At 65.0% G+C, this 55,387-nt stretch carries 52 protein-coding genes (2 of these 52 only partly in view); 30 read left to right on the forward strand and 22 right to left on the reverse strand.

Annotated features, from left to right (window positions below):
* Positions 1-579: the 3' portion of an ATP-dependent DNA helicase gene (locus AC0L2O_RS17220; protein ID WP_369721500.1), read on the forward strand. The gene continues 537 nt to the left of window position 1, outside the view; 579 of the gene's 1,116 nt are visible here — the last part of the coding sequence; its start codon lies beyond the left edge, outside the window; it ends in the stop codon at positions 577-579.
* A gap of 123 nt (positions 580-702) precedes the next feature.
* Here the strand turns inward: AC0L2O_RS17220 and AC0L2O_RS17225 are convergent, their stop codons facing one another.
* Complete coding sequence (locus AC0L2O_RS17225; RefSeq protein WP_473370540.1) at positions 703-2,391, reverse strand: caspase family protein; 1,689 nt, start codon at positions 2,389-2,391, stop codon at positions 703-705.
* A gap of 248 nt (positions 2,392-2,639) precedes the next feature.
* Between AC0L2O_RS17225 and msrA the strand changes: the two genes are divergently transcribed.
* The 4 genes from msrA to AC0L2O_RS17245 all read left to right on the forward strand — a co-directional run bounded on the left by msrA (position 2,640) and on the right by AC0L2O_RS17245 (position 4,574).
* Positions 2,640-3,344 carry a peptide-methionine (S)-S-oxide reductase MsrA gene (msrA, locus tag AC0L2O_RS17230; protein WP_369721498.1) on the forward strand — a complete coding sequence of 235 codons (705 nt, stop codon included), beginning with the start codon at positions 2,640-2,642 and terminating at the stop codon, positions 3,342-3,344.
* 32 nt (positions 3,345-3,376) lie between these two features.
* On the forward strand, positions 3,377-3,796 hold the full coding sequence (gene msrB, locus AC0L2O_RS17235; protein WP_369721497.1) for a peptide-methionine (R)-S-oxide reductase MsrB: 420 nt from the start codon (positions 3,377-3,379) through the stop codon (positions 3,794-3,796).
* Positions 3,797-3,903: 107 nt separating this feature from the next.
* Positions 3,904-4,068, forward strand: a complete 165-nt coding sequence (locus AC0L2O_RS17240) for a DUF3309 family protein (RefSeq protein WP_354140547.1) — start codon at positions 3,904-3,906, stop codon at positions 4,066-4,068.
* 212 nt (positions 4,069-4,280) lie between these two features.
* Positions 4,281-4,574 carry a hypothetical protein gene (locus AC0L2O_RS17245; protein WP_148754538.1) on the forward strand — a complete coding sequence of 98 codons (294 nt, stop codon included), beginning with the start codon at positions 4,281-4,283 and terminating at the stop codon, positions 4,572-4,574.
* A gap of 362 nt (positions 4,575-4,936) precedes the next feature.
* Here AC0L2O_RS17245 and AC0L2O_RS17250 read toward each other — a convergent pair whose 3' ends face one another.
* Positions 4,937-5,485 (reverse strand): DUF4112 domain-containing protein, encoded by a 549-nt coding sequence (locus AC0L2O_RS17250; RefSeq protein ID WP_369726654.1) that lies wholly within the window; start codon positions 5,483-5,485, stop codon positions 4,937-4,939.
* 58 nt (positions 5,486-5,543) lie between these two features.
* Entirely contained in the window at positions 5,544-5,969 is a 426-nt protein-coding gene (locus tag AC0L2O_RS17255) for a DUF5413 family protein (protein ID WP_473370541.1), read from the reverse strand.
* A 142-nt stretch (positions 5,970-6,111) separates the two neighbouring features.
* Between AC0L2O_RS17255 and AC0L2O_RS17260 the strand changes: the two genes are divergently transcribed.
* The 3 genes from AC0L2O_RS17260 (at position 6,112) to AC0L2O_RS17270 (ending at position 7,145) form a co-directional block, all read left to right on the forward strand.
* Positions 6,112-6,357: a hypothetical protein gene (locus AC0L2O_RS17260; RefSeq protein WP_369721495.1), complete on the forward strand. Its 246-nt coding sequence runs from the start codon at positions 6,112-6,114 to the stop codon at positions 6,355-6,357.
* Positions 6,358-6,390: 33 nt separating this feature from the next.
* Positions 6,391-6,609, forward strand: coding sequence for a hypothetical protein (locus tag AC0L2O_RS17265; protein WP_409192128.1), 219 nt, complete (start codon positions 6,391-6,393; stop codon positions 6,607-6,609).
* A gap of 269 nt (positions 6,610-6,878) precedes the next feature.
* Entirely contained in the window at positions 6,879-7,145 is a 267-nt protein-coding gene (locus AC0L2O_RS17270; RefSeq protein WP_369721493.1) for a hypothetical protein, read from the forward strand.
* 158 nt (positions 7,146-7,303) lie between these two features.
* On the opposite strand, the gene AC0L2O_RS17275 is transcribed toward AC0L2O_RS17270, so the two are convergent.
* Both AC0L2O_RS17275 and AC0L2O_RS17280 read right to left on the reverse strand, forming a co-directional pair.
* Positions 7,304-8,902 (reverse strand): hypothetical protein, encoded by a 1,599-nt coding sequence (locus AC0L2O_RS17275; protein ID WP_409192126.1) that lies wholly within the window; start codon positions 8,900-8,902, stop codon positions 7,304-7,306.
* 36 nt (positions 8,903-8,938) lie between these two features.
* Positions 8,939-10,231, reverse strand: a complete 1,293-nt coding sequence (locus tag AC0L2O_RS17280; RefSeq protein WP_369721492.1) for an adenylosuccinate synthase — start codon at positions 10,229-10,231, stop codon at positions 8,939-8,941.
* A 367-nt stretch (positions 10,232-10,598) separates the two neighbouring features.
* Here AC0L2O_RS17280 and mgtA point away from each other — a divergent pair, with 367 nt between their 5' ends.
* The 4 genes from mgtA (at position 10,599) to AC0L2O_RS17300 (ending at position 15,674) form a co-directional block, all read left to right on the forward strand.
* Positions 10,599-13,118: a magnesium-translocating P-type ATPase gene (gene mgtA / locus AC0L2O_RS17285; protein WP_473370542.1), complete on the forward strand. Its 2,520-nt coding sequence runs from the start codon at positions 10,599-10,601 to the stop codon at positions 13,116-13,118.
* 163 nt (positions 13,119-13,281) lie between these two features.
* Entirely contained in the window at positions 13,282-14,214 is a 933-nt protein-coding gene (locus tag AC0L2O_RS17290) for a DMT family transporter (RefSeq protein ID WP_473370543.1), read from the forward strand.
* Positions 14,215-14,457: 243 nt separating this feature from the next.
* On the forward strand, positions 14,458-14,988 hold the full coding sequence (locus AC0L2O_RS17295) for a hypothetical protein (RefSeq protein ID WP_473370544.1): 531 nt from the start codon (positions 14,458-14,460) through the stop codon (positions 14,986-14,988).
* An 11-nt stretch (positions 14,989-14,999) separates the two neighbouring features.
* Complete coding sequence (locus AC0L2O_RS17300; RefSeq protein ID WP_473370545.1) at positions 15,000-15,674, forward strand: class I SAM-dependent methyltransferase; 675 nt, start codon at positions 15,000-15,002, stop codon at positions 15,672-15,674.
* Positions 15,675-15,677: 3 nt separating this feature from the next.
* Here the strand turns inward: AC0L2O_RS17300 and AC0L2O_RS17305 are convergent, their stop codons facing one another.
* A complete protein-coding gene (locus tag AC0L2O_RS17305) occupies positions 15,678-18,866 on the reverse strand; it encodes an AAA family ATPase (RefSeq protein WP_473370546.1) in 3,189 nt (1,062 codons plus the stop codon).
* Between the two features lie 221 nt (positions 18,867-19,087).
* A complete protein-coding gene (locus AC0L2O_RS17310) occupies positions 19,088-19,477 on the reverse strand; it encodes a DUF1330 domain-containing protein (RefSeq protein WP_473370547.1) in 390 nt (129 codons plus the stop codon).
* A gap of 105 nt (positions 19,478-19,582) precedes the next feature.
* On the opposite strand from AC0L2O_RS17310, the gene AC0L2O_RS17315 reads away from it, so the two are divergent.
* Both AC0L2O_RS17315 and AC0L2O_RS17320 read left to right on the forward strand, forming a co-directional pair.
* Positions 19,583-20,518: a DMT family transporter gene (locus tag AC0L2O_RS17315; RefSeq protein ID WP_473370548.1), complete on the forward strand. Its 936-nt coding sequence runs from the start codon at positions 19,583-19,585 to the stop codon at positions 20,516-20,518.
* A gap of 98 nt (positions 20,519-20,616) precedes the next feature.
* A complete protein-coding gene (locus tag AC0L2O_RS17320) occupies positions 20,617-21,594 on the forward strand; it encodes a Bug family tripartite tricarboxylate transporter substrate binding protein (RefSeq protein ID WP_473370549.1) in 978 nt (325 codons plus the stop codon).
* Positions 21,595-21,724: 130 nt separating this feature from the next.
* On the opposite strand, the gene AC0L2O_RS17325 is transcribed toward AC0L2O_RS17320, so the two are convergent.
* Positions 21,725-23,410: a methyl-accepting chemotaxis protein gene (locus AC0L2O_RS17325; protein WP_473370550.1), complete on the reverse strand. Its 1,686-nt coding sequence runs from the start codon at positions 23,408-23,410 to the stop codon at positions 21,725-21,727.
* A 261-nt stretch (positions 23,411-23,671) separates the two neighbouring features.
* On the opposite strand from AC0L2O_RS17325, the gene AC0L2O_RS17330 reads away from it, so the two are divergent.
* The 4 genes from AC0L2O_RS17330 to AC0L2O_RS17345 all read left to right on the forward strand — a co-directional run bounded on the left by AC0L2O_RS17330 (position 23,672) and on the right by AC0L2O_RS17345 (position 28,123).
* Entirely contained in the window at positions 23,672-24,715 is a 1,044-nt protein-coding gene (locus AC0L2O_RS17330) for a C-terminal binding protein (protein ID WP_473370551.1), read from the forward strand.
* An 87-nt stretch (positions 24,716-24,802) separates the two neighbouring features.
* Positions 24,803-26,146 carry an ABC transporter substrate-binding protein gene (locus tag AC0L2O_RS17335; protein WP_473370552.1) on the forward strand — a complete coding sequence of 448 codons (1,344 nt, stop codon included), beginning with the start codon at positions 24,803-24,805 and terminating at the stop codon, positions 26,144-26,146.
* Positions 26,147-26,277: 131 nt separating this feature from the next.
* Positions 26,278-27,234, forward strand: a complete 957-nt coding sequence (locus tag AC0L2O_RS17340; RefSeq protein ID WP_369721484.1) for a carbohydrate ABC transporter permease — start codon at positions 26,278-26,280, stop codon at positions 27,232-27,234.
* Positions 27,227-28,123: a carbohydrate ABC transporter permease gene (locus tag AC0L2O_RS17345; RefSeq protein ID WP_369721483.1), complete on the forward strand. Its 897-nt coding sequence runs from the start codon at positions 27,227-27,229 to the stop codon at positions 28,121-28,123. Before AC0L2O_RS17340 ends, AC0L2O_RS17345 begins: the two co-directional genes overlap by 8 nt.
* A gap of 401 nt (positions 28,124-28,524) precedes the next feature.
* On the opposite strand, the gene AC0L2O_RS17350 is transcribed toward AC0L2O_RS17345, so the two are convergent.
* Together AC0L2O_RS17350 and AC0L2O_RS17355 are read right to left on the reverse strand one after the other, a co-directional pair.
* A complete protein-coding gene (locus AC0L2O_RS17350) occupies positions 28,525-30,207 on the reverse strand; it encodes a mucoidy inhibitor MuiA family protein (RefSeq protein WP_473370553.1) in 1,683 nt (560 codons plus the stop codon).
* Positions 30,208-30,406: 199 nt separating this feature from the next.
* On the reverse strand, positions 30,407-31,027 hold the full coding sequence (locus AC0L2O_RS17355; RefSeq protein ID WP_473370554.1) for a response regulator transcription factor: 621 nt from the start codon (positions 31,025-31,027) through the stop codon (positions 30,407-30,409).
* Between the two features lie 204 nt (positions 31,028-31,231).
* Here AC0L2O_RS17355 and AC0L2O_RS17360 point away from each other — a divergent pair, with 204 nt between their 5' ends.
* Positions 31,232-32,269 carry an AraC family transcriptional regulator gene (locus AC0L2O_RS17360; protein WP_409192117.1) on the forward strand — a complete coding sequence of 346 codons (1,038 nt, stop codon included), beginning with the start codon at positions 31,232-31,234 and terminating at the stop codon, positions 32,267-32,269.
* Positions 32,270-32,271: 2 nt separating this feature from the next.
* On the opposite strand, the gene AC0L2O_RS17365 is transcribed toward AC0L2O_RS17360, so the two are convergent.
* Positions 32,272-33,483 (reverse strand): NnrS family protein, encoded by a 1,212-nt coding sequence (locus AC0L2O_RS17365; protein WP_473370555.1) that lies wholly within the window; start codon positions 33,481-33,483, stop codon positions 32,272-32,274.
* Between the two features lie 126 nt (positions 33,484-33,609).
* Here AC0L2O_RS17365 and AC0L2O_RS17370 point away from each other — a divergent pair, with 126 nt between their 5' ends.
* On the forward strand, positions 33,610-34,317 hold the full coding sequence (locus AC0L2O_RS17370) for a Crp/Fnr family transcriptional regulator (RefSeq protein ID WP_473370556.1): 708 nt from the start codon (positions 33,610-33,612) through the stop codon (positions 34,315-34,317).
* An 84-nt stretch (positions 34,318-34,401) separates the two neighbouring features.
* Here the strand turns inward: AC0L2O_RS17370 and AC0L2O_RS17375 are convergent, their stop codons facing one another.
* Both AC0L2O_RS17375 and hemN read right to left on the reverse strand, forming a co-directional pair.
* Complete coding sequence (locus AC0L2O_RS17375) at positions 34,402-34,599, reverse strand: DUF1858 domain-containing protein (protein WP_409192114.1); 198 nt, start codon at positions 34,597-34,599, stop codon at positions 34,402-34,404.
* 182 nt (positions 34,600-34,781) lie between these two features.
* Entirely contained in the window at positions 34,782-36,134 is a 1,353-nt protein-coding gene (gene hemN, locus AC0L2O_RS17380) for an oxygen-independent coproporphyrinogen III oxidase (RefSeq protein WP_473370557.1), read from the reverse strand.
* Positions 36,135-36,295: 161 nt separating this feature from the next.
* Here hemN and AC0L2O_RS17385 point away from each other — a divergent pair, with 161 nt between their 5' ends.
* From AC0L2O_RS17385 to AC0L2O_RS17395, 3 genes are all read left to right on the forward strand, one after another.
* Positions 36,296-36,502: a hypothetical protein gene (locus AC0L2O_RS17385; RefSeq protein ID WP_473370558.1), complete on the forward strand. Its 207-nt coding sequence runs from the start codon at positions 36,296-36,298 to the stop codon at positions 36,500-36,502.
* 146 nt (positions 36,503-36,648) lie between these two features.
* Entirely contained in the window at positions 36,649-37,746 is a 1,098-nt protein-coding gene (nirK, locus tag AC0L2O_RS17390; protein WP_473370559.1) for a copper-containing nitrite reductase, read from the forward strand.
* Positions 37,747-37,796: 50 nt separating this feature from the next.
* Positions 37,797-38,672: an SUMF1/EgtB/PvdO family nonheme iron enzyme gene (locus AC0L2O_RS17395; protein WP_473370560.1), complete on the forward strand. Its 876-nt coding sequence runs from the start codon at positions 37,797-37,799 to the stop codon at positions 38,670-38,672.
* A 216-nt stretch (positions 38,673-38,888) separates the two neighbouring features.
* Here AC0L2O_RS17395 and AC0L2O_RS17400 read toward each other — a convergent pair whose 3' ends face one another.
* From AC0L2O_RS17400 to AC0L2O_RS17410, 3 genes are read right to left on the reverse strand one after another with little or no spacing between them, the layout of a single operon-like run.
* On the reverse strand, positions 38,889-39,524 hold the full coding sequence (locus tag AC0L2O_RS17400; RefSeq protein ID WP_473370561.1) for a GNAT family N-acetyltransferase: 636 nt from the start codon (positions 39,522-39,524) through the stop codon (positions 38,889-38,891).
* A 24-nt stretch (positions 39,525-39,548) separates the two neighbouring features.
* Positions 39,549-40,199: a CoA transferase subunit B gene (locus tag AC0L2O_RS17405; RefSeq protein ID WP_473370562.1), complete on the reverse strand. Its 651-nt coding sequence runs from the start codon at positions 40,197-40,199 to the stop codon at positions 39,549-39,551.
* Positions 40,200-40,214: 15 nt separating this feature from the next.
* On the reverse strand, positions 40,215-40,922 hold the full coding sequence (locus AC0L2O_RS17410) for a CoA transferase subunit A (protein ID WP_473357769.1): 708 nt from the start codon (positions 40,920-40,922) through the stop codon (positions 40,215-40,217).
* A gap of 283 nt (positions 40,923-41,205) precedes the next feature.
* On the opposite strand from AC0L2O_RS17410, the gene AC0L2O_RS17415 reads away from it, so the two are divergent.
* The 4 genes from AC0L2O_RS17415 to AC0L2O_RS17430 all read left to right on the forward strand — a co-directional run bounded on the left by AC0L2O_RS17415 (position 41,206) and on the right by AC0L2O_RS17430 (position 46,526).
* Positions 41,206-43,134: an AsmA family protein gene (locus AC0L2O_RS17415; RefSeq protein WP_473370563.1), complete on the forward strand. Its 1,929-nt coding sequence runs from the start codon at positions 41,206-41,208 to the stop codon at positions 43,132-43,134.
* A gap of 193 nt (positions 43,135-43,327) precedes the next feature.
* On the forward strand, positions 43,328-44,713 hold the full coding sequence (locus tag AC0L2O_RS17420; protein WP_369721471.1) for an ABC transporter substrate-binding protein: 1,386 nt from the start codon (positions 43,328-43,330) through the stop codon (positions 44,711-44,713).
* Between the two features lie 92 nt (positions 44,714-44,805).
* Positions 44,806-45,678, forward strand: a complete 873-nt coding sequence (locus AC0L2O_RS17425) for a carbohydrate ABC transporter permease (protein WP_473370564.1) — start codon at positions 44,806-44,808, stop codon at positions 45,676-45,678.
* Positions 45,675-46,526: a carbohydrate ABC transporter permease gene (locus AC0L2O_RS17430; RefSeq protein ID WP_369721469.1), complete on the forward strand. Its 852-nt coding sequence runs from the start codon at positions 45,675-45,677 to the stop codon at positions 46,524-46,526. Before AC0L2O_RS17425 ends, AC0L2O_RS17430 begins: the two co-directional genes overlap by 4 nt.
* Positions 46,527-46,579: 53 nt before the next feature.
* Here the strand turns inward: AC0L2O_RS17430 and AC0L2O_RS17435 are convergent, their stop codons facing one another.
* Genes AC0L2O_RS17435 through AC0L2O_RS17450 form a run of 4 tightly spaced genes read right to left on the reverse strand, consistent with a single transcriptional unit; the run spans position 46,580 to position 49,988 of the window.
* The gene (locus tag AC0L2O_RS17435; RefSeq protein ID WP_473370565.1) at positions 46,580-47,080 is read right to left on the reverse strand and encodes a DUF6622 family protein; all 501 of its coding nucleotides are present in this window, start codon (positions 47,078-47,080) and stop codon (positions 46,580-46,582) included.
* A 13-nt stretch (positions 47,081-47,093) separates the two neighbouring features.
* Entirely contained in the window at positions 47,094-47,906 is an 813-nt protein-coding gene (locus AC0L2O_RS17440; RefSeq protein WP_473370566.1) for an ABC transporter permease, read from the reverse strand.
* A 1-nt stretch (position 47,907) separates the two neighbouring features.
* Positions 47,908-48,819: an ABC transporter permease gene (locus tag AC0L2O_RS17445; protein ID WP_473370567.1), complete on the reverse strand. Its 912-nt coding sequence runs from the start codon at positions 48,817-48,819 to the stop codon at positions 47,908-47,910.
* A complete protein-coding gene (locus AC0L2O_RS17450; RefSeq protein WP_473370568.1) occupies positions 48,816-49,988 on the reverse strand; it encodes an ABC transporter ATP-binding protein in 1,173 nt (390 codons plus the stop codon). The genes AC0L2O_RS17445 and AC0L2O_RS17450 overlap by 4 nt, the downstream gene beginning before the upstream one ends.
* Before the next feature lie 122 nt (positions 49,989-50,110).
* Between AC0L2O_RS17450 and AC0L2O_RS17455 the strand changes: the two genes are divergently transcribed.
* Both AC0L2O_RS17455 and AC0L2O_RS17460 read left to right on the forward strand, forming a co-directional pair.
* Positions 50,111-50,341 carry a hypothetical protein gene (locus tag AC0L2O_RS17455; protein WP_473370569.1) on the forward strand — a complete coding sequence of 77 codons (231 nt, stop codon included), beginning with the start codon at positions 50,111-50,113 and terminating at the stop codon, positions 50,339-50,341.
* Entirely contained in the window at positions 50,338-50,640 is a 303-nt protein-coding gene (locus AC0L2O_RS17460; protein ID WP_473370570.1) for a type II toxin-antitoxin system RelE/ParE family toxin, read from the forward strand. Before AC0L2O_RS17455 ends, AC0L2O_RS17460 begins: the two co-directional genes overlap by 4 nt.
* Here AC0L2O_RS17460 and AC0L2O_RS17465 read toward each other — a convergent pair.
* Both AC0L2O_RS17465 and AC0L2O_RS17470 read right to left on the reverse strand, forming a co-directional pair.
* On the reverse strand, positions 50,637-52,097 hold the full coding sequence (locus tag AC0L2O_RS17465) for a glycerol-3-phosphate dehydrogenase (RefSeq protein WP_473370571.1): 1,461 nt from the start codon (positions 52,095-52,097) through the stop codon (positions 50,637-50,639). The genes AC0L2O_RS17460 and AC0L2O_RS17465 overlap by 4 nt on opposite strands.
* Positions 52,098-52,135: 38 nt before the next feature.
* Positions 52,136-54,823: a sensor domain-containing protein gene (locus AC0L2O_RS17470; RefSeq protein ID WP_473370572.1), complete on the reverse strand. Its 2,688-nt coding sequence runs from the start codon at positions 54,821-54,823 to the stop codon at positions 52,136-52,138.
* Between the two features lie 200 nt (positions 54,824-55,023).
* Between AC0L2O_RS17470 and AC0L2O_RS17475 the strand changes: the two genes are divergently transcribed.
* A protein-coding gene (locus AC0L2O_RS17475; RefSeq protein WP_473370573.1) for an NAD(P)/FAD-dependent oxidoreductase crosses the window boundary here: on the forward strand, positions 55,024-55,387 show its 5' end (the start). 740 nt of this gene lie beyond the right edge of the window; the window shows 364 of its 1,104 coding nt (coding positions 1-364); the start codon lies at positions 55,024-55,026; its stop codon lies beyond the right edge, outside the window.

Raw genomic sequence — 55,387 nt, forward strand, 5'->3', positions numbered from 1 at the left:
GACATCCGCGAGGGGCGCGAGCTCGACATCGGGCGCTACGGCGAGAGCGAAGTGGTGTCGCGCAAAGAGCTCGACCCCGACCGCGTCATGAGCGCCGACCAGATCCTGGTCGGCCGCAACAACACCCGTCGCGCCTACAACACCCGCTTCCGCCAGCGCCAGAACATCGAAGACACCTTCCCGGTCGCCGGCGACAAGCTGGTCTGCCTGCGCAACAACCGCAAGAAGGGCCTGTTCAACGGCGGCCTGTGGCGGGTGAAATCACGCAACACCTCGCGCTCGAAATCGCGCATCCTCAGCATGCGGCTGTCGCCCGACGAGGATCTCGGGCACAAGGTGACCAAGGTCTCGGTGCGCGCCGACTGTTTCGAGGGCGGCGTCGAGGCGATCGCCTGGGAGCAGCGCAAGCCTTACGACGAGTTCGACTTCGGCTACGTCCTGACCGTGCACAAATCGCAGGGCTCGCAATGGGACGACGTCGTGCTGTTCGACGAGAGCTTTGCGTTCGGAGAGAGCCGAGCGCGGTGGCTCTACACGGGAATTACGCGGGCGGCGAAACGGTTGAGCATCGTGGTGTAAAGCCGCGCTGCCGTAGGGTGGGCAAAGCGAAGCGTGCCCACCGTTATTGCGTCTGTGGAGAGATGGTGGGCACGGCGCGCAAGAGCGCGCCTTTGCCCACCCTACGGCACCAACATCGAAACATCACTTCCCCCCGATAAAATAGAAATCGTCGCGCCCCGGCGGCGAGCCGTAGGTGAAGGGCTGCTGCGCGTGCTTGGTCGCGGACCAGACGTCGTCGCGGACGATGTCGAACAGTTTTCTGACCTCGACGCGCGGCTCCTTGATGTCGCGGGCGAGCGCGGTGGCGAACGGACTGTCGGCGCCGCCGTCGCTGTCGATTGCGGTCTCGCCGTGCTTGGCGGCGTAGACCACCATGAAGCCGGCGCCGGGCTCGATGTTGGAGAAGCCCTTGTCGACCAGCTGCAGCGACAGCGTGCGTTGCATGATCGGCGCAAACGGATTGTCGCGGCAGGCGTCGAGGATGACCAGTCGCAGCTTGTGCGCACCGCCCACCGCGGCGATCACCTGTTCGAGCGCCACGGCCTCGGTCTCGGCGTCCTTGTCGGCGGCGAGCCTGGTGTCGATCGGCACGAGATAATTGACCCCGCCAATCTCGAAGCCATGGCCGGCATAGTAGACCACCGCCCAATCGGCCTTCTCCGCTTCCGCCGCAAAGGCGCGCAAGGTCTCGAAGAACTTGTCGCGCGTCAGGTCGTTGGCGACCGTCACGCTCTGGAACCCGACGTCGCGCAGCACGGTTGCGATCAGCCTGGAATCGCGCGGCGGATTGTCGAGCACATGGACGTTCTTGTAGGCACCGTTGCCGATCACCAGCGCAATGCGGCGCGAATTGCCAACGGTCCCGGCCGTCTGCGGCGTCAGCGCGGCAAGCCGCTCTTGCGCCTTGGCACGGGCGCGGGCGACGTCGAGCTCGTCGAATGGCGTCAACGCATAGGCCGCCGAACGATAGTCGGCACGCGCCTGAGCGAGGTCGTGCTTCTGCTCGAACACCTGGCCACGACCGGAGTGGGCGCGCACATTGTTCGGATTGGCTGCCAGGACCGTGTTGTAGTCCTTGAGCGCGGCATCGATATCGCCCTTCATCAGGTAGACGTCGCCGCGATTGTTGGTCGCATACAGGTTCTTCGGCTGCTTCTGGATCAGGCCGTTGCAGTCGGCGAAGGCCTGGTCGTATTTGCCCATCAGGCCATAAGTGACGCAACGGTTGCTGGCGATCTGCGGCGCGGCCGGATCGATTTTCTCGGCTTCCGCGAAGTCGGACAGCGCGCCGTCATAATCCTTCATCAGCGTGCGCACGCGCGCGCGGTTGGTCCAGCCGAACAGAAACTTCGGCGCGTATTTGACCGCCAGGTTCAAATCGTCGAGCGCACTTTGCAGCGCGCCCTTGCGCAGCTGAATGGTGCCGCGGTTGCTGTAGGGGACGCCGTAAGTCGCGCGCTTGCGGATGGCGAGGTTGTAGTCGGCCAGCGCGAGATCGTCCTGGCCCTTGCGCTCATAGGCCACGCCGCGCAGGTTGACGATCACGACATTGTCCGGATCGGCCTCGATGGCGGATGACAGCACCTCGATCGCATGATCGTAGTCGTGCTTGCCGATCAGCGTATTGCCGCGCACGCCGAGCGCGACCGCCTTGTCCTTGCCGGTGACCCGATCGGCATTGAGCAGATTGTCGCAGGCGGTCGCACGGGCCTGGGCTTCCGCCTGGCGGTCGCGGCAGGTGGCGAGATCGTCGCCAGCTGGCGGCTCGGCCGCGGCGATTGCGGCGCCGGAGACAAGTATGACAAAGGTCAGGGCAACGACGCGCAGCATGTTGTCAGGTCAGCTCCAGCCACCACATTTTTAAGTCGGTCATCGATCGCGGCGGTTCATCTAGCCCGGAGTTCCCGGTCTCGCCAAGCAGGGCCGTCTCAGGCGGCGTTTCTCACGGACTCGTGTCCGTCCCGGCGTAACATCGGCAAGCGGGGCCCGTATCTCAGGTCACCAAATGCCGCCGGGCAGGCTGTTCGCCCAGCCTCGGCCGCCCTAGACTGTCAGACCTTCGGAAAAGAGGATCCGCCATGCGCCGCCCCGCCCTCCTGTCCCTGCTTGCCGCGACCACCGCCATGACGCTGGCCTTTGCTGCACCGACCCGCGCCGCGGAGGACGCAGTCGTCATCCCCGCCCCCGCGATGGACGCAGCGCCCGCCAGCGGCATCCAGACCGCGGTGATTGCCGGCGGTTGCTTCTGGGGCGTGCAGGGCGTGTTTCAGCACACCGCGGGCGTCGTCAACGCGGTCTCCGGCTATGCCGGCGGCAGCAAGGCGACCGCCGACTACCACACCGTGTCGTCCGGGACGACCGGCCACGCAGAGTCGGTCGAGATCAAGTACGACCCCAAGAAGATCTCCTACGGCAAGATCCTCCAGATCTACTTCTCGGTGGCGCACGACCCGACCCAGCTCAACCGCCAGGGCCCGGACAGCGGCACGCAATATCGCTCGGCGATCTTCACCACCTCGGACGAGCAGAAGAAGGTCGCGGAGGCCTATATCGCCCAGCTCAACGGCGCCAAGGTTTTCAGCAAACCGATCGTGACCAAGGTCGGCGCGCTGGAGGCGTTCTATCCGGCGGAGGCCTATCACCAGGACTATCTGACGCTGCACCCGAACCAGCCCTACATCGCCTATAACGACATCCCGAAGGTCGAGAACCTGAAAAAGCTGTTCGCGGATAACTACATTGAGAAGCCGACGCTGGTGAGTGCCAGCAAGGCCACCAACTGATCGCAAGATCATCGAGAAAAAACGGGAGACCCATGCCCGACACCAAGACGAAAACCACAGGCGACAAGGTCATCAAGAGCGAGGAGCAGTGGCGGCAGGAATTGTCGCCGATGCAATACGCCGTGCTGCGGGAGAAGGCGACCGAGCGTCCCTTCTCCGGCGAATATGAGCACGACCACCGCGCCGGCACCTATGTGTGCGCCGGCTGCGGCAACGTGCTGTTCGAGTCCGATGCCAAGTTCGATTCCGGCTGCGGCTGGCCGAGCTTCACCCAGCCCGCCGTCGACAGCCATGTCGACGAAGAGCGGGACGTCAGCCACGGCATGGTCCGCACCGAGGTGCTCTGCTCCAAATGCAGCGGCCATCTCGGCCATGTTTTCCCGGACGGCCCCGGACCGACGGGCCTGCGCTACTGCATCAATTCGGCTTCGCTGAAGCTCGAGCCGAAATAACATCCCGCGCCGCCGGGTTCCGACGTGGAACCTGGGCGCGCGATGTGCTTTTCTTCTCTGGCGGCGCGGCCGGTCATTGCACTTCGGCGGCCGCCAGGGAGGAAGCCATGTCACTCGGGACCATCCTGATCATCTTGGTGATCATTTATCTGCTGGGCGGCTGGTCGGGCCGCATCGGCGGTTATGGCTACGGTATGGGCCATTCCGGCATGGGGATCGGTGGCGTCGTGCTCGTGGTGCTGATCGTGCTGCTGCTTCTTGGCAAGCTGTAAACCATCTAAGACGTTGATATGGTTTGATTTATCGCGGTTGCGGGCCTGCCATGCGTGGATTCATCATCTCCCATCTCAGGGGTCGCAATTTTGTCAAATCGGCCTATATTAGATGATGAAAATGATGCGCAGGGCGGGCCCCTCAATCGGGTCTTCGCCCTCCTCAACCCCACGCGCTTAAAGCCCCAGAGAAGATCACGAGGTCTTTGACCATGCGTCCACTGCGTCCGTTCAACTTCAACACTTCCGCCGAACTCTTCCCCGCCGCGATCCGCAAGAAGAAGCGGGCGGGCTTTACCTATCGGCGGTTCGGCACCGCCGCCGAAGCCGTGCAGTTCGCAATGGAGCAGTTGCCGACGGACTCGCTGAACGGCGCCTACCTTCAGGTGGAGGAAGCGCGCTTCGACCAGAACGGCATCCGCTCGCTCTACGAGAGCGAAGCCTTCCCCCTGCCCCGCCACCGCAAGCCCGAGCCGGTCGCGGAAGCCGACGCCGACGCGGCGTAAGCTTTTTCGCAAGCCTTTCTTTTTCGCAAGCCTTCCGATGTGCGCTGAAAGCGCGACGACCCAACGGTCGTCGCGCTTTTCGCGTTCTGCGGAGCTATTTCTTCTCCGTCTCCGCGCTTGCGGCAGGGCTATCGGATATGGCTGCTGGCCGGCCTGAGCGCGCGCCTCGTCCTTCGAGACGACCGCTTCGCGGTCTCCTCAGGATGAGGCTAAGCGGCAATCGGAGCCCGTTAAAATTGCTGCCGCACACTCGGTCCTCATCCTGAGGGCCCGCCAAAGGCGGGCGTCTCGAAGGATGGCCGCAGAGAAATCGGCCTCATATGCGATGGCCCTCCCGCTTGCGGGAGAGGCGAACAACCTCGCTAGACGCGCGGCTGCTTGTCGAGCCAGCGCCGCAACAGGCGCACGTTGCGCATGTTGGCGCGGAACATCACATCGAACGCGTCGCCCGCGAACGGCACCATGCCGACCACGCCATCGACTGCGACATTGCCGAGCATCCGCGCGGTGAGATACCAGGGCGCCCCCAGGGCGCGCGCCTCGCGCACCAGCCACAGCGAGATCGCGGTGGTGATGAGATCGCCGATGATCGGGATCAGCCCGATCAGCCCGTCGATGCCGTAACGGATATTGGTGCCCGGCAGAACGAAGGCGACATCGAGCAGCTTTGCGATGGCCTCGAGCCGCGCGATGCGCTGCTCCCGCGTCAGATTGCCGAAAGGGTTCGCACCGAACGGGTTGTCCTTGCCGAACTCGAAACGAAACTCGCGAAATCCCTGCTCCAGCGTCTCGGGCCGGATCTCATGGCCCTCCTGGTCGATGATCGGCCCACGCGGCTCGGCGCCCGCGCGGGAACGGCCCCCGGAACGAGGTTTACGCGGCGCAAGAATATCGTCGTCGGACATCGTCATGGCTTTCAAGAACGCGCCAGCGTGGCGGAGGTTGCGCCGGAGCGTCCGAACGTCGCGCTCAAGTCGCCGCCGCGGCCTGCTGCGGCTCCTCGACATAGCGATGCACCAGCCAGGATGAAAGCATCGCCGGCACGAGACCGACCAGTCCGTACAGGATGAACTGCACCGCGCCCGAATCCGATCCGCGCGAGCCGTAGGTCAGCGCGGCCAGGATGAAGGCGAACAGCCCCACCAGCAGCATCCGCAGCAGCGGGCCGATACGCCTGACGTGGAGCAGGATGTCATCCACCGCCCCGATCATCAGCGACGGCAGGAAGCCGAACAAATAGCTGTATTGCAGGGTCTTGAAGAACACCACGAACAGCTTGCCGACCTCGCCGAGATTGGTCTGGGTCCAGTAGCCGGACTGGTAGGTCGTCGTCAGCAGCAGCAGGAACCCGCCAACGAACGGACCGACCAGCGCAAACACCAGATAGCGTTTCATTAAGGACTCCTCACATCCAGCGGGTTTTATAGCAGTGCGACCGGAACCTTGAACAGCGGGGTCGCGAGCCGTTCGGGGAACAAGTGACAAAGCGACGAGTTCAGACAGGAGTTGAAATTACCTGCCGGATTTGGAGCTGACGATGCCTCGTAACCTGTTCTTGCTGGCGACAATCACACTGACGGCGCTCGGTGGCTTGGCGAACGCGCCCGTGCGCGCGCAGGGCCATATGGGCTCGCCTCAGGAGCAGCGCGCCTGCTCGCGCGACGCCTCGCGGCTCTGCCGCAAGGACCTCGGCAATGACGGTGCGGTGCAAGGTTGCCTGCAAGCCAACCGCGCCAAGCTGTCCAGATCGTGCAGCAAGGTGTTCGAGAGCCACGGCATGTGAGGCTCAAGCCCTCGGAGGTTGAAAATGTCGGACATGCTGCGCGACGACCAGCTCTCGATCCTGCGGGACATCAGCCAATCGGTGGCGTTTGCCGACGACCTGCACGGCAAGATCGGCGAGCTGATCGCCGAGGGCTATGTGATGAAGGACGGCGATCTGTTCGAGCTGACCGCGAAGGGCGTCACCGCCGTCGAAGACCACGCCGCGGCGCTCGGCGATGCCGAAACGGAAGAGGCGAGCGCATCACCTTAGCGCCACTTTTCACGGAACACGCCGACCGACGTGTCGAAGGCGCAACAATCGCGAATTCCTTTGCGCCTCCCATTGCAGCCTCGTGACAATGGCGCATACTTCGCTCGGGCGGCGCAGCACTTTTCGATTCGAACATCATCCGAGATCGAGCACCACATGCGGGACTAGGCTCCTGGCGTGATGGCTGTGACATGCGGCAAAGCAAGCCGCGTGCGGCGCCCCAAAAATCAAGCGGCTCAGATCCGCGGCAAACTTGGGGACCTATCTACATGACACGCCAACAGATCATCGCCACGCTGTTCACCTTCGTCAGCGCTACTCTCGTCTTGCAGACCACGCCGAGCCTCGCCTTCTCGTCCGAAGCGCAGCAGATGTGCTCGGGCGATGCGATGCGGCTGTGCTCCCGTGAAATCCCGGATATCCCGCGGGTCACCGCATGCATGGTGCGGAACAAATCGCAGGTCAGCCCCGGCTGCCGCGCCGTGATGGAGCGCGAGCACTCGGCATCGCGCAAGCGCGAAGCGGCCGTGCAATAGACTGTCCTGAGCGTCATGGCCGGGCTTGTCCCGGCCATCGACGCCTCGCCCAAGACACAAGGTGGATGCCCGGGCCTTCGCCTCGCCGAAGCGGCTTCGGCCGCGCAGGCGGGACAGGCCCGCGCATGACGACCTTCTTCGGTGAGAAGAGAAGAGCTCTAGTCGCCCCACTGCGCGAAGGCGTCGTTGAAGGCGCGCTCGCCGGGGGCGCCCTTCTCGATGGCGATGATGGCGCGGCGCTGGTTGGCGTAGACCAGCGGCACGTCGAACCAGGAACGCTCCTTCAGGAGCTGGATATTGCGGCTGCGGTCGGCATCGACGTTGGAGAGGCCGACCAGGAAGAAGCCGTCGGTGACCTTGACCGCGAGGCCCGCGAGCGGCGTTCCGCGCGCCTGCTCGTTCGACTTCATCAGGATGCCCGGCACGTTGGAGACGCTGCCGCCCGGAAAATCCGGCGGCAGGACGAAGGTCAATTCCGCGGTATGGCTCGCCGGCAGCGAGGAGTCGGTGTTGCGGCGGAACGACATCGTCATCTTGAACTTGCGTTCGGGAATGTCGATGTCGGCGCGCACCGCGACGTCGGCCTTCTGGTTGCCGGACGCCTTGATCGGCTCGAGCCGCCACACCACCGAGCCGACATATTGCTTGCCCTTGGGATCGGACGGATCCTCGTCATAGAGCACGACCTTCTGCGCCACCGGCGCGACCGGCTGGTCGCTCGCCGAAGGCTGGCCGACGCGATCCGGGATCTTGGGCTTGCTCTGCGGCTGCGAAGTGTCCTTGGGCGCCTCCACCACCTGGGTCGGCGAGGACTTGAACAGACCGCTCGCGGTCTGGACCAATGACTTGCCCCAGAGAATGCCGGCGCCGACCAGGATCAGCACGATGCCGATGGCGATTGCGCTCTTGAACGGGAAGATCGAGCCGCGCTTGGCCTTCTTGGCATCGCGGCCGAGGACGGGGATGTGCGGGCGACCCGAGGACTGCCGCGGCGTATAGCGCTCCGCCTCCTCGACCGACTCGTCATAGGAATAAGGCGCGTCCGGCTCGGCCGCGCGATTTTCCAGGCTCGGCTCGAGCCGGTCGAATTCCGGCGAGGGCGAGGGCACGTTGGCGTAAGTGCGGCGCGCGGCGCGGCTGGCCTGCGCGGCGGCGCCGCCGAGATCATTGACGTCGGCGGTGATGTCGCGAAAGCCGCGCACGCCAGGGGCCGGCGGCGGCGGCGGTCCGGCATCCTGCGGGCGGCGCGGGGCAGAGCGATCACGCCCGGCCGGCGGTGGCTGCTCCGGCGGAGGCGGCTGGCGCGGCGCGTCGAAACGAGGAGCACGCGGCGGACGCTGGGCATCGCCCTGGTCGTCACCGCCGAGTGGCGGGCGGTCGTTGCGCGGCGGCGGCGGTGCGGGCTGACGCGCGCGCGGCGGAGCAGGCGGCTGAGAAGATGCAGGCGAGTTAGCCTCAGTGGCGCGGGCGCTGGCCCGGCGGAACGCATCGCCGCTGCCGCCGGGGCGGGCACCGCCGCCGGGACGCGAGGCCTCGCGGGCGCGCTGGGCGGCCTCCGACTCGACCTTGCGGACAGCCTCTTCCAGCGACAGCCGTTCGCGGGTGATCTCGGATTCGGAGAGCGGCGGCTGCACGCTGCGGAGCTGCGCGATCAGAGCCGTGCGCGCCCGCTCATAGAGCGCGCGACGGCTTTCGCCGGGAGCGTTGGGGTCCAGGGCGGAAATAGCGCGGGCGATCAGCGGATAGTAATCAGCCATTTGAACTCAACTAGCGCACGTCCCGGTAAGATATCGTTAAGCCTCAAACGGATTTTGCACCAGAATAGTATCCTCGCGTTCGGGGCTGGTGGAAAGCAGTGCGACCGGGCACCCCACCAATTCCTCGATCCGGCGGACATATTTGATGGCCTGGGCCGGCAGGTCGGCCCACGACCGGGCGTTCGCGGTCGGCTCCTTCCAGCCTTCGATGGTCTCGTAGATCGGCTCGACCCGGGCTTGCGCGCCCTCGCCGGCGGGAAAATGGTCGATCTCCTTGCCGTCGAGCTTGTAGCCGGTGCAGACCTCGATCGAATCGAAGCCGTCGAGAATGTCGAGCTTGGTCAGCGCCAGGCCATTGATGCCGCAGGTGCGGACCGCCTGGCGGACCAGCACGGCGTCGAACCAGCCGCAGCGGCGCGGCCGCCCGGTATTGGTGCCGAACTCGCGACCGCGCTCGCCGATCCTGCGGCCGGTCGCGTTGTCCTGCTCGGTCGGGAACGGGCCCTGGCCGACGCGGGTCGTATAGGCCTTGCACAGGCCGAGCACATAGCCGACCGCGCCGGGGCCGAGGCCCGAGCCGGTCGCCGCCTGCGCCGCCACCGTGTTGGACGAGGTGACGTAGGGATAGGTGCCGTGGTCGACGTCGAGCAGCGCGCCTTGCGCGCCCTCGAACAGCATGCGCTTGCCTTCGCGGCGCTTGATGTCGAGCAGCCGCCACACCGTCTCGGCATAGGGCAGCAGCTGCGGCGCGAGCGCGGTCAATTCCTTCAGAATGTCCTTGCCCTCGAACTCCGGCAGGTTGAGCCCGCGGCGCAATGCGTTGTGGTGCGCAAGCAGCCGGTCGATCTTGTGCGGCAGCGTGTCGAGATCGGCGAGGTCCATCAGGCGAATGGCGCGGCGGCCGACCTTGTCTTCGTAGGCGGGGCCGATGCCGCGGCGGGTGGTGCCGATCGCGGTCGCCGCGTTGGAAGACTCGCGCAGGGCATCGAGTTCACGGTGCAGCGGCAGGATCAGGGTGACGTTCTCGGCAATCCGCAGATTGTCCGGCGAGACCGCGACGCCCTGCGACCGCAGCTTGCCCACCTCGTCGAGGAAGGCCGCGGGATCGAACACCACGCCGTTGCCGATCACCGACAGCTTGTGCTCGCGCAGCACGCCCGAGGGCAGCAGCGCCAGCTTGTAGGTCTTGCCGTTGATGACCAGCGTATGGCCGGCGTTATGACCGCCCTGGAAGCGGACCACGATATCCGCCTGCTCCGACAACCAGTCGACGATCTTGCCCTTTCCCTCGTCGCCCCACTGGGCGCCGACGACGACAACATTGGCCATTCGCGGGTAATCCCTCTGCAGAATTTTAGATGCGCCCAGCCCAAGTCACGGCCTAGGCCGCTCGCACGCGAGGCAGCTCAACCGGATAAAGGAAGCGGCCTCTCTAGGCAAGCAAGAACGGGGCTTTTTCGGGGCCCAACGCGCGATCCAAGCCCTTGATTTAGCCTAAAAATCCGTCTTGCCCGGCCGGCTCTACAACCTTAGGCCCGGATGCGGCCGTCAACCACTTCGATGATGCGGTCGCAGCGCCGCGCCAGGTCCATATCGCTCCCGGACCGCCGGCATTCCAAATTGCTTTAGGTCAATAGGTGACGATGAATTCAGGGCCATCTGCCGCGACACGACGCCTTGGAACCGGGAGCTTCGCTTGCTGGAGAAACCAACCCGCACCGACGCCGGTTTCTGGCGTCTGTCCGCCCTTGACCTTTGCAGCCGGCTGGGCTGCGAGCTCACGGGGTTGTCTGCAGCGCAAGCGGCCGAACGCCTCGACCGCTTCGGGCCGAACAGCGACGCAGCGCCGCGGATCGAGGGGGCGGCGCACGCGATCCTGCGCCGGCTGCTGGAGCCGCTGTCGCTGATCCTGCTGGTTGCGGGCGTCGTCTCGATGCTCACCGGCGACGGGATCGGCGGGCTCATCATCGTCTTGATCCTGACGCTCTCGATCGGGCTCGACACCATTCAGGAAGGCCACGCCGTGCGGGCCGCGGACATCCTCCGCCGCTCGGTGGCGCTGAAGGCCGAGGTCAAGCGGGACGGTGCGTTCGGCCAGATCGATGTCGAGCAGGTCGCGCCCGGCGATATTCTGCGCGTTCGCGCCGGCGACATCATCCCGGCCGATGCGCTCATCCTGGAGAGCACAGCGTTCACCGCCGGCGAGGCGGCGCTCACCGGCGAGCCTTACCCGGTGCAGAAGCGCGCGGGGCCATGCGCCGATCCCGACGACACGTCGAATGCGCTGTTTCGCGGCGCGGTGGCGCAGACCGGCGAGGCGATCGCGCTCGTGGTCTACACCGGGCGCAACACGGTATTCGGGGCGGCAGCATCCGCATTGGCCGAAGCCCAGACGCGCTCGCCCTTCGAGCGCGACCTGCGCGAATTCGGCCTCGTGATCGCACGCGCCACGCTGGCACTGGTGCTGGTCGTGCTCACCGTGCGCGTGGTGTTCGGCCGCCCGGTGATGGACTCGCTGCTGTTTGCCGTCGCTCTCGCGGTCGGGCTGACCCCGGAGTTGTTGCCGATGATCACCACGGTGACGCTGTCGCGCGGCGCATTGCGGATGGCCGGCCGCAAGGTGATCGTCAAGCGCCTCGCCGCAATCCACGACCTCGGCGCCATGACCGTCCTGTGCACCGACAAGACGGGCACGCTGACCTCGGCCGAGATCACGCTGGCCAGGAGCCTCGATGCCGATGGCAAGGACGATGCCCGCGCCGCGCGTCTCGGTGCCATCGCCGCAGCTCTCGGCGGCGATCGCGGGTCGCTCGATGCTGCGCTGGCTGCAAGCCAGCCGGATGCCGCGCAAGGCTGGATCCTTGCCGGCCGGCAGGCGTTCGATTTTTCGCGCCGGCTCGGATCGGTGCTCGCGACCGGTCCCGAACAAGACGCGTTGCTGATCGTCAAGGGCGCACCGGAGACGGTGCTGGAATTGTGCACGACGCAGCGCGGCGGCGCGATCGACGAGGACGCGCGAACTGCCGCGATGGCGCGCGTGCATCAGCTCGCGATGGAGGGCCTGCGCTGCGTCGCCGTCGCCTCGCGTCCCTGGAACGGCGCAACACGCGAGGTCGAGACCGAGGACGAGACCGGTCTCGTGTTCGAGGGCCTGTGCGCTTTCGCCGACCCGCCGAAGCCGACCGCGGCGGCCGCCATCGCCCGGCTTGCGGCGGCCGGCATCCGCCTGAAGATCCTCTCCGGCGACGATCCCCTGGTGGTGAAGCGGCTCGCCGGCCTCGTCGGGCTCAACGCCGGGCGCGTGCTGTCGGGCGCCGACATCGCCGAGCTCAGCGACGAGGCGCTGGCGGTGCAGGTGCGCTCCGCCGACGCGTTCGGCCGGCTCGCGCCGGACCAGAAATCGCGCATCGTCAAGGCGCTGCAGGCCGGCGGCGAGGTGGTCGGCTTCCTCGGCGACGGCATCAACGACGCACCCGCGCTGAAAGCCTCCGATATCGGCCTGTCGGTGGAAGGCGCGACCGGCGTGGCCCAGGCCGCGGCAGACATGATTCTGCTGGCCTCCGACCTCGAAGTCGTCGCCGACGGCGTCGAAGAGGGCCGGCGCACCTTCGCGAACATCATGAAATATGTCCGCATGGGCGCGAGCTCGAATTTCGGCAACATGCTGTCGATGGCGATCGCCTCGATGGCGCTACCGTTCCTCCCGATGTTGCCGACACAGATTCTGCTCAACAATCTGCTCTACGATCTGTCCGAGCTCGGCATTCCCTTCGACCAGGTCTCGCGTGCCGCAACCGCGCAGCCGCAGGTGTGGAGCATGAGGCGGCTGGTGCGTTTCGCCGGGATCATGGGCCCGCTGTCCTCGGTGTTCGATTTCCTGACCTTCGGTGCGCTGATCATGTTGTTTCACGCATCGCCGGAGGAATTCCGCAGCGCCTGGTTCATCGAATCGATGGCGACGCAGATCCTGGTGATCTTCATCATCCGCACCAATGGACGGCCCTGGCAGAATTGGCCCGATCCGGTGCTGTCGATCTCCTCGCTGATCGCCCTCGTGGTGGCGATGGTCCTGCCGTTCACGCCGTTGGGCTCATGGTTCGGCTTCGTCGCACCGCCTCCGCTCATGATGACCGGCATCGCGGCGCTGGTCGTGATCTATCTCGTCTGCGCCGAGTTGTTGAAGCCGTTTGCGATCAGCGCAGGACGGAAAGCCTGAGCGAGGTTCCCGCCGCATCGCTCCCGGCGCATGGAGCCGATGCGCCTCGCGCCATTGATATCCGGCGCGTTTCCGTGTTTTTGAACGTGCCGGGTCTCGACCGGCCCGGACATCGCCGGGCCGAAGGCCTCGGCGCACGCCACGCAGGGGCCATAACAATAAAATGTCCGCCACTGGCCAGACCACGAGCGCCGACCAGCCCGGCCACAACTGGATCGCCAATCAGCCCTATCTGCTGCTCTCGATCACAGCGCTGTGCTGGGCCGGCAATGCCGTTGTCGGGCGGCTCGCCGCCGGTCACATCCCGCCGGTGACGCTGTCGTTCCTGCGCTGGGCCTTCGCGTTTCTGCTGGTGCTGCCGTTCGCCTGGAAGCACCTCGCAAAGGACTGGCCCGCGATCCGCGAGAAGCTCGGCCTGATGATGGTGCTGTCGATCACCGGCATCGGCGCCTTCAACACCCTGCAATATTGGGCGCTGGAGCATACCCAGGCGCTCAACACGCTGCTGTTGCAATCGGCTGCGCCGCTGGTGGTGGCGCTGTGGTCGCTGGTCATCCTCGGCGTCCGGCTCACCGCAGCGCAGGCGTTCGGCGTGCTGCTCTCGATGTGCGGCGTGCTGATCATCCTGCTGCACGGCGATTTCACCACGCTCTCCAACATCGACTTCAACAAGGGCGACCTGATCTTCCTGGTCGCGCTCATCATCTTCGCGCTGTATTCGGTGCTGACCTTGAAGCGGCCGCCGATGCACGGCCTGTCGTTCCTCGCCTTCACCTTCGGCGCGGGCGCGGCCTGCCTGATTCCGCTGGAGATCTGGGAATTGTCCGCGCGCCCCGTGATGAAGCTCGACGGGCCGAACCTCCTGACGTTGTTTTACGTCGCCCTCTTCCCTTCGACGCTCGCCTATCTCTGCTTCAACCGCGGCGTCCGCCTGATCGGCGCCAACCGCGCCGCGCCGTTCTTCCACGTCGTGCCGGTGTTCGGCGCCATCATGGCGATGAGCTTCCTCGGCGAACGCCCGCAAGCCTTCCACTTCATCGGCTTCGCGCTGGTGCTGTCGGGAGTGTTCGTCGCGTCCAGGAAGCAGACGAGCTAGATCCTTCCTTCTCCCCTGTGGGAGAAGGTGGCGCGAAGCGCCGGATGAGGGGTTGTCTCCGCGCATTCAAACAAGCCCCTCAGGCCAACGGAATGGCGCATCGGCGCGCATTGCAACCCTGTGGGGCAGCCCGCCAGGATTGATTGCTCCGCTTCCTTGCAATTTGGCCGAGACCAAGGTTCAATGTCTCCATTGCTGGCTTCCCGATCCAATAACCCAACTGTGATTGTCAGGGAGAGTGGTATGGGCGCGTTTATGGCCGAGGACGATATCTATATCGGTCCGCTTTTCGAGCTGTTCAATCTGAGGTTCGGTCCCGAGCAGAAAGACGTTGAGCTCGATGCCGGGGGCGTGTCCGAGATCAAGGCCCTGCAGGACCAATTCGAGATCCTGCAAGAAGGGCGGCCGTTCGTCGAAAGCGCAAAGCTCCTTGGACTGGGCGGCCTGCACAACAACCGCGCGAAGAACCGATGGTTCAGGGTGCTGACTTGGCTGGCCAAGGTCCCGTCGGACCAGGACGGCGAAACCGGCGATCAGCGAATTGTAAATGCGCTGATCAAGAACTTTGCGCGCAAGCCGTCGCCGCTGCCTTGCTTCATGAAGGCGCATGACGTCCGCGATCCCGGTGGCTATGGCCTGAAGGTTGTCGTTCGCGAGGATAAGCCGGTCTTCTACATCGACCGAACATACCTCACGATCTCGCTGCCGATGGCGCCCAACGTCCCGTCCAAAGGCACGGGTAAGGGGAAGCGCAAGAAGAAGTCGAAGAAATAGGGCGGGGCCCGATGCGCACCGCCTTGGTCGCAAAGGAGATTGCCTCTCCGGGCACCGGAGACCTGACCGGGATCTACGCCGGCATCGTCGCCTATTATTCGGCGAAGATCGCACGTTTTGGCACGACACCGCCCGGCGTCGACTGGACCTGCCAGGCCACGCAGGAAATGCGCTTCGTCCAGCTCCTGAAATTGTGCGACTTCGCATCGCCGTTCTCGCTGAACGATCTCGGTTGCGGCTACGGCGCGCTGGTCGCTTATCTCGATCGCCGACACCACGACTGCGCGGTGGACTACCTCGGCATTGACGTGTCGGAGGCGATGGTTCGGCGAGCGCGGCGAATGTGGCGGGAGCACAGCGGCGCCGCCTTCGCCGTCGGCCATGCCAGTCCCCGCACGGCCGACTATGCGGTTGCAAGCGGCATTTTCAACGTCGCGCAGGATCAGCCGCGGCACGACTGGGAGCGCTTTATCGCGGCAAGCCTGGATGACCTCCATCGCAGCACCAGGCGAGGCTTCGCCGTCAATTTCATGAAGCGATCGGCAGGCACGCCCGCCCGCCACGGCCTCTACACCACCGACACCGCGTTCTGGGCGCGCTACTGCGCCACCCGGTTCAATGCCGCAGCCGAGGTACTTGAGGGCTATGGATTGATGGAGTTCACGCTCATCGTGCGGCGAGTCTAGCCGTCACGCGCCAACCGACAGGTGCCGTCGCCTCTCCTCCAGCAACCGCCGGTAGATGCCCGCCCCAGTCAGTTCGATCAGGGCCTCGGCGCGGCCGACGAGGCGAGCCACCTCGCCGAGGTCGTCCGGGCTGTTGTTCGCCGCAAGCGCGGCGGCGAGCGTGATGGTGGCGCGGCATTCCGGCAGCCGGGCGTGCCGTTCCTGCGCCACCGCAATCGCTTCCCGCGCCTTGTCGAGGGCCGCAGCACGGGCGCCGGAATGAAGCTGATAATCGGCAATGCTCGCAAGCATCTCCGGTTCGATTTCCATGGCGACGCGCGCCGCGCGCACGAACTCGACGCCTTCCGTCAACGACAGGATCGCCGCCTGATAGTTCTGGGCGATGCCCTGCGCCGTTCCGATACAGGCCAGCGAATAGGCGCGCAAATACGGACTGGCCTGACGCGTCGCCAGTTCGACTACGCGCCAGGCATGGGTCGAGGCCATCGCGGAATCGCCGAGGCACCAGGCGAGATCGACATGGCCGAGATGGGCGATGAACTGCACTGTCGGATCGATCAGAGTCGGATCGATAGCGAGTATGCGATCGAAGCACCGACGCGCCTCGTCGAAACGCGCAAGACGAACGAGAATTCGGCCGCGCAAGCCAAGGATCCAGTGCTCGACATTGTAGCCGAGGAACTGGTGCTCGAACTCGGTGATGCCGGGAACGCCGGCGAGCGCCGCGTCACTCGCCGCCAGAGCTTCGCGCAAAAGGCCGGCCCAGCCATAGGCCTGGCTGAGCGAAGCGTTGAGCGTCGCAGCGCGGCTGGTGAGTTGGCGCGATTCTGTCAGCGCCAGCGCCTCCCTAACGGTGTTGACGTAGGCATCGGCCTGCCCTCCGCTCGCACCCGCAATCCGTCCTTCGACGAACAGCAGGAGCGGGATCATGGAATCGTCGATCTCCTGCGCCCATTCCAACGCTTCCTGGATGAAGGGCTTTGCATCCTCCGACGTCATTCCCTCGCGCCAGCCTAGCCAAGCGATCTGGCTACTGGCCGCGATCCTGAGCACATCGCCGGCCGGGCTGCGCTTCTGTGCCGCCTTCAGCGAGCGCACCTTGTGCCAATGCCGAATCGCTTCTGCCGGACTGGTCGAGCCGATCCAGCGCGCCGCGCGCGCGGCGTACTCGGCGGCCGCATCGACCTCGCCCGCCTGCTCGAAATGGTGCGACAAGAGCGCCGCAAACTCCTCGAGCCGCTCAGGATAAAACTGCTCGATTGCCCGCGCGACCCGCGCGTGCAGGAGGCTGCGCCGCGCGCGGAGTTGAGTCGAATAGGCGATCTCCTGGATCAGGGGATGACGGAAGCTATAGCCGCCATCCTTGCCGCTGCGCGCCTGGAGCATCTCGCCGGAAACGAGCCGGACCAGAGCCGCCTCGAGTTCAGCGGCAGACAGGCTGGCGACGCTCTGTAGGACAGCGAGCTGAAACTCCTTGCCGATGATCGCCGCCGTGTGCAGGAGGTCGCGATCACCGGGCGCCAGCCGATCGATGCGCGCGCCGATCACGGCCTGCACGGTCGGCGGCAGCACGTCCGAGACGCCGGAGATGCCGCGCCGGTAACCGCCCTGCTCGCCGACGATGGCCAGATGCTCTACCAGGGAACGGATCAGCTCCTCGGCAAAGAACGGATTACCGCCGCTGCGCTCGGCGACGCGCCGCCGCACGTCGAGAAGCTCGTCCTCCGGCCCGAGCAGCTCGTTGACGAGATCGTCCGTATCGGTCGGCGAGAGCTCGGCGAGCTCGATCTGCTGGTACAGCGGCCCGCGCATCCAAGGCGCGAAATAGGCTGGCCGGAAATTCACGATCAGGACCGTCTTGGTGGAGATCACCGCGTCGACGAGCGTTGCGACGAACTCCTCGCTGGCCTGGTCGAGCCAATGCAGATCCTCGATGATGATCACCGACGCCGTCGCGCCGCGCTGTCGAATCATGTGCCGGACTATGTCCAGCAAACGAACGTTGCGGGCGCGCGGACCGAGCCAGGAAGGTGGGCCCTGGCCGTGTCTGATGCCGAGGAAATCGCAGACCAGCCAGAGGTCCGCCTCGAAGGTCGAGCCGAGCTCGGCTAGACGCGTGGCGATCTGCTTCACCGCGACGTCAGGGTCATCGTCCGGCGAGACGTTGAAATAGGTCGAGCGCAAGAACTCCAGCACCGGCTGCAGCGGCGTTGCCGTGCCGTAGGGCTGTGCGCGGGCCTCGAACACCGGAATGTGACGCGCGCGGCACCATTCTGCGAACTCGTAGCAGAGCCGGCTCTTGCCGGTCCCGGGCGGGCCGACGATGCCAGTGACACGCGAGCCGCCGGTCTCCACCGCCGCCAGCGTCCGCTGCAGCAGAGCCATCTCCCGCTCGCGGCCGCGGAACGTCGCCAAGGCGACGCCGCGGAATTGCTGGCTGGCGACCGCCGGCTTGAGGTTCTTGAGAAGATACAGTTCGATTGGCTCCGGCACGCCGCGCAAGCGATGACGGCCGAGTGGGCCGACGTCGCAGAACGAGCGCACCAGGCGGTAGGTCTCCTCTGTCAGGCAAATCTCGTCTGGCTCCGCCTTGGCCGGCAGGCGGCTTGCAAGGTGAATGGTGAGCCCATAAGCGCCGTGCTCGGTGACAGTGTCGACGAGCGGAGCATCGGCGACGATCTCGCCAGAATGCAGGCCGATGCGTACCAACATGCCGTCGTCGCGCGTACGAAACGTGTCACGGATCGCCAGCGCCGCCTCGCACGCCAGCAGGGCGTGGCCTTCCTGCGCGCGCGGCGCGCCGAAGAAGGCGAGGATGCCGTCGCCGAGAGTTCGCACCACTGTGCCCTCGAAGCGCTCCACGCCCTCGCACATCCCATCGAGGGCGGGCTTGAGACGTTGCATGGCATCTTCGGCGGTAAGGCCGGCAACGATCTCGGTCGAGCTGACGAGGTCGGCAAACAGCACCGTGACCTGCTTCAGCTCGCCCCGAATGGGCCTCGGGGCGGAGCCCACCGCCGCGGGGATTGGCCTTGTCGCAGCGCTCAGGGCCGCGCCGCAGGCCCCGCAAAAACCCGAGCCGGGCGGGCTGAGATGATTGCAGGCGGAACAGGCCACCGGCAGAGCCGCGCCGCAGCCGTGACAGAAGCAATTCGTCGCCGGATTATCCCCGCCGCAACGCTCACACAGCATCTGATCCCCAACGAAGCAATAATCGACCAGGAGGAAGCAGCACCGCAACGCCTCACGGCGGGCATGCAATGCCCGACATCCGCGCTCAGGGCCAAAGGCACCATCTTTGGCACCCCCACGCAATCGAATAGTTCACATTTAGCGGGCAGCTGCGTTGAAGCTACGCCGAAAAGTTGCAAATTGTGACTAAACACGCGCTTCTGGTCGGAAGCCCGGCTGCATCAGCGCGCGCTGAATTTACTGTACGCTTCGCTCGTCGCGATGATCACATGCTCGGCGCAGGCGTTAACGCGATGCGGATCGGCCTCTCGCTCGTAGGCTTCCGAGGTCATCATGTCGAGGAACGCCGCGACCGTCGGATAGGAAACCAGCGCGACAAAATCCCATTCGTTGCCATCGTGCGGACCGAGCGCGACCGCTTTCGTCTCGCCGGTCCAGAGCAGCGTCCCGCCGCGCGCCTTGATCATCGGCACAGTGATCGCGCTGTAGCGCAGATAGGCGTCCCAGCCGGAACCGTCACCGTCGCGCGAGCGTGCGTGGAAGCGCATCAGGTTCAGCATCACCACCGGCGCGCTCGAATCGAGCCGCTCGAGGCCTTCAACGTTCAACATATTAACCGCCAATGACGCCTCCTCGGGTCAAGCTTGCATTGTAGCCTTGCGGCGGCGTGACTTGTGTCACAACGGCGATCCGGCGCAAGGTCGCACCCAACGCCAATGACGATCGCTTCGCCCGCGCCACCCGCCACGAATCCGGCCGGCTGGCTCAATAACCAGCCTTATCTGCTGTTGAGCCTGAGCTCGCTGTTCTGGGCCGGCAATATCGTGCTCGCGCGTCATGTCGGCGCGCATGTGCCGCCGCTGACGGTGACCACGATCCGCTGGTTCGGCGTGTTCCTGATCCTGCTGCCGTTCTCATGGCCGCATCTGAAGCGCGACTGGCCGGCGTTGCGCAACAGCCTGCCGCTGATGCTGTTCCTGTCGCTGGTCGGCTTCGCCTTCAACAACGCGATCTCGTACTGGGCCCTCCAATATACCGAGGCACTGAATGCCCTGCTGATCCAGTCGGCCGGGCCCCTGTTCGTGGCGTTGTGGTCGCTGGCGCTGTTCGGCGTGCGGCTGACCCGCGCGCAATTTGCCGGCATCGCGATCTCGCTTCTCGGCGTGCTGATCATCATCCTGCGCGGCGATCTTGCGGCGCTCGCGAGCATCAGCTTGAACCGGGGCGACATCATGTTCGCCTCCTCGCTGGTGGCGTTCGGGATCTACTCCGCCTTCATCCCGCGCCGGCCGAAGGTTCACCAGCTCTCCTTTCTCTCCTTCACCACCTGCTGTGGCGCGATGATGCTGTTGCCGACGGCGATCTGGGAGGCCTGGAGCGGCAGCGTGCTGCAATTCGATACGGTGACGCTGGCTACGCTCGGCTACATCCTGATCTTCCCCTCGACGCTCGCCTACCTCTTCTTCAACCGCGGCGTGGCGCTGATCGGGCCGAACCGTGCCGCGCCCTTTTTCCATCTGGTGCCGGTGTTCGGCTCCGCGATGGCGATCCTGCTGCTCGGCGAAAGGCTGCAGCCGTTTCACCTGATCGGCTACGCGCTGGTGCTCGCCGGCGTCGTGATCGCGTCGCGACAGGGCTCCGCGGCGAAGTAATTCCGCGGAATCGTGGCGGAGCGACAAAGTCGCGCCTTCCGGTTTCAACGACGAGACGCTAGGTTCCCCGCCAACGAAAAAAGAGGGAACGCCCAAACATGCCGTCGTCACTAATCAGAGCCTTGCGCGCCGCGGGCGCGGCCATGCTGTGTCTCGCCATAGTATCCACCGCGCGAGCCGACAATTGGCCCAGCCGCAATATCACGCTGGTGCTGCCATTCGCGGCCGGCAGCGGCACCGACACCACGACACGGTTGATCTCGCAGCATTTGTCGCAGGCGCTCGGCGTCGGCATCGTCATCGAGAACAAGGCGGGCGCCAACGGCATGATCGCGGCGACCTATGTCGCGCGCTCCGCACCCGATGGCTACACCCTGCTGGTGACCACCAACACCACGCATTCCGCCAATCCCTATCTGCTCAAGAGCCTGACCTACGATCCGGTGAGGGATTTCACGCCGATCGCGCGCACCGGCGACCTGCCTTTCATGCTGGTGGTCCACCCGGACGTGCCGGCCAAGACGGTCGGCGAGCTCGTCGCCTATGGCAAGGCCAATCCGGGCAAGCTGAGCTATGCCTCCGGCTCGTCCTCGGCGATCGTGTCGGGCGCGACCTTCGCGCATAATGCCGGGCTCGATCTGCTGCATGTGCCCTACAAGAGCTCGCCGCCGGCGCTCAACGACGTCATGGGCGGGCGCGTCTCGATGATGTTCGTCGACATCCTGACCGGCCTGCCGCACGTCAACGGCAACGCGCTGCGCGCGCTCGCGGTCACGACCAGGGAGCGCTCGCCGCTGGTGCCGAATCTCCCCTCGATGCAGGAGGCCGGCGTGCGGGACTTCGACATCTCGTCATGGCAAGGTTACTTCGGCCCGGCCGGCCTGCCCAGGGAGATCGTGACGCGGCTCAACGCCGAGATCCGGAAGATCGTCGAGAAGCCGGAGATCAAGGCCCAGCTCGCGACGCTCGGCATGGACGCATTCTCGGGCACGCCGGAACAGCTCGGCACGTTCGTGAATGAGCAGCTCGTGCTGTGGGAGAAGCTGATCACGAACGCGGGGATCGAGAAGCAGTAGGAGAAGCCACAGTCTCGTAGGGTGGGCAAAGCGAAGCGTGCCCACGGTCGATCTTCACGCACTCAAAAGAAAAAGGTGGGCACGACGCTTTCGCGTCTTTGCCCACCCTACGAATTCAGCGTGCCTGTACTTACGCCGCACGCATCTTGGCAAGGAAGCTGTCGACGGCGCTGCGCAGCGCGCCGGACTGGGTGTCCAGCTCGCGGGCGTTGGTGAGCACGTCGGTGGCGGCGCTGCCGGTCGCTTCCGCGGCCGAGGTGACGCCGCCGATATGGGTGTTGATCTCGCTCGAACCGGCGGCAACCGACTGGATGTTGCGGGCGATCTCGCGGGTGGCCTCGCCCTGCTGCTCGATCGACGCGGAAATGCCAGCGGTGATCTCGCTCATCTCGGCAATGGTCTGGGTGATGCCGCCAATCGCCGCGACCGCATCGCTGGTCGAGGTCTGCATCGCCGCCACCTGAGCGGAGATCTCTTCGGTCGCCTTGGCGGTCTGGTTGGCCAGCGCCTTGACCTCGGAGGCGACGACGGCGAAGCCGCGGCCGGATTCACCGGCACGCGCCGCTTCGATGGTGGCGTTGAGCGCGAGCAGATTGGTCTGTGCCGCGATCGAATGAATGAGCTTGACCACCTCGCCGATCTTCTCGGCGCCGGTGGAGAGCTCCTGCACCGTGGCGTTGGTGCGCTCGGCGTCGTTGACGGCGCGGCTCGCCACTTCGGTCGAGCGCGTCACCTGGCGCGAGATTTCCGCAACCGAGCTCGACAGCTCCTCGGCGGCGGCTGCGACCGTCCCGACATTGCCCGACGCCCTCTGCGAGGCCGCGCCGACGGTGGCCGCCCGCGACGAGGCGTCGCTGGCGGTCGCGGTCATCGACTGCGCCGTGCTTTGCATGCCGGCCGCGGCCGAAGAGACCGAACGGACGATGCCGTTGACGCTGCGCTCGAAGTCGCTGGCGATGCCTTCCATCGCGCTGCGGCGTTCCGCCGCGGCGCGCTCCTTGGCTTCCGCTTCGGTGTTCTCGATGCCGCGAATGCGGACCGCGTTGTCCTTGAAGATCTGCACTGTCGCGGCCATCGCGCCGACCTCGTCACCGCGGCCGACGCCGGGGATGTCGCCATCGAGCTTGCCGTCGGCGAGATCCTTCATGCGGGCGCCGAGCAGCGCCAGCGGACGGCTGATGCTGCGGCCGAGCAGCCAGGCGACGCTGCCGGCGACGATGACGATGGCGAGCATCGCAAGACCGAGCAGCCAATAGACCGGGCCCATCTTGGCGTCGATGTCGTCGAGATAGGCGCCGGTGCCGAGATACATGTCGAAGCCGGGGACCGCGACCGCGTAGCCGAGCTTGCGGATCGGCTTCTCCTGACCGGGTTTCACATATTCATAGTACAGCAGGATCGAGCCGTTGGCCTTGACCCCTTCCATCAGCTCGACCGACAGCTTCCGGCCGTTGGTCACGACATCCATGCGGTTGCTGCCGACCTGCTTCGGATCGGGCGCAAGCTGCGTGATGCCGTCATAGGACGTGCCGAACAGATAGCCCGCCCCGTTGTCGTAGGTCATCGCATTGCCGTAGCGACGAATTTCGGCCATCGCCGCCTCCTTCGTCATCTCGCCAGCATCGACGCGCTTCTTCAGCGCCGCGGCATAATTGCGCCCCAACTCCACGATCGCCTTGGCCTGATCGATGCGCGCGTTCACCATCTCCTGCTTCATCAGGTAGCCGGCAAGAACCCCGGAAATGCACAGCCCAAACAAGGTCACGCCGACAAGGATGCCAAGCTTGGGGGCGATCTTCAGATTGCTCAACTTCACGATGTGGCTCCGGGGGCAAAGGGATGCGGGGGCGCAAGCGAATCGATCGAATTTGAATCAGCTTGTAGTGTGGGACCCCTTAGCAAGTTCCTTACACGCCCCTCCGTACAACCCCCGACCTGCCGGGAAACCGGGCAAATAATCGTCGCCCCTGACAACTGTGAATTGTACGCACTCGCCCCGATTCCGCGTAAAAGACGCAAAGGCCCGCCGCAGCTGCGAGTCATAACAAGAACCGACAAACCAAATCGGGAGCAGAAAATGCCGAAATACAGGGTGGTGACGCCGAAGGGCGCGAGCTTCACGGTCGCGGGCAGCGACTATTCCTACGAGCGCGAGGCGCTCGATCCGATCGATGCCGAGATCGTCGAGGCGCCCGCGAGCGAGGCCGAGTTCATCGCCGCAGCCAGGACCGCCGACGCCATCTATGCCAAGGCCATCCCGATCACCAAGACCATCATCGACGCGCTGGAGAATTGCAAAGTCATCACGCTCGGCTCGGTCGGCGTCGACAGCGTGGACATCAAGGCCGCCACCGCCCGCGGCATTCCCGTCACCAACATCCCGGACACCTTTATCGAGGAAGTCGCCGACCACGCCATGATGCTGCTGCTCGCCGGCTTTCGCCGACTGGTCGAGCAGGACAAGATGGTGCGCAGCGGGCGCTGGGCGGAGGGCCGGCCGGCGCTGCTGAAGATTCCGCGGCTGATGGGCCAGACGCTCGGCTTCATCTCGTTCGGCCGCGTCGCGCGTGCGGTGGCCAAGCGCGCCGCTCCCTTCGGCCTGCGCATGATGGCCTACGATCCCTTCATCCAGGAAACGCTGATGTACGACCACGGCGTGATGCCGGCGACGCTGAACGAGGTGCTGTCGCAGTCCGACTTCGTGTCGATGCACGCGCCCGCCCGGCCCGAGGTGCATCACATGCTGACCGAGAAGCATTTTCGGCAGATGAAGAAGGGCTCGGTCTTCATCAACACCGGCCGCGGCGCCACCGTGGACGAGGAGAGCCTGATCAAGGCGCTGCAAGAGGGCTGGATCGCGCATGCCGCGCTCGACGTGCTGGAGAAGGAACCGCCCTCGCACAACAATCCCATCCTCGGCATGGAGAACGTCACCCTGACCGCCCACGTCGCCTCGGCCTCGGCACGGTTCGACGAGGCGCGCAAGCGCCGGGTGGGCTACGAATTGTCACTGGTGCTTCAGGGCATGTGGCCGGTAAGCTGCGTCAATCCGTCGGTGCTGCAAGACACCGCGCTCCGCCGCTGGCAGCCCGTCAGCATGGACCGCGGCCCGAACAGCTAAGGCGGCCGGCGCAAGGCGCGCCGGAGGACGGAACGGCCCTTCACCGGCGATCAACGCCGGGAAGGGAGACATCATAGGGAGGAACTGATGAGGAACGACATCACACGTCGTGATGCCTTGGCTCTGGGCGTGTCCGCTGCAGCGGTGGCTGCCACTGGTGTTGCAACGCACGCTCAATCCGCGATCAAGGCCGCCGACGTCCCGGCCCCGAAACTGCCGATCGAGAAAGGCGCAACGCTGCGCATGCTGCGGCCGGTGCGCTTCGTCCAGGCCGACGAGGACGTATTCCGCGCCAATGCCGCGAAATTCACCAAGGATACCGGCGTCGAGGTCAAGGTCGACTTCGTCGGCTGGGAGGACATCAACCAGCAGACCGCGGTGACCGCTAATTCCGGCGCCGGCCCCGACATCATCATCGGCTTCTCCGACGCGCCGCACATCTACATCGACAAGCTGATCGAGCTGACCGACGTGGCCGATTATCTCGGCAAGCGCTATGGCGGCTGGCTGCCGCTGGCGCAGCGCTACGGCAAGAAGAACAAGAGCAACAGCTGGATCGGACTGCCGTTCGGCGCCAGCGGCGGGCCCCTGATCTACCGCAAATCGATCCTGCAATCGGTCGGTTTCGACAAGGTGCCGGAGGACCATGCCGGAATCCTCGACCTCTGCCAAAAGCTTCAGAAGGCCGGCAAGCCCGCCGGCTTCGCGCTCGGCAACGCCAAGGGCGACGGCAACGGCTTCGCGAATTGGGCGCTGTGGTCGCATAACGCCGCCCTGCTCGATGAAGACGGCAACCTCACCATCAACAGCAAGGAGACCATCGCCGCGCTGAACTGGGTCAAGCAGTTGTATCCGACCTTCATCGCCGGCACGACCTCGTGGAACGACGTCAGCAACAACCGCGCCTATGCCGCGCAGGACATCGCGCTGACCTCCAATGGCGTCTCGCTGTATTTCTCGCTGAAGAACGATCCGGCGACCAAGGCGATCGCCGACGATAGCGAGCATCAGCTGCTGCCGAAGGGCGTCGCCAAGATATCTCCGATGGCGGGGCTGACGCTCAACGCCATGGTGTTCAAGCACAGTCAGTATCCGAACGCCGCAAAGGCCTTCCTGCAATACATGCTGGAAAAGGACCAGTACGAGCCGTGGCTCAACGCCAACTCGGGCTATTGGGCCCAGCCGCTGGCGGCCTATGCCGAGGCCAAGGTCTGGGGCGAAGATCCCAAGGTCAAGATCTTCAAGGACACGATGAACAGCACCTATTATGACGGCTACGCGGGTCCGATCTCGACGGCGACCGGTGCCGTCAGCGCCGACTACGTGCTGATTCAGATGTTCGCGTCCGTTGCGACAGGCACTGCCACGCCGGAGGCCGCCGCCGCGGAGGCCGAGCAGCGCTGCAAGCGGTATTTCAGGCGGCAGAAGTAAAACGGAGCGGCCGTCATTGCGAGCGAAGCGAAGCAATCCAGTCCACCCCCGCGGCCAGAGCCTGGATTGCTTCGTCGCTTCGCTCCTCGCAATGACGGTGTGGTGACAGTCTAGAACAGGACAACGCCCTGATGTCCGTAACCACACTTTCTTCCCCCGCGCTGGCCCAGCGGCAGCCAAGCTGGCTCGTGCGCCTGTTCGACTACAAGCCGTTCCTGATCACGATGTGCCTCGCGCCTGCGATCGGGCTGCTTGCGGTCTTTCTGACCTATCCACTCGGTCTCGGCATCTGGCTCGCCTTCACGGACACAACGATCGGCCGGCGCGGTGAGTTCGTCGGCCTCGAGAATTTCCAGTATCTGCTCACCGATCCGCTGTGGTGGAACGCGGTGTTCTACAGCGTGGTCTACACGGGCATCGCGACGTTCGGAAAGTTCGCGCTCGGCTTCTGGCTCGCGCTGCTGCTCAACAACCATTTTCCATTCAAGAGCGTGCTGCGTGCGATCATCCTGCTACCCTGGATCGTGCCGACGGTGCTCTCCGCGCTGGCGTTCTGGTGGATCTACGATCCGCAATTCTCGATCATCTCCTATCTGCTGGTCGACGTGCTGCATTGGCGGACGACCAACGTCGACTTTCTCGGCTCGCCCTGGCCAGCGCGGTTTTCGCTGATCGCCGCCAACATCTGGCGCGGCATTCCGTTCGTGGCGATCTCGCTGCTGGCGGGCCTGCAGACGATCTCGCCCTCGCTCTACGAGGCCGCGATGCTCGACGGCGCCACCGCCTGGCAGCGCTTCCGCTACATCACATTCCCAATGATGATGCCGATCCTCGCCATCGTCATGACCTTCTCGATCATCTTCACCTTCACCGACTTCCAGCTCGTCTACGCCATCACCCGTGGCGGCCCCGGCAACTCGACCCATCTGCTCGCGACGTTGGCCTTTCAGCGCGGCATTTCCGGCGGCGAGCTCGGCGAGGGTGCTGCGATCGCGGTATCGATGATCCCGTTTCTGATCTTCGCGACACTGTTCTCCTATTTCGGCCTGGCGCGCCGCAAATGGCAGCAGGGAGAGGCCAATGACTGACACCGTCGCGCAACCGGCCGCGGTCGCCAGCACGCCGCCCGACACCATGGCCTGGGATTCCGGGCTACGACGGCTGATGATGATCTATCTGCCGCTCGCCTGCTTCGTGCTGATCCTGCTGTTCCCGTTCTACTGGATGGCGATCACGTCGTTCAAGCCGAACGCGGAGCTGATGAACTTCAAGGAACATAATCCGTTCTGGATCACCTCGCCGACGCTCGCCCATATCAAGCACCTGCTGTTCGACACTTCCTATCCGCGCTGGCTGTGGACGACGATGCTGGTCGCGATCGGCTCGACCACGCTGTCGCTGATCGCAAGCACGCTCGCGGCCTACGCCATCGAGCGCCTGCGCTTCCGCGGCAGCGGCTATGTCGGGCTCGGCATTTACCTGGCCTATCTGGTGCCGCCGTCGATCCTGTTCATTCCACTCGCCACCGTCGTGGTGCAGTTCGGCCTGTTCGACTCACCGCTGGCGCTGATCCTGGTCTATCCGACCTTCCTGGTGCCGTTCTGCACCTGGCTGCTGATCGGCTATTTCAAGTCGATCCCCTACGAGCTGGAGGAATGCGCCTTGGTCGACGGCGCCACGCGGCTCCAGATCCTGCGGCGGATCACGCTGCCGCTGGCGGTGCCCGGCCTGATCTCGGCCGGCATCTTCTCCTTCACGCTGTCCTGGAACGAGTTCATCTACGCGCTCGCCTTCATCCAGAGCGGCGCCAACAAGACCGTGCCGGTCGCGATCCTGACCGAGCTCGTCACCGGCGACGTCTACCAGTGGGGCGCGTTGATGGCCGGCTCGCTGCTCGGTTCGCTGCCGGTTGCGATCTTCTATTCGCTGTTCGTGGATTACTACGTGTCGTCGCTCACCGGCGCGGTCAAGGAATAACCTCCACTCTCTCCTCTCCCTCTCCCCGTTCTTACGGGGCCGCGACGAGCTTCGCTCGCGCTGAGAGGGTTGGGGTGAGGGGCTGCTTCAACGATGACGGTGAGAGATGGACTCGCGGAGAGTCCCCCTCACCCGGCGCTTCGCGCTCTCCCCCGCATGCGGCAGGGTCATTGCATTTGGAATTTGGGCGGTCTGAGCGCACACCTCGTCCTTCGAGACGACCGCTTCGCGGTCTCCTCAGGATGAGGCTAAGCGGCATCGGAGCCCGTTGAAATTGCTGCCGCACACTCGGTCCTCATCCTGAGGGCCCGCCAAAGGCGGGCGTCTCGAAGGATGGCCACAGAGAAATCGGCTCCACATGCGATTGCCCTGCCGCAAGCGGGGCGAGGTGAAGACCCCGCTTAGCCGGCCGGCACGATCACCATGGTCTTGTCCTTGGGCCAGCGGACGCGCCAGGCGAAATTGATGTCCTTGACCTCGCCGGGCTTGGCGTCGAACGACCACTCCAGCACGCCGCGCTTGTCGCGGATATTGCTCGCCGTCGGCGGCGTGGTGGAAGGCAGCATCTCGACAAGGATGTCCTCGTTCTCGCTGACCGGCAACTGGTCCTCGATCGCGACATGAATCGGGAAATCATGGCCGTTGCGGATCGTCGTCTTGAAGGAACGCTCGTCGGTCTTCGAGGTCGTGACGAGCAAGCCGGCCGAACCTTCGTTGCGCTTGAGCACGGCGCGTTCGATTCTGACCTTGTCGTCGGCGCCGAAGCCGAGCCGCACGATATCGTCCTTGGCCGACGCCGAGATCTTGCCGCGGCCGACGAAGACGCCGTCGCGATAAATCGCGACCTTACCCGGCAGCAGCGTCGTGTCGTCGGTCTGCTTGAAGCTGGCTTCGAGGAACGCGGTCGGGTCCATTACGGGAGCTGCGCGCACCATGAGATCGGCAGGCACGGTCATCGACGCGATGCGCAAGGCCTTGGCGCCCTGGGCGGCACCGAGGCTGACGCGGCCGGAGATCTTGAAGGTGGCCTGGAAGTCACCGATTTCGGCGACGGCCTGCTGCTCGTCGGCGCGCTGGTCTAGGTTGACCTCTTCCCGGGACCTGCTCTGATACGCGGATTCCACCTTTCGCTGCATCGGAGCCGCAGGCGTCGCCGTCTCGGAGATTGACCCCAGCACCCGTGGCTTCGGCACTTGCGGATATTGCGCCACCAGCGAGTTCAGCTCCGGGGCGCTGCCGCCACGGCCGATGCGAACCGTAGAGACGCCGAGCGTCACATTTGACCAATCCTCGCCGGTCGATTGCGTGACCTCCGCGCGGCGGACAAGCTCAAGCTGCGGCTTGCGGTCCTTGGCGCCGGTGTCGAGCCGGGCGTCATAGAGCGGCATCCAGCGCGCATTGCGCACCGCATAGGTCACGCGCAGTGTCGCCTTGGTCGCCGCCGCGGAGGCAACGTCGATCCGCACCTCGAGCTTGCTCGGCGGCTTGGCCGAGCGTTCGGTTTCGAGCTGCGCGATCTGCCGATCGATCTCGCGCTGCTTTCGTGTGGCGTCGCGGATCGCGGTGTCGGCGGTCGCGATCTCCTCGGCCACCGCGGCAAAGGCCGCGCGCCATTCGGTGATCGGCCGCGCCTCGCCCTTGTCGCCCAGGCCCGCGGGAGAGGCCTCGGCGAAATGCTGCGCGAATTTGCGCCGCGCGGCGGCCGAATCGATCGCGCCTTGCAGATCGGCGCGCTGATCCTTCAGCTCTTCGATGCGCTTGTCGAGCTCGGGCAGATTGACGGGCTGCGCCGCGCGCGGCGGCCGCGCATCGATCGTGCCGATGGTGAGCTTGGCGCCCGCTTCGCCTTCGACGCGGAGGGACGACGGATCGAGCGAGAGCGGAAAATCCCTGGCGACCAGCGTGCTGTCACCGGCGGCAAGATCCAGCGCAATGATTCGGGTCACGGTCGCGCCATCAGGGTAGACAGTGACCGTGTCGATGGCCGATGTGGCATCGACATCGGCAGCCCATGACGGCAACGCGAACGCGGTGGTCACCAGGACCAGGCTCGTCGTTGCCAGACAATTTGTGATCGTGCGCATCAAATTCCTCCGTGCCGATATCGCCGCGCCGCCAGCCGGACGCGCGAAACACGCCTCACCATCGTGGTGAGACGCGGCGGGGAAGGAACCGGTTCGATTGGGGTTTCGGTTGGGCGGGGCTGCGGCGGCACCAAGGCTGCGGAACGCGTGGTCGTCCCGCGGCGGAGCCTCTGGAAGTCGCGCCCTTAGAAGCCGCGCCTCAAACCTGTGAGGGCGAACCCTGGACGAAGATGCGGCGGAGCAGATCGGTCACATTGCGGGCGCCGGCCTTCTTCAGGACACTGGCGCGATAACCCTCGACCGTGCGCGCGCTCAGATGCATCCGTCGCGCGATCTCCTTGTTGGTCAGGCCAGCAGCGAGATGTTCGAGCACGTCACCTTCGCGCCGGGTCAGCGGCTCGCAGCCGGCAAGCCAGCGATGCCGGTACTCATCGGGCTGGGCGAACTCGTCGATCGCAGCGTCAATCCGGTCGACGATGTCATGGGTACGGAACGGCTTTTCGATGAAGTCGGTCGCGCCGCTCTTGATGGCGTCGACGGCCATCGCGATGCTGCCGTTGGCCGAGGTCACCAGGACCGGCGCCAGGCAGTTTTCCTCGCGCAGCTGCTTGAGCAGGTCGAGAGCGGAGCGATCGGGCGGCATGTCCAGCAGCACGCAGGCCGGCATCCGCGCCTTTGCTTCCGACAGCAGCGATGCGCTGTCGGCAAAGCAGATCACGTCATAGGCGCTGTGTTGAAGCGCGATTGAAAGTTGTTCGCGGGAGGCGGCGTCAGTGTCAACGACGAATACCTCACCCTTGGAAAGCATGTTTCCCGGCATAAATTTATCCAGCAATGTCTTGGTCAAAATGGCCCGAGACGGAAGCGGGCCTCGTCGCCCAGCCGCGCCGTCATCAGCACGGCATTCACGCCCGTGCTTCGGTTTCCTTTATGTATGTTCCAGCCGGTTCCCGGATTTGACGGATCGGGACAGAAACTTTACATTTCGGGACATCGGCGGGAATGGCTGGCAGGAACGGTTCGCATGGCCGACCTCATTCGCAGCGCGGGTTTGAGCTATTACCCGGAGGTCGCCCGGTCGGTCGGGCTCGATCCCAGACAGATGATGCGCAGGGTCAGGCTGCCGCTGGCCTGCCTCGACCGGCCCGATACCCCCATCGCCGTCACGGGCCTGCGTCGCCTGCTCGAATTGTCGGCCGAGGCGTCCGGTGCCGAAGATTTCGGCTTGCGGCTCGCCGAGCGCGGCGGGCTGACCAACTTTGGCGGGGTCGGCCTGATCGTGCGCGAACAGGCCACGGTCGGCGAGGCGATCGAGGCGTTCTCGCACTTCATCCATGTCCACCATGACGGCATGCGGCTTGACGTTGCGCGCGACAGGCAGACCGTGACCGTCAGGCTGCATCTGCGCGGCCGGCAGCCGACCGCGCGGCGCCAATCGATCGACATGACCCTGGGCAGCGTCCACCGCATCATCCAGTCGCTGTTCGGCAGCGATTGGCGGCCGCAGGAGGTGCACCTGCACTACCCGCCGCCGCACGACCGCAGGCGCTACCGCGAGTTCTTCGGCTGCCGTGTGATCTTCAACGCCGAGGACGACGCGATCCTGTTGTCGGCGCACGACATGGAGCGGCGGATCCCAAGCGCGCATCCGATGATCGCGAGCTATCTGCGCAAGCGGATCGAGGCGATCGAGACACGACCGGCAAGCTGGGAAGAAAAGGTCGACGAAGTCGTGCGTAGCCTGCTCGCGACCGGCGACTGCACGGTCGAGCGCGTCGCGGAGCATTTCGCCTGTACCCGCCGCACCATCCACCGTCACCTCGCCGAGGCAGGCATCAGCTTCTCGGCCATTCTCGACGCGCAGCGCGGCGATCTGGTGATCCGGCTGATCGAAGACCCCGATCGGCCATTGGCTGATATCGCCATGCAGCTCGGCTTCTCTGCGCAGAGCGCCATGGCGCGATGGTTCCGCGGCCGATTCGGCTGCACCATCTCGGCATGGCGCAAGGGCGTGCGGCCGCTGGCGAAGCCTGCCCGTGCGCCTTCGGCCACGGCGGCCTAGGCTCAGCGCGCCGGGGCGGGTACGCCCATCGTGGCGAGCGTGCGCCGCTCGCTGCCGGCGAGCAGCGGGCCGAACGCAATGGCGAAGCCGAGGAAGGCGACGACCCAGCCACAGGCTGCGATGTGCAGCAGTGCATCGACATGCGCCGGCAACACCACGGCCGCAACGCGTGTCAGCGCAGCGATAATGATCGCGGCGTAGATGGCTTGCGTCGCGGGCGAGGCGGTCAGCGCCTGTCCGGTATGGCCAAGGCTCGCACGTGTCATCACCGCGAGCGTCATGGTTCCGGCCGCGCCTGTCATCCAGGCATGAATGCCGGCGCTCGGCGGCAGCACGCCAAAGACAGCCAAGGCATGCAGGAGGAAGCCGAGCGGCACAAAGGCATAACCGACATGCAGGATCAGCAGCAGGCGTTCGCGCGCCGTGCGGTCGCCGGCCCAGCGCGAAAAACGCACCAGGTGCAGCGCACCGACAAGCGCCATCGCCGCACCGGTCAACGTGTTCAGCGGCGCCACGATCCAGGTGATGAGCGCGAGTGCAGTCAAGCCGATCACCGCGCCGTCAAACCGCCCGAACGGCACCGGCAGGCGGCCGGGATTGAACTTGACAAGCCAGTTGCGGGTGAAGCTCGGGATGATGCGGCCGCCGATCAGCGCGATCAGCAGCACGACCACGCCGATCCCGACGCGGATGCTGGCATCGGCGGCACCTTCAAAGTGCGCTTCGAGATGGAAGCCGACATTGCCGGCGAGCAGCACGAGCACGAGCACCACGACGGGCAGATTGCGCCAGTTGCCGCCCGCCATGATCTCGCGGGTTGCGGCGGCGACGACCAGCGCCAGGAACGCGGCATCGACCGCAAGCGCAAAGGCCCAGCCGAGATCGGCGGAGAGGATCACCGCGGCGCGTCCGGCGAGCCAGACCACCACCAGCGCCACCAGCGAGTTGCCCTGGATCGGCAGCCGGCCGGTCCAGTTCGGGATCGCCGTGAACAGGAACCCCGTGATCACCGCCGGCAGGAAGCCATAGAGCATCTCGTGGACATGCCAGTCGCGCGGCGCGAAGGCTGAGGTCACCGACAATTCGCCGTAGAACATCGGCAGCCAGGCCAGGATCGACAGCCCGGCCTGGATTGCAGCGAGCAGGAAGAACGGCCGAAAGCTGTTCGCAAACAGCGGCCAGCCCTCAAAGTTGCGGGATCGGGCACTGGCCATGGGGCACTCCTGGAGATCAGATCGTTGCATGGAAAAATACTGCCGTCGGGCCGGAGGGATTTGCGCTATCGCAAACACCCGGACGATTGCAGATGCCATCACACTCCCGAGCGCCAAGGAGACAGAATGGCCAAGGTGGACACGTCGTTGGTGGCGCATTTGCCGCTGTTCGCGGGGATTAAGCCCGACGATCTCAAGGAGGTCCTGCGCGAGGCGCATTCAGCGCGTTACCCCAGGCACAGCACCATCTTCGAACAGGGTGCGGATGCACAGTCGTTCTTTCTGCTGCTGCACGGCCATGTCCGCGCGGCCAAGACCACGCCGACGGGCGAGCAGATCGTAGTGCGCTATGTCGCTCCCGGCGAAACCTTCGGGCTCGCCATGGCGATCGGGCTCGCGCAATACCCGGCAACCGCGACCGCGGTCGACGACAGCGTCGCCCTGATCTGGCCGACCGCCGCCTGGCCGCGACTGCTCGAACGCTTTCCGGCGCTTGCCGCCAATACGATGCAGGCCGTCGGCACGCGGCTTCAGGAGAGCCACACCCGCATCCTTGAAATGTCGACGCAGCAGGTCGAGCAGCGCGTCGCGCATGCGCTGCTGCGCCTCGCCAAGCAGTCCGGCAAGAAGCTCGATCAGGGCATCGAGATCGACTTTCCGATCAGCCGCCAGGATATCGCGCAGATGACCGGCACCACGCTGCACACCGTGAGCCGCATCCTGAGCGGCTGGGAGAGCCAAGGTCTCGTCGAGAGCGGCCGGCAGCGCATCATCCTGCGCGATCCGCACGGGATTGTCGTGCTGGCGGAGCGGAATCCCGACAGCGCATCGTGAGGATGGGGTGAGAGCGCTTCCGCTTACGGCGCAAGCTCTCCCTCACCCGCGAATCCGCGCGCCCGGCGCGAGTTCCAACCCGCCTTACGCCGGCACGCAATCGCACAGCGCCGCGAGGAACTTGTCGCGATCGATGCCGTGCTCGCGGCAGGCGTCGTCCACCGTGTGGAAGGTCGCGATCGGACAGCCGATGCAGGCCATCCTGAACGCGAGAAACACCCGGATCGTGTGCGGCGCCGTGCGCATGATGTCATCGACCAGGTCGTCGGATCCAAAAGGCATGGGCAACTCCGTTCCGAAGCGACGATAGCGGAGGTGGCGGCGGTTTCTTTGTTGGAGCGCAAGCAAGCTCGTCATTCCGGGACGCGCGAAGCGCGAGCCCGAAATCCATCGTGCGGCGGATGACGTGGAGAAATGGATTCCGGGTTCGCGCCAAGAGGCGCGCCCCGGAATGACGGAGAGATCTACACCGCCCGGCTATGCAGCTGTTTGCCGGGATCCAGATGTGCATCGAAGGCGGCGGCGACGCTGCGCACCAGGAAGCGCGAGTCGGTTGCGATTGCGAGCCGGTCGCCGTCAAGACTGACGACACCGTCCGCGATCAACGGCTTCAAACGCGACGCCGATCTCAGCATCGCCCCTGCCTCTGCGCGATGGCGCGCGCAGATCTCGCCGAGATCGACGCCGAACTCGCACATGATGCGCTCGATGATGTCGGCGCGCAGCCGGTCGTCGTCGGTGAGCCCATAGCCCTTTGCAGTCGCCAGCCGGCCGGCGGCAATGTTCTCGGCATAGGATCCGATCTGCACCTCGTTCTGGACATAACCCTGCGGCAGATGGCCGATCGCGCTGGCGCCGAACCCGAGCAGGACCTCGCTTTGATCGGTGGTGTAGCCCTGGAAATTGCGCCGCAGCGTCCGCTCCGCGAAGGCCACGGCCATCGCATCGCCGGGCCGGGCGAAATGGTCGAGCCCGATCTGCACGTAGCCTGCTTGTTTCAGCGCGTCGGCGATCGCGCAGGCCTGGTCGTGACGCGCGGGGCCGTCGGGCAGGACGGCCTCGTCGATCATGCGCTGGTGCTTCTTGAAAGCGGGCACATGCGCATAGCCGAACACCGAGAAGCGGTCCGGCGCGAGCATAAGCGCGCGCTGCACGGTATCGAGGCAGGAGACCACGGTCTGGTGCGGCAGTCCGTAGATCAGGTCAAAATTGACGCCCTCGATCCCGGCACTCCTGAGCCTGTCGACGACCTCGGCCGTCTGCTCGAAGCTCTGCACCCGGTTGATCGCACGCTGCACGACCGGATCGAAAGTCTGGACGCCCAAGCTCGTACGGTTGACGCCGGAGAGCCGCATGGCCTCCACCATCCCGGCCGTCAGAGTTCGCGGATCGATCTCGACCGCGATCTCCGTCGACGGCAGCACGAAGAATGCCTCGCGCATCGCCGCCATCAACTCGGAGAACGCCTCCGGGGTCATGATCGTCGGCGTACCTCCGCCGAAATGAATATGCTCGACCTTGATGCGGCGGCCGATGGTGTCCGCCACTCGCGCGATCTCGCTGCGCAAGGTCCGCTGATAGGCCGCGACGAGGTCGTCGCGGCGGACGATCTGGGTGTGGCAGCCGCAATACCAGCACATCTCGCGACAGAACGGCACGTGCAGATAAAGTGACGCGGTGGTGCCGGCCGGAAGCTCGGCCAGCCACTCCGCGTAGGTATCCGCACCGATCGCCGGCGAGAAGTGCGGCGCGGTCGGATAGCTGGTGTAGCGGGGCAGACGCTCCTCGCCATAGCTCGCCGCGAGATCAATCCTCATGTCTTACCATTTGTAAATTCGGGCCGCGCACGGTCGCGGCGTGTCCCGGAACGGATTCACCTAACGCGGATTTGTGGCGGCGGCCTTGCGCTCGCTCAAAGTCCCCGCGCCGGATTCGAGCCATGATAGGCTTCAGCCAAATGCCCCTGGAGCTGCCCCCGATGGCGCCGTTAGCGCTCGATCTCCTTCTCCGGCTCACCGGCGTGCGCGGCCAAATCCCGCGCTTCGACGATTTTCGTCCTATCCCCGCGACACCCTCGGCCCCGGCCGGCCGCGTGGTGTGCGCCCTCGTCATTGCAGCCGCGGTTTTTGCCGCGGTGTCGCTGGCCGTCTGGGCCACGGTCTGGCTTGCCATAAAGCTGCTCTAGTGCCGCCGGTGCCGATCGGTAATATCTCTTAAGTATTTTCACCGAGGCCAATCCGGCGAAAGTTTGTCGCAGCGCAAACCCTGTTGCGGGGGACGGCGCACACTGCATCTCGTCATCAAAACCATTTCAGATGAAGGATGCTTCCGATGTTCACCCGCAGAGCCGCATTGATCAGTGCCGCCGCGACCGCCCTCATGCTGGCGACACCCGCCTTCGCCGCCGGTGATCTCAAGCTGCCGCGGCAGAAGGTCGAGCTGGTCGCCCCGCCGTTCGTGCACGCGCATGAGCAGGCCACGACGCAGGGGCCGAAGATCATGGAGTTCAAGCTCACCGTGCAGGAGAAGAAGGTCGTCATCGACGAGAAGGGCACGACCTTCCAGGCCATGACCTTCAACGGCTCGATGCCGGGCCCGCTGATGGTCGTGCACGAGGGTGACTATGTCGAGGTGACGCTGGTCAACCCGGCGACCAACTCCATGCCGCACAATATCGACTTCCACGCCGCGACCGGCGGGCTCGGCGGCGCCGAGCTCACCCTGGTCAATCCCGGCGAAGAAGTCGTGCTGCGCTGGAAGGCGACGCGGACCGGCGTGTTCGTCTACCACTGCGCGCCGGGCGGCCCGATGATCCCCTGGCACGTCGTCTCCGGCATGAACGGCGCCGTGATGGTGTTGCCGCGCGAGGGTCTCAACGACGGCAAGGGCCACGCGCTGAAATACGACAAGGTGTACTATATCGGCGAGCAGGACATGTACGTGCCGCGCGACGAGAAGGGCAATTTCAAGTCCTATGATTCGCCGGGCGAGGCCTTCACCGATACCGAAGAGGTGATGAAGAAGCTGATCCCCTCGCACGTCGTGTTCAACGGCAAGGTCGGCGCGCTAACGGGCAAGAACGCACTGACGGCCAAGGTCGGCGAGACCGTCCTGATCGTGCATTCGCAGGCCAACCGCGACAGCCGTCCGCATCTGATCGGCGGCCATGGCGACTACGTCTGGGAGACCGGGAAATTCTCCAACGCGCCGGAGACCGGGCTCGAGACCTGGTTCATCCGCGGCGGCTCGGCGGGGGCGGCGATGTACAAGTTCCTGCAACCCGGCATCTACGCCTATGTCACGCATAATCTGATCGAGGCTGCGGATCTCGGCGCCACCGCGCACTTCAAGGTCGAGGGCACCTGGAACGACGATCTGATGACCCAGGTGAAGGCGCCCGCGGAGATACCGGCCGCCAACACCAACTAAAACGCGACGAGGGGCCGGGGATCCCGGCCCTTCTCTTTCAGGGGGCGACCATGCTGATCGCATTCAAGCTGAAGCTGGCACTGGCCTGTGCGGCCGGGTTAGCAGGACCATTTGCGGTCGCACCGCTGGTGTCGGACGTGGCGATCCACGGCAGCGCGACCGAACCCGCCATCATCGAGATCGCGCCGGGCGATTTCTCCTACCGTGAGGCCGGCGATTTCACGCGCTCCGGACAGCAGGCCGAAGCTCCGCTGCGCGCGATGCGGTTCAACCGCCCACTTCACATCATGCGGCATCAGGTTTCGTCATCCGACTTTCAGCTCTGCGTGCAGGATGGCGTCTGCCGCGCGCTCGATCGCGACGTGGTGGTCGCGCCCGACCGACCCGCGGTGCAAGTGAACTGGAATGATGCGCAGGCCTATGCGGACTGGCTGTCACGCAAGACCGGACAGCACTATCGCCTGCCGAGTGACACGGAGTGGGCCTTTGCGGCCGGGAGCAGGTTCAAGGACGACGGATTACCAGTCGACGCCAGCGATCCCGCAAAGGGCTGGATCAGCCGCTATGAACGCGAATCCGAACGCGACCTCTCCGACACCACGGCCTATCCGTTCGGCAAGTTCGGCGTGAACGAGCATGGCATCGAAGATTTCGCCGGCAATGTCTGGGAATGGACCTCGACCTGCTTCGTGCGCTCGCGCGTCGACGACGCCGGCAATGCCGGCCGCCCGACCGTGAACTGCGGTGTGCGCATCGCCGAAGGTGCGCATCGCGCCTACGTCACCGATTTCATCCGCGACGCCCGCGCCGGCGGCTGCGCGCAAGGCGTGCCGCCCGCCAATCTCGGCTTCCGCCTGGTTCGGGAAGAGCCCTCATGGGTGGCGAGCGTGTCGGCGCGGTGGAGCAAGGTGTGGGCGAGGTCGTAGTGAGTCTTGGCACGCGGATGCGAGGAGCCGCGGCCGCGCCTCATAGGCCGACATTGCGAGCGCAGCGACTTGTCCGCCGAAGCCTTGGCGAAGGCGGAAGCAATCCAGAAATGTATCCGTGGGGACAGCCTGGATTGCTTCGTCGCAAGGGCTCCTCGCAATGACGAGATTGAGGCACGCGCGCGGCGCTCAACTGTCACCGCTCCCGCGGGCCGCTCAAATCGCGCGCGCAAACATTCGGAAGCCGGGTGCGCCGATGATCGCTTCGAAGGCGGGATCACGCTTCTCTTCGGCGAAGGCAAAACCGGCCTTGGCATAGGCGCGCTCGGCGGGCTCGTTCCCGATCAGAAACGATATCGTCGCGCGGGCAAAGCCGGCCGCCCGCCCCTTCTCCAGCGCTCGGGCGATCAGCGCCTGGACCAGGCCGCGGCCGCGATGAGCAGGATCGGTGGCGACATGCTCGATCATCCAGTCGCCCTCGCCGCCCTGAACCCAGCAGCCGCGCGTGTACATGCCGCGCCGGCGGATCGCGTCCAGCTCTGATGCTGCAAGCCCGGTCGTTGCTGCGACCTCCTCGATTGCGCGCCAGGCCGCAGGTCCCGTGCCGGCCGCCGGCAGCGCGCACAATGCCGCCGCAGGCTTGCCATCGATCTCGGCGACCAGGAATTGCGAGACGTGCCACATCGACACCACGCGCGCGACGGCGATGCGTGCGATGAAATCGCGGCACTCAGCCTCAGGCCAGCCGAGCGCGACGTCGAACCAGCCGCGCGACCGATAGCCGCGCTGCCCCGACAGGATGGTTTGTACGATGAACTCTGCGTCTTCGGGACGCGCTGACCTTATCGTCATGCGCGCCTCCACCACGAAGACCCCTTACGTATTCTTCAGCGCCACGCGGAATTCGGCTTCGGTCTTGGCCTTGACCTCGTCGAGCGAGACGCCGTCGGCGAGCTCGATCAGGGCCATGCCGCCGTCGCCGTGCTTGTCGATGGTGAAGACCGCGAGATCGGTGACGATCATGTCGACGACGCGCTCGCCGGTCAGCGGCAGGTTGCATTGCTTCAGGAGCTTCGGGCCGTCCTTGGCCGAATGCTCCATCACCACGACGACGCGCTTGACGCCGGCGACGAGGTCCATCGCACCGCCCATGCCCTTGACCATCTTGCCGGGGATCATCCAGTTGGCGAGATCGCCGTTCTGGGCGACCTGCATGGCACCGAGGATCGACAGGTCCATGTGGCCGCCGCGGATCATCCCGAAGGAATCCGCGCTGGAGAAATACGAGGTCGACGGCAGCTCGCTCACGGTCTGCTTGCCGGCGTTGATCAGGTCGGCGTCTTCTTCTCCCTCATAGGGGAACGGCCCCATGCCGAGCATGCCGTTCTCGCTCTGGAGGCTGACGTCGACTCCGTCCGGGATGTAGTTCGAGACCAGCGTCGGGATGCCGATGCCGAGATTGACGTAATAGCCGTCGCGCAATTCCTTCGCAGCGCGCGCGGCCATCTGTTCACGGGTCCAGGCCATGTGGTTCTCCTGATCTCAAGCTGCCGTGCGCGGGCGGGTGTTGCGGAATTCGATGCGCTTCTGGGCCGTTCCGACCTCGACGATGCGCTTGACGAAAATGCCGGGCGTATGGATGTGGTCGGGATTGAGTTCACCGGCCGGAACCAGATGCTCGACCTCGGCCACCGTGACCTTGGCGGCGGTCGCCATCATCGGGTTGAAGTTGCGCGCGGTCTTGCGGTAGATCAGGTTGCCGGCGGTATCGCCCTTCCAGGCGTGCACGATGGCGAGGTCGGCGAACAGGCCGCGCTCCATCAGATATTTCTCGCCGTCGAATTCCTTCACTTCCTTGCCTTCAGCGATCAGCGTGCCGACACCGGTCTTGGTGTAGAAGGCGGGGATCCCGGCGCCGCCGGCGCGGATGCGCTCGGCCAGCGTGCCCTGCGGATTGAATTCGAGTTCCAGCTCACCGGCGAGGAATTGCTGGGCGAACAGCTTGTTCTCGCCGACATAGGACGAGATCATCTTCTTGATCTGGCGGGTTTCCAGCAGACGGCTGAGGCCGATGCCGTCGACGCCGGCATTGTTGGAGACCACGGTCAGGCCCTTCACGCCGGAATCGCGGATCGCGTCCGAGAGCGTCTCGGCGATGCCGCAGAGGCCGAAGCCACCCGACATGATCATCATGCCGTCCTTGAGAACGCCCTCGAGCGCCGATTTGGCGTCGGGATAGACCTTGTTCATGCAAAAACCCTCGACTTAAACCTGCGGCTGGCGTCGCGCCTTGTTGGCGGCGATTATTAGGCGAAATCGTCCGAAGCCGTCAATGATACGGGGTTCTCCGGTCCGCGGGCGAGTGATACAAGCTGCCCACGCCGTGGGCAGAACCGTCGGCGGCCTTGAAAGCGACAAGAAAACCCATCAAGTTGCGGGACTTAACACAACAGGACTTGGGCGTGGGGCGCGCAGGTTTCCCGCCCGCCCTTCTGGCTCCCGCGACCAACCCGATCAGGACATGCCATTGACCATGGCCCAAGGAATAAAGCGCCTCGGGACGCCGATCGCGGCGCTGCTCGGTGTCGTGCTGATCGCCCTGATCGCGACCTCCTGGCTGATCAACCGCGACGCCTTGCGCAAGGCGGTGGAAACCCAGATCCGCAACGTCACCGGACTCGAGCTCACCGTCGCAGGCGCGATCGACATTTCGATTCTTCCCGCAAGTTACATCTCGTTCCACGATGTCGGGCTGAAGGGCGGCGGCACCAGCGATCCTGCGCTCCATGTCGACGTGCTCACGGCCAATCTGCGGCTGCTGCCGCTGCTGCTACAACGCTTCGAGATCGCGGACCTGACGATGCTGCGCCCGCAGATCCATGTCAGCCTCAAGCCGGACGGCGAGAGCAACTGGACGCCCTTCATCCAGACTATTGCGCGCACGATGAAGCCGGGGGCCGAGAACCAGGTCTCGTTCTCCGAGATCAGGATCCAGGACGGCGTGCTCAATTATGAAGACGCGGCCACGCATGCCACCGAGCAGCTCGACGACATCGACCTGTCGCTGGCCTGGCCCTCGATCTCGCGCTCCTTTGCCGCGACCGGACAGTTCGACTGGCGCGGCGAGCGCGTCGACGGCTCGATCAGCTTTGCCGATTTCGTCGCGGCCCTCTCCGGCGATCGCTCCGGGCTGAAGGCGCGGGTTACCAGCGCCCCGCTCAAGCTCGCCTTCGACGGCAGCGTCGCCAACCGCACCAGCCCGATGATGGAAGGCACGCTCACCATCGACAGCCCGTCCTTGCGCAACGCGCTGCGCTGGACCGGCCAGCCGCAACCCGGCAGCGGCGGCTTCGGCCGCTTTGCGCTGAAGGCGCGCGCCAATGTGGTAGGCGCCTCGATCGCGCTCACCAACGTCAATGTCGAGCTCGACGGCAACACCGCCGAGGGCGTGATGACCTACGCCAATAACGGTCGGCAGACGCTGCAGGCGACGCTCGCCGCCGACGCGCTCGACTTCACCCCTTACATCTCGACCTTCCGCCTGCTCGCGAGCGGCGCGCGTGACTGGAACAGGCAATTGTTCGATCTCAATGCCCTGTCGACCACCGATCTCGACATGCGCCTGTCGGCGGCGCGGCTCACGGTCGGACCCTCGAAACTCGGCCGCACCGCGATCGGCGCCAATCTGCGCAACGGCACGCTGGCGCTGTCGGTCGGCGAGGCACAGGTCTATGGCGGCATTGCCAAAGGCTCGTTCGGGATCGCACGCACCGACACCGTCGCGGACGTCAAGGCGCAATTCCAGTTCACCGACGTCGACCTGCAGGCCTGCACCTCGGAGCTGTTCGGGATCAACAAGCTGTCCGGCCGCGGCAATATCAGCGTCTCCCTCGTCGCCTCCGGCTCGAGCCCGTTCGGCCTCGTGCAGTCGCTCGACGGCAGCGCCAGCGTGACCGGGCACGACGGCGCGATCGCCGGCTTCAATGCCGAGCAACTGCTGAAACGGCTGGAGCGCCGGCCGCTGTCGGGCGGCGGCAATTTCCGCAACGGCTCGACGCCTTACGACAATCTCACCGTCGCGGTGAAATTCGCCGACGGCATCGCGACCGCCGAGGACATCCGCATCGAAGGCCCCGCGGCCAAGATCACGATGACCGGCACCGCGTCGGTGCCGACGCGCGAATACGACATGAAGGGCGTGGCGAGCCTCAACACCGCGTCCGGCTTCGAATTGCCGTTCGTGGTGCAGGGCCCCTGGGACGATCCCTTGATCTTCCCCGATCCGGAAAGCCTGATCCGCCGCTCGCCGGCCTCGGCTCCCCTGCTCGACATGCTGAAGGACCGCAAGGCGGGCGATGCCGTGCGCTCCGCGATCGAGCGCATCACCGGCACCGGAAAACGTCCAGCACCGGCCGAATCGCCGACGGCGGAGAATGCCAAGGGAAACGCCAAGTCGAACTGACGACGGCGGCCCAATCGCGCGAAATGATCCGGGCGAATTGATGCGGCGATTGCATCGATGCGCGCGTTAAGCATCTCCTCGCGCCCGCGCCCCCACGACCTATGTCTGACAACATGCCGCTAGATCGGATAGCGACCATGGGCTAGTGTTTTATCCGACCGGTTAAAACACCGGCGGCTTGAGGGAGAAAAACGTGAAATCCAAGGTTATTGGCGCGGTTACACTGGCGGTCGCTGCGGTGGGGCTGTTTGCAGCCGCTGCACCCGCATTTGCGCAGCAAAAGACGATTACGGTCTGGTGGGGCAAGGGCTTCTACCGGTCCGAAGACGACGCGCTGCTCGATACGATCAAGAAGTTCGAAGCAAAGACCGGCATCAAGGTCGAATTGTCGCAGTACGCGATCCAGGACATGATTCCGAAAACGGTGGCGGCGCTCGATGCCGGAACCGTGCCCGACGTCGCCTATTCCGACACTTACGACGTTCAGGCGCAGGGCAAATGGGCCTATGAGGGCAAGCTCGAGGACCTCACTGACGTCATGGAGCCGATCCAGGACAGGTTCGCGCCGAACACGCTGGAGGCCTCGAAGCTCTATAACGACGTCGCCAAGAAGAAGGCCTATTACGGCTTCCCGCTGAAGCAGCAGAGCATGCACGTCCAGATATGGAAAGACATGCTGGAAAAGGCCGGCTTCAAGCAGAGCGACATCCCGAACGATTGGGAAGGCTACTGGACCTTCTGGTGCGACAAGGTCCAGCCGGCGATCCGCAAGGCCACCGGCCAGCGGATCTATGCGGTCGGGCAGCCGATGGGCGTGGAATCCACCGACTCCTTCCAATCTTTCTACACCTTCATGGACGCCTACCACGTCAAGCTGGTCGACGACAACGGCAAGCTCACGGTGGACGATCCCAAGGTCCGCGACGGCCTGATCAAGGCGATGAAGGACTACACCGACACCTATATCAAGGGCTGCACGCCGCCCTCCTCGACGACCTGGAAGGATCCCGACAACAACGTCGCCTTCCACAACAAGACGATCGTGATGACCCACAATTTCACGATCTCGATCGCGGCGAAATGGTACGAGGACTCGCAGAATCAGGCGCTCACGCCTGAGCAGCGCGAAGCCGGCAGGAAGGCTTATGGCGAGGACATCATCACCGCGTCGTTCCCGAAGGCACCCGACGGTTCGACCATCCGCTATCGCTCCGACGTCAAGACCGGGCTGATCTTCACCGCGGCCAAGAACAAGCCGGAGGCCAAGCAGTTCATCAGCTTCCTGCTTCAGGAAGAGAACGTCCGTCCCTATATCGAGGGTGCGCTCGGCCGCTGGTTCCCGGTGACCAAGGCGAGCCAGGAGAGCCCGTTCTGGCAGGCCGACAGGCATCGCAAGGCGGTTTACGCTCAGTTCACCGGCGGCACCGCGCCGTTCGACTTCACCAAGAACTGGAAGTTCACCATCCTCAACAACGAGAACGTGTGGGCCAAGGCGATGAACCGGGTCGTGAGCGAGAAGGTTCCGGTCGACAAGGCCGTGGACGAACTGATCGCCCGCATCAAGCAGGTCGCGGGCTAAACCATCCTTGCCTCTCCCCACGTGGTGGGGAGAGGTGTTAAAACAACGCCGGCCGCATTCGCGGCCGGCACTCGTTTGAAGAGTTCGAAAGTATGGCGATTACGCTCTCCAGCGATCAGGCACGTCCCGCGCCGCCTCTGTCGTCGCGGCTGACCCCGGCGCAGGTCTGGGGGATCGTGCTGGTCGTACCCTATCTGCTCGTCTTCCTTGCCTTCGTCGTCTATCCCGTCTGCTACGGGCTCTGGCTGGCGCGCGCTCCGTCGAACTATGTGGCGCTCTACAACGATCCGATCTTCGCGCGCGCCGCGGTCAACACGCTGATTTTCCTGGTCATCGGCATCAACATCAAGATGCTGATCGCGCTGTTCCTGTCCGGCTTCTTCGCGCAGCAGCGCACCTGGATCAGATGGCTCTCGGTGATCTTCATCCTGCCGTGGGCGGTGCCGTCGATCCCGACCATCCTGTCGGTGCGATTCATGCTCAATCCCGAATGGGGCGTGATCAACCATCTCATCTTCTCTTTAACCGGCAACGACGGCCCGAACTGGCTGAACGACCCGACGGTCGCGCTGACCATGGCGATTGGCGTGCACATCTGGAAGTCGCTGCCGTTCTGGACACTGATCCTGATGACCGGCCGGCTTGCGATCGCGCATGATCTATTCGAAGCCGCCGAAGTCGACGGCGCGAGCTGGTGGCAGAAATTCCGCTATATCACCTGGCCGTCGCTGCAGACGCTCTACATCACCTGCACGCTGCTCTCGATGATCTGGACGCTCGGCGACTTCAACAGCGTCTACCTGCTCACCGGCGGCGGCCCGGCCGACCTCACCCACGTGCTGTCGACCCTCGGCATCCGCTATCTCCGGCTCGACGAGCTCTCGCTCGCGATGGCCTCCATCGTCTGCGCGATACCGTTCGTCCTGCCGCTGATGTACTTCATGATGAAACGGTTGTCGCGATGAAGCTCCCTACCTTGCGTGAAGTCGCGACCGAAGCGCGGTTGCTGCTGATCGGCATTCCCGTCTTCATCTGGACGATGATCCCGATCTACCACATGTTCCTGTTCGCGATCTCGCCCAAGGAGGACGCGTTCTCGGGCAAGCTGTGGCCGGACCATCCGACGCTGCATAATTTCGAGATCGTGTTCAAGCAGCAGCACTACTTCCTGCGCGACTTCTACGTGCAGTTCTGGAATTCGCTGGTGATCGCGGCCGCGGTCGGCGCGCTGACATTGTTGATCGCCACCGCGGCGGCGTTCTCGATCTCGCGGCTGCGCGTGCCCGGCGGGCGCATCGTGATGAACCTGGCGCTGTTCACCTATTTCATCCCCGCGGCATTCCTTGCCGTGCCGATGTACCGCACCATGGGCAATTACGGTCTGCTCAACAACCACTGGGCGCTGATCCTGGCCATGGTGACGATCGCATCGCCCTACGCGATCTGGGTGCTGAAGCAGGCCTCGGACAAGCTGCCGGTCGAGCTCGACGAGGCCGCGGTCATGGACGGCGCCACCACGCTGCAGATCTTCCGCCTGGTCTATCTGCCGCTGATGATGCCCTCGCTGGTCGCGATCGGCACCTACGCGGTGCTGCTCGCCTGGAACGAATATCTCTACGCCTTCCTGCTGCTGTCGAACGACCAGGACATCACGCTTCCCGTCGCACTCGGCAACTTCCTCGCCGCCGACGATTCGCCGTGGGAGCTGTTGATGACGACCGGGTTCATCTACGCGCTGCCCCCAGCCGCGATCTACTACGCCTTCCGCCGCTACATGGTGGGCGGGCTGACAGCGGGTGCGGTGAAGTCCTGACGCATGGTCCGGAAAACTGTGAAGCGGTTTTCCGAATAGACCATGCCCAACCTTCAACTATCGGCTGCGCGCTTCCTGCGATAGGCGAGCAGGAGCGCAACCGCCGAGCCGATGAAGTAGCCGGCGGTCGCGCCCGAAATGGCGCGGCCGACGATGATCGCAAGTACACGATCGCCGGCGTCGATCGCCGAGATGACACTGACCGTGTACTGCAGGGCGAACACAACCAGATTGCGGATCAGGCCGAACACGCTGCCCGGACGGATGATCTCTCCCGTCTTGTGATCGACGTCGAACGGACGCGGCGTCAGCACGCCGATTGGAAACAGCACGAGCGCCGCCCCGATCCACGCGACGAGCGGCCATTGGCCGTCCTGGTGCCCAAAACCGAGCCGCGAAAGACCCCAGGCGATGAAGACGACTGGCAGAATCAGCGCGCGCCAGATCGGCACCTTGCGCGGCTGCATCGACTGGATGCCCTGCCAGACCAGATAGGCGAGCAGGATCCAGACCCAGAGCGGGGTGTGGATCAGGATCTGATAGGCGAAGATCATGACAAGTCCCTCACTAGAGCGGTGCTGCGCTCTCGCCCCGCGAACTCGATAGTTTCGAGGCAAGCGAGGCGATGACGATGACCAACGCGATCAGGCCGATCACCAGCGTGCAGATCGCGTTGATCTCGGGCTTCACACCAAGCCGCACCTCCGAATAGATCCGGATCGGCAACGTCGCCGAGCCGGGCCCGGTAGTAAAGCTTGCGATCACGAGATCGTCGAGCGACAGCGTGAAGGCCAGCATCCATCCGGCGACGATAGCGGGGGCGATCAGCGGCAGTGTCACCGACAGGAAGGCGCGGACCGGATCGCAGCCGAGGTCCATCGCCGCTTCCTCCAACGACCGGTCGAGCGAACCGAGGCGGGATTGCACGACCACCGCGACGAAACACATCGTCAGCGTGGTGTGGGCGATCGTCACCGTCCAGAAGCCGCGCTCGGCGTTCAGCGCCACGAACAGCAGCAGCAGCGACAGTCCGGAAATGACCTCCGGCATCACCAGCGGCGCATAGAGCATGCCCGAGAACAGCGTGCGACCGCGGAAGCGCTCGCCGCGCGACAGCGCCACCGCAGCCAGCGTGCCGAGCAGGGTCGCGATGCTTGCCGAAGAGACCGCGACCCGCAGGCTCATCCAGGAGGCCTCGATCATGGCGCGGTCGTTGAAGAACTCGTGATACCAGCGCAGCGACCAGCCGCCCCACACCGTCACCAACCGCGAGGCGTTAAAGGAATAGATGACGAGAATGACGATCGGCAGATAGAGAAACGCCAGCCCCAGCGCCAGAGAGGCGATATTGAAGCGGGACAGGCGAGAGAGGTTTTGCATCTCAGCGCTCCTCCAGCTGCCGCCGCTGCAGCCGCTCGTAGAGCAGAAGGGGCAACAGCAGCACCACGAGCAGCACGATTGCCGCCGCGGAGGCGACCGGCCAATCCTTGTTGGTGAAGAATTCAAGCCATAACGTCTGGCCGATCATCAGCGAGTTGGAGCCGGCAAGCAGGTCGGGAATAACGAACTCGCCGACGATCGGAATAAAGCACAGCAGCACGCCGGCCCCGACACCCGGCAGCGAGAGCGGAAACGTCACGAGCCAGAACACCTGCCACCGCGGGGCCCCGAGATCGGAGGCCGCCTCCTCCAGCACCGGCTCCATCCTGGCAAGCGTGGCGTAGAGCGGCAGGATCATGAACGGCAGGTAGGAATAGACGATGCCGAGATACATCGCCGTGTCAGTGGACAACCACACCACCGGTTGGCTGACCAGATGCAGCGCCAGCAGGACCTGATTGAGCAGGCCATCGTGCTGGAGGATGTTGATCCAGGCATAGATACGGATCAGGAACGAGGTCCAGAACGGCACGATCACCAGCACCATCGCCACCGCCTGCCACCGCCGCGGCAACCGCGCCATGCCGTAAGCGATGGGGTAGCCGATCAGCAGCAGCAGTGAGGTGGCCGTGATGGCGACGGTGAGGCTGCGCAGATAGGCGAATAGATAGATGTCGTCGGAGGCGAGCAGCTTGAAATTGTCGATCCCGAGCGCAGCGAAGGCCAGCTTGATCGCCGCCCATCCCGCCGTCAGGTCGAACACCGGCTCGTAAGGCGGCTGCGCGATCGCGGTCTGCGACAGGCTGATCTTCAGCACGAAGCCGAACGGCACCAGGAAGAACAGCACCATCCAGACGTAAGGCGCGATCGCAGCGAAACGCGCCGGGCGGGCGAAGATGCGGCGGGTGCTCATCGTTCCAGCACCACGCAGTCGTCGGGCGTGAACCAGGCCACGACGTGCTGGTCAACGCTATAGGCATCGACATCGAGGCGCGCAGTGTTGGCCACCGCGGCCTGCACCATTCCGCCGGAATCGAGCTTCACCTTGTAGGTGGTGGTGCCGCCGAGATAGCAGATGTCCGCGACCACGCCGTCCAACCGGTTGATCGCTGTTTCATGACCGGCCTCGCTCACCGGGCCGCGGCGCGACAGCTTGACCTTCTCGGGCCGGATCGCGACCGACAATTTTGCCTCGCCGATCGGCTCGCGCGGCTCGGCCGCGACCAGCGTGCCGGCATCGCTTGTCGCAATGACCAGGCGATGGCCATCGCGCAGCTTGAATTCACCGTCGAAAAGATTGATGTCGCCGACGAACTCCGCGATCCAGCGTGAGCGCGGCGCCTCGTAGAGTTCGCGCGGGGATGCGACCTGGGCGAGCTTGCCGGCGTTCATCACGCCGATCCGGCTTGCCATCGTCATCGCCTCTTCCTGGTCGTGGGTGACGATGATGAAGGTCATGCCAAGCCGGCGCTGCAGCTCCATCAGTTCGCCTTGCGTGCTCTCGCGCAGCTTCTTGTCCAGTGCTGCGAGCGGCTCGTCGAGCAGCAACAATTGCGGCCGGCGCGCCAGCGCACGGGCCAACGCGACGCGCTGGCGCTGGCCGCCGGAGAGCTGGTCGGGCTTGCGCTTCTCCAGGCCTTCGAGCTTCACCAGCGCAACCATCTCCGCCACACGGGTGGCGATGTCGGCACGCGCCATCCCTGCGCGCTTGAGGCCAAAGGCGATGTTGTCACGCACCGTGAGATGCGGAAACAACGCGTAGTTCTGGAACATCATGTTGATCGGGCGCTGATGCGGCAGTGCCTGGGCGATGTCCTTGCCGCCGAGCAGGATGCGCCCTTCGTCCGGGGCCTCGAAGCCGGCGAGCATCCGAAGCAGCGTGGTCTTGCCGCAGCCGCTCGGCCCCAACAGCGCGAAGAACTCGCCCGCCTTGATGTCGAGCGTGACGCCGTCAACGGCACGGAACGAACCGAACGTCTTCGCCACGCCCTCGATCCGCAACAGCGGCTCGTCGGCCGCCGGATGCACGTCGCCGCCGGCCGAAGCGACCGCGCTCTCTGTTCTGGGCAACTCTCCAGCCATATTCCCCGCCAACCCCGATGCCGCCGCACGCTAGCGGCGGATCGGCCTTTGCTCAACCGGTTCGCGGCGGATCGCCCCAGATTGGCCTTCATGCCGGTCGTCAAAAGGCGTATAATCGCGAGATGACCAAGTTGCTGGACCAGGCTCTGGAAATTGCACGTAGTCTGCCTTCGGACGCGCAGGATGACATTGCTCGGGTCGTGTTGCAGCTCGCCGGCGCAGAAGCGGCCTCACCTATCATTCTCTCGGATGATGAGAGGTCTGCAATTGCAGCATCCAAACAGGCGGCTTCACGAGGCGAATTCGCCACGGAGGCTCAAGTCCGGGCGACTTGGGCCAAACACGGCCTGTGAAGATCCGCTACACACTTCCGGCGCTGGCCGATCTCGATTCCACCCTGACCTACATTGCAGCGACCTCTCCGCAAGGAGCAGCGCGCGTCCAGAAACGCATTCAGGACGCGATCAGCCTGTTGCTCGATCATCCCGAGATCGGTCTCCGGACTGACGATCCCGAGATCCGACGACTGACCACAACGCCCTATCCGTTCCTTATCTTCTACGAGATAGGGAGCGGGGAGATCATCATCCACGCTATCCGTCATGGGGCTCGCGATCCCAGCGGGATGCCGGGTGCGCGTGATCCCGTCTAGTTCACACTCCCCATGAACGCGGCCAACGCGTCGCGGTCCGCTGCGCGCATGGTCAGGCCAAGTTTGGAGCGGCGCCAGAGAATATCGTCCGGGAAGCGCGCCCATTCGTGGCTCATGAGATACTTCACCTCGGTACCGGTCAGCTCGGGACCGAAGGCCGGGCCGAGATCGTCGCGGCTCTTGGCTTCACCGAGCACCGCCGGCAATCGCGAGCCATAGGCGGCAACGAGCCGTTGGGCCTGCGCCTCCGAGAGAAAACGCCAGCGGTCGCGGGCGAGATCGACCTCGTTCTCGAAACGATCCCACGCAAAATCTCCGCCGGGCAGCGCAGCGTCCGCGGTCCAGGGGGGCGACATCGGATAGAACGGCGTCAGCTTCGTCACCGCCCGCTCTGCGCGCAGGCGCGATGTCGTGACGTCGCCGCCGAACATCGTGAGCAGCGGCGCCGTGCGCCGCCGCGCGTCGAACAGGGCTGTCCCGTCGCGCCGCGGCGCCGATGGCGGCCTCAAATTGACGCCGGAGATCGTTCGCACGACATCCGTCGGGGCAACACGCTCCCGGAAATAGCGGCTCGCCGCCTCGCAGAGATAGGTGACATCGGCCCCCGCTATCGCGACGATCGCCGGATCGCCCGTAAAGGCGTGCGTGATCGCGCCGATCAGCGTGAAGTCGCGCTCGAAGGGGCTCGCGAAGATCAGCTGCCCGTCGCTGTTCTGGAAGGCATAGACGTTGTTGGCTTCGAACAACCGCGGCACGACGATCTGGCTGATTTGCATGGCCGCCGTGGACGGCGGCGGCTGGCGCAGCACGGTCTCCGCAACGATAGAGGTCCAGCCGCCTGTGGCATTGGCGAGCGCGCGCGCGGTGATCACCCGGCGGTGGCCGCGATCGATCACCGCGAGCCGCCAGATATCGGTCCTGTCGGCGCGCACGCAGCGTGCCCCGGTCCGGATCGCGGCGCCACGCTCAGCGGCATCCAGCGCCGTGAGCACCACCAGGCGGGAATCGTCGACCACGCAATCCGAATATTCGAAGGCGATGCCGAATGGACGCTTCAGCGCATTGCCGACCGGATGATGCGTGATGTCGAGCGTGGTCGAAGCCGGCAGACCGCTCCGCTTGGCGAGGCTGTCATAGACGAACAGGCCGGCACGCAGCAGCCAGGGCGGACGTTCGTCGGAATGGGCGGGGATCACGAAACGCATCGGCCGGACCAGATGCGGCGCGATCCGAAGCCAGATCCGGCGTTCCCTGAGCGCCCGGCGCACGCGCCAGAAGCCGCGCCGCTCCAGCACCGATAGATCGCCGTGGATCAACCGCGGCGTCGCCGAGGACGCCGCGCCGCCGAGATCGCCCTGCTCGATCAGGATGACCCGCAGGCCGCGGCCCGCGGCATCGCGCGCGAGGCTGGCACCGTTGAGGCCGCCGCCGATGATCGCGAGATCGTAATCCGCCATGAAACCGTCGAGAGGGAGCGAAAGGACGCTCCTCATCACTAGCCGGTCTTGAGCGCGAGCTCCACGGTTTCAGCGCGCCCGACCAGGCCGGCATATTGCCCGATCGGCAGGGGCTTGCCGAGCAGATAACCCTGTACGCCGTCACAGCCCTCCTTGGCGAGGAAGGCGAGCTGGTCGATGGTCTCGATGCCCTCGGCGATGATCGACATGTCGAGGCCATGGCCGAGATCGATCACGGCGCGGACGATCGCGGCCGATTGCGGATTGCGGCCGAGATTCATGATGAAGGCGCGGTCGATCTTGATCTTGTCGAACGGGAACGCCTGGAGATAGCTCAGCGAGGAGTAGCCGCTGCCGAAATCGTCCATGGAGATGCGGACCCCGAGCGCCTTCAGCCGGCGCAGCAGACCCAGGCCGCGGTCAAAATCCTCGATCAGCACGCCCTCGGTGATTTCGAGCTCAAGCCGGCCGGGGGCAAGCCCGGTCTCGAGCAGGATGGAGTGGACGAGCCCGACCACGTCGCCGTGCATGAACTGCGCGGGCGACAAATTCACCGCGATCTGGAGCGGTTTCGGCCACGACGCCGCCTCGCGGCAGACCTGGCGCAAGATCCATTCGCCCATCTCGACGATCAGCCCGCTCTCCTCCGCGATCGGGATGAACTCGGCCGGCGAGACCTGGCCGCGAACCGGATGTTGCCAGCGTGCGAGCGCTTCAAAACCGATGATCTCGCTCTCGGCGACGCTGTGGCGCGCGACGGCCTGCGGCTGGAACGCGAGCGACAGCTCGCCGTTCTTGATTGCCTTCGACAAATCCTGATGCAGCACGCGCCGGTCGCGGATCTGCTGGTCCATCTCCGGCTGGTACAGGCCGATCGTGCCGCGTGATTTCTGCTTGGCGCGGAACAGCGCGGCACCCGCATTGGCGAGCAGCGAGGCGGCGTCGGCGCCGTTGTGCGGGAAGACCGACATGCCCGTGGTAAGGCCGGCGCGCACCGCGCGGCCGTCGATCTGGAATTCCTGGGCGACGGCGCCGCCAAGCTGCTGCGCCAGCGCGAGGCCCGCGTCCGGCTGCTTGCCGTCGATGATCAGGCCGAACTCGTCGCCGGAGAGGCGCGCCACCACGCCGCCGCGCGCGGCGTCCTGGAGCCGCTGCGCCACCTCGACCAGGAGCTTGTCGCCGAGCGCATGGCCGAAGACGTCGTTGACCTCCTTCAAGCCGTCGAGATCGACGCAGAGCACGGCGAACTCTTCGGCGGTGCCCTCGCAGGCCTCGATCATCTGGGTCAGCGCCTGAAGGAAAGCGGCCCGGTTCGGCAGATCGGTCAGGCCGTCATGATAGGCCATATGCGCCATGCGCGACTCGGTCTGCCGCCGGTCGGTGACGTCCTCGTGGGTCTTGATCAGATATTGCGGCTCGCCGGCATCGCTCAGCACGGTCGCGCGGCGGGTGAGGAACAGCCGCAGGCCGTCCTTTGTGGAGATCGGATGCTCCTCGGTGACCATCCCGCGCTTCTTGATCGCGGCCTCGTCGCGCGCGATGATCAGCTTCGCTTCCTTGGCATTGAAGATATCGGACGCCGTCAGTCCGGTGGCTTCCTCGCGCCTGCGGTTGAGGATCGTCTCCGCGCTGCGATTGGCGAGCAGATAGCGGCCGTCCCTGACCTGCTCCACGATCAGCGCCACCGGGATGTTGTCGACCACGAGCTCGAGGAACTTCTTGGTGCTCTCCAGCTCCTGCGAGAGCGACTGCCGGTCGGTGATGTCCTCGAACACGAGCAGCAGGAATTCAGGCTGGTTGCTTTCGTTGCGGACCACGATCCTGATCGAGGAGACCCTGCGCCGTCCCGAACTCTGTTCGACCTCGAACTCGTTGCGATATTGGCCGTCGGGCGACGCGAGCGCGGCGCGATCGGTCGCCTCGATGCTGGCTGCCGAATTGGACGCGAAAAGCTCGCGCGCGTTCTTCCCGGCGACGTAGTCCCGCGAGAAGCCCCAGAAGCGCTCATAGGCGCTATTGGCGAAGATATAGCGGCCATCCTCGATGGTCTTGGCCGCTACGCAGGCCGGCACATGGTCCAGCACCGTTTCCAGGAACTGCTTGGTGGAGGCGAGCTGCCGCGAGAGCCTGCGCTGCTCGCTGACGTCGAGATGCGTCGTCACCGTCCCGCCGTTGGGCAGGACGAAATGTTTCACCAGAATGGCCCGCCCGTCCGGCAGTTCGGTGATCAGGCCGTTGGGGCTTGCCGCCTTCTCGTAAAACTCGTCGTTGGAAACACCGCCAACCACCCCGCGCTTGCGCCGCAGATCCAGGATGTCATAACCGTTCATGTCGGCCCAGAGATCCGACCGCGACAGCCCGTAGATCTCGAGATAGCGGTCGTTGCAGAAGATGATGCGCCGCTGCGCATCCGTCATCATCACGCCCTGGTTGAGATTGTTCATGGCGGAGGAGACGAAGGCGTTGCGCCGCAACTGGGATCGCTTGGCCCGGCGCAAGGCGGAATGAATCCACAGGGCGATAGCGGCCAGGAGCGAACACACGACAACGCCGCCGATCAGGGCTTCCCAGACCAGGCTGGGATCGAGTCCGCCGAGATAGGCCGCCGGGGCAAATTGCTCGGACGACGCAAAGGCGCGCGCAGGCGTGATCGCCGTGCCCAGGCACACGACGGCCTGCACAGCAATCACAATCGTGCTGCCAGCCTGCCAGTTCTTCTCAGCCATCAGCCACCCGCGTTTGAACGTGGATTGTCTGGCTTCGCGGGTTTGGATCGGGTAAACGGCTGTACGCCCAATGGAAAAATGTGTCCCAGAATACGGCAATTGCCCTGACATGATAAATGCCTCCTTAACGGACAACGACCGCGCGGCACGTTTGCCAGGCAAATCGGTTCCCCCGGCTTCAGCGAAAATCCTCCGCAACCATGGATAGGGTCGACTGCGTCGTCATCGGAGCCGGCGTGATCGGGCTCGCGGTGGCCCGCAAGCTGGCGCAGGCCGGGCGCGAGGTAATCGTGCTCGAGGAGGCCGAGGCCATCGGCACCGTGACCTCCTCGCGCAACAGCGAGGTGATCCATGCCGGGATCTACTACCGCGCCGGCAGCTGGATGGCGCGCATGTGCGTCAGCGGCAAGCACGCACTCTACCGCTATTGCGGCGAGCGCGGCATCCCGCACAAGAACTGCGGCAAGCTGATCGTCGCAACCAGCGCGAAGGAAACCGAGAAGCTGCAAGCGATCAAGGCGCATGCCGAGGCCAATGGCGTGCTCGACATGCAGCTGCTCTCGG

The sequence above is a fragment of the Bradyrhizobium sp. Kon10 genome (assembly GCF_055807395.1).

Excerpts from the sequence above, each read along its gene's own strand:
- AC0L2O_RS17225 (WP_473370540.1), bottom strand. The coding sequence starts at position 2,391 with ATGCTGCGCGTCGTTGCCCTGACCTTTGTCATACTTGTCTCCGGCGCC.
- msrA (WP_369721498.1), top strand. The coding sequence starts at position 2,640 with ATGCGCCGCCCCGCCCTCCTGTCCCTGCTTGCCGCGACCACCGCCATG.
- msrB (WP_369721497.1), top strand. The coding sequence starts at position 3,377 with ATGCCCGACACCAAGACGAAAACCACAGGCGACAAGGTCATCAAGAGC.
- AC0L2O_RS17240 (WP_354140547.1), top strand. The coding sequence starts at position 3,904 with ATGTCACTCGGGACCATCCTGATCATCTTGGTGATCATTTATCTGCTG.
- AC0L2O_RS17245 (WP_148754538.1), top strand. The coding sequence starts at position 4,281 with ATGCGTCCACTGCGTCCGTTCAACTTCAACACTTCCGCCGAACTCTTC.
- AC0L2O_RS17250 (WP_369726654.1), bottom strand. The coding sequence starts at position 5,485 with ATGACGATGTCCGACGACGATATTCTTGCGCCGCGTAAACCTCGTTCC.
- AC0L2O_RS17255 (WP_473370541.1), bottom strand. The coding sequence starts at position 5,969 with ATGAAACGCTATCTGGTGTTTGCGCTGGTCGGTCCGTTCGTTGGCGGG.
- AC0L2O_RS17260 (WP_369721495.1), top strand. The coding sequence starts at position 6,112 with ATGCCTCGTAACCTGTTCTTGCTGGCGACAATCACACTGACGGCGCTC.
- AC0L2O_RS17265 (WP_409192128.1), top strand. The coding sequence starts at position 6,391 with ATGCTGCGCGACGACCAGCTCTCGATCCTGCGGGACATCAGCCAATCG.
- AC0L2O_RS17270 (WP_369721493.1), top strand. The coding sequence starts at position 6,879 with ATGACACGCCAACAGATCATCGCCACGCTGTTCACCTTCGTCAGCGCT.
- AC0L2O_RS17275 (WP_409192126.1), bottom strand. The coding sequence starts at position 8,902 with ATGGCTGATTACTATCCGCTGATCGCCCGCGCTATTTCCGCCCTGGAC.
- AC0L2O_RS17280 (WP_369721492.1), bottom strand. The coding sequence starts at position 10,231 with ATGGCCAATGTTGTCGTCGTCGGCGCCCAGTGGGGCGACGAGGGAAAG.
- AC0L2O_RS17290 (WP_473370543.1), top strand. The coding sequence starts at position 13,282 with ATGTCCGCCACTGGCCAGACCACGAGCGCCGACCAGCCCGGCCACAAC.
- AC0L2O_RS17295 (WP_473370544.1), top strand. The coding sequence starts at position 14,458 with ATGGGCGCGTTTATGGCCGAGGACGATATCTATATCGGTCCGCTTTTC.
- AC0L2O_RS17300 (WP_473370545.1), top strand. The coding sequence starts at position 15,000 with ATGCGCACCGCCTTGGTCGCAAAGGAGATTGCCTCTCCGGGCACCGGA.
- AC0L2O_RS17305 (WP_473370546.1), bottom strand. The coding sequence starts at position 18,866 with ATGCTGTGTGAGCGTTGCGGCGGGGATAATCCGGCGACGAATTGCTTC.
- AC0L2O_RS17310 (WP_473370547.1), bottom strand. The coding sequence starts at position 19,477 with ATGTTGAACGTTGAAGGCCTCGAGCGGCTCGATTCGAGCGCGCCGGTG.
- AC0L2O_RS17315 (WP_473370548.1), top strand. The coding sequence starts at position 19,583 with ATGACGATCGCTTCGCCCGCGCCACCCGCCACGAATCCGGCCGGCTGG.
- AC0L2O_RS17320 (WP_473370549.1), top strand. The coding sequence starts at position 20,617 with ATGCCGTCGTCACTAATCAGAGCCTTGCGCGCCGCGGGCGCGGCCATG.
- AC0L2O_RS17330 (WP_473370551.1), top strand. The coding sequence starts at position 23,672 with ATGCCGAAATACAGGGTGGTGACGCCGAAGGGCGCGAGCTTCACGGTC.
- AC0L2O_RS17335 (WP_473370552.1), top strand. The coding sequence starts at position 24,803 with ATGAGGAACGACATCACACGTCGTGATGCCTTGGCTCTGGGCGTGTCC.
- AC0L2O_RS17340 (WP_369721484.1), top strand. The coding sequence starts at position 26,278 with ATGTCCGTAACCACACTTTCTTCCCCCGCGCTGGCCCAGCGGCAGCCA.
- AC0L2O_RS17345 (WP_369721483.1), top strand. The coding sequence starts at position 27,227 with ATGACTGACACCGTCGCGCAACCGGCCGCGGTCGCCAGCACGCCGCCC.
- AC0L2O_RS17350 (WP_473370553.1), bottom strand. The coding sequence starts at position 30,207 with ATGCGCACGATCACAAATTGTCTGGCAACGACGAGCCTGGTCCTGGTG.
- AC0L2O_RS17355 (WP_473370554.1), bottom strand. The coding sequence starts at position 31,027 with ATGCCGGGAAACATGCTTTCCAAGGGTGAGGTATTCGTCGTTGACACT.
- AC0L2O_RS17360 (WP_409192117.1), top strand. The coding sequence starts at position 31,232 with ATGGCCGACCTCATTCGCAGCGCGGGTTTGAGCTATTACCCGGAGGTC.
- AC0L2O_RS17365 (WP_473370555.1), bottom strand. The coding sequence starts at position 33,483 with ATGGCCAGTGCCCGATCCCGCAACTTTGAGGGCTGGCCGCTGTTTGCG.
- AC0L2O_RS17370 (WP_473370556.1), top strand. The coding sequence starts at position 33,610 with ATGGCCAAGGTGGACACGTCGTTGGTGGCGCATTTGCCGCTGTTCGCG.
- AC0L2O_RS17375 (WP_409192114.1), bottom strand. The coding sequence starts at position 34,599 with ATGCCTTTTGGATCCGACGACCTGGTCGATGACATCATGCGCACGGCG.
- hemN (WP_473370557.1), bottom strand. The coding sequence starts at position 36,134 with ATGAGGATTGATCTCGCGGCGAGCTATGGCGAGGAGCGTCTGCCCCGC.
- AC0L2O_RS17385 (WP_473370558.1), top strand. The coding sequence starts at position 36,296 with ATGGCGCCGTTAGCGCTCGATCTCCTTCTCCGGCTCACCGGCGTGCGC.
- nirK (WP_473370559.1), top strand. The coding sequence starts at position 36,649 with ATGTTCACCCGCAGAGCCGCATTGATCAGTGCCGCCGCGACCGCCCTC.
- AC0L2O_RS17395 (WP_473370560.1), top strand. The coding sequence starts at position 37,797 with ATGCTGATCGCATTCAAGCTGAAGCTGGCACTGGCCTGTGCGGCCGGG.
- AC0L2O_RS17400 (WP_473370561.1), bottom strand. The coding sequence starts at position 39,524 with ATGACGATAAGGTCAGCGCGTCCCGAAGACGCAGAGTTCATCGTACAA.
- AC0L2O_RS17405 (WP_473370562.1), bottom strand. The coding sequence starts at position 40,199 with ATGGCCTGGACCCGTGAACAGATGGCCGCGCGCGCTGCGAAGGAATTG.
- AC0L2O_RS17410 (WP_473357769.1), bottom strand. The coding sequence starts at position 40,922 with ATGAACAAGGTCTATCCCGACGCCAAATCGGCGCTCGAGGGCGTTCTC.
- AC0L2O_RS17415 (WP_473370563.1), top strand. The coding sequence starts at position 41,206 with ATGGCCCAAGGAATAAAGCGCCTCGGGACGCCGATCGCGGCGCTGCTC.
- AC0L2O_RS17425 (WP_473370564.1), top strand. The coding sequence starts at position 44,806 with ATGGCGATTACGCTCTCCAGCGATCAGGCACGTCCCGCGCCGCCTCTG.
- AC0L2O_RS17430 (WP_369721469.1), top strand. The coding sequence starts at position 45,675 with ATGAAGCTCCCTACCTTGCGTGAAGTCGCGACCGAAGCGCGGTTGCTG.
- AC0L2O_RS17435 (WP_473370565.1), bottom strand. The coding sequence starts at position 47,080 with ATGATCTTCGCCTATCAGATCCTGATCCACACCCCGCTCTGGGTCTGG.
- AC0L2O_RS17440 (WP_473370566.1), bottom strand. The coding sequence starts at position 47,906 with ATGCAAAACCTCTCTCGCCTGTCCCGCTTCAATATCGCCTCTCTGGCG.
- AC0L2O_RS17445 (WP_473370567.1), bottom strand. The coding sequence starts at position 48,819 with ATGAGCACCCGCCGCATCTTCGCCCGCCCGGCGCGTTTCGCTGCGATC.
- AC0L2O_RS17450 (WP_473370568.1), bottom strand. The coding sequence starts at position 49,988 with ATGGCTGGAGAGTTGCCCAGAACAGAGAGCGCGGTCGCTTCGGCCGGC.
- AC0L2O_RS17455 (WP_473370569.1), top strand. The coding sequence starts at position 50,111 with ATGACCAAGTTGCTGGACCAGGCTCTGGAAATTGCACGTAGTCTGCCT.
- AC0L2O_RS17465 (WP_473370571.1), bottom strand. The coding sequence starts at position 52,097 with ATGGCGGATTACGATCTCGCGATCATCGGCGGCGGCCTCAACGGTGCC.
- AC0L2O_RS17470 (WP_473370572.1), bottom strand. The coding sequence starts at position 54,823 with ATGGCTGAGAAGAACTGGCAGGCTGGCAGCACGATTGTGATTGCTGTG.